The 57,671-nt window shown below is 57.4% G+C and carries 47 protein-coding genes and 1 pseudogene (1 of these 48 only partly in view); 12 read left to right on the top strand and 36 right to left on the bottom strand.

What is annotated here, in order from left to right:
- On the top strand, nt 1-835 hold the 3' portion of the coding sequence (locus tag J3489_RS19920; protein WP_207000871.1) for a GIY-YIG nuclease family protein. Its footprint begins 107 nt before the window's first position; the window shows 835 of its 942 coding nt (coding positions 108-942); its start codon lies off the left edge, out of view; the stop codon is at nt 833-835.
- A 46-nt stretch (nt 836-881) separates the two neighbouring features.
- Here J3489_RS19920 and J3489_RS19915 read toward each other — a convergent pair whose 3' ends face one another.
- The 12 genes from J3489_RS19915 to J3489_RS19860 form a co-directional block, all read right to left on the bottom strand.
- Complete coding sequence (locus J3489_RS19915) at nt 882-2,387, bottom strand: ATP-dependent nuclease (RefSeq protein WP_207000869.1); 1,506 nt, start codon at nt 2,385-2,387, stop codon at nt 882-884.
- A 22-nt stretch (nt 2,388-2,409) separates the two neighbouring features.
- The gene (locus J3489_RS19910; protein ID WP_207000867.1) at nt 2,410-2,556 is read right to left on the bottom strand and encodes a hypothetical protein; all 147 of its coding nucleotides are present in this window, start codon (nt 2,554-2,556) and stop codon (nt 2,410-2,412) included.
- 108 nt (nt 2,557-2,664) lie between these two features.
- Complete coding sequence (locus tag J3489_RS19905; RefSeq protein ID WP_207000865.1) at nt 2,665-4,218, bottom strand: site-specific integrase; 1,554 nt, start codon at nt 4,216-4,218, stop codon at nt 2,665-2,667.
- A gap of 414 nt (nt 4,219-4,632) precedes the next feature.
- Complete coding sequence (locus J3489_RS19900) at nt 4,633-5,235, bottom strand: HEPN domain-containing protein (protein WP_207000863.1); 603 nt, start codon at nt 5,233-5,235, stop codon at nt 4,633-4,635.
- A 29-nt stretch (nt 5,236-5,264) separates the two neighbouring features.
- Entirely contained in the window at nt 5,265-8,615 is a 3,351-nt protein-coding gene (locus tag J3489_RS19895) for an NERD domain-containing protein (protein WP_207000861.1), read from the bottom strand.
- Nucleotides 8,616-8,799: 184 nt separating this feature from the next.
- Nucleotides 8,800-11,052, bottom strand: a complete 2,253-nt coding sequence (locus J3489_RS19890) for a DEAD/DEAH box helicase (protein ID WP_207000859.1) — start codon at nt 11,050-11,052, stop codon at nt 8,800-8,802.
- A complete protein-coding gene (locus J3489_RS19885; protein WP_207000857.1) occupies nt 11,021-12,334 on the bottom strand; it encodes an ATP-binding protein in 1,314 nt (437 codons plus the stop codon). Before J3489_RS19885 ends, J3489_RS19890 begins: the two co-directional genes overlap by 32 nt.
- Nucleotides 12,331-13,818, bottom strand: coding sequence for a TerB N-terminal domain-containing protein (locus J3489_RS19880; protein ID WP_207000855.1), 1,488 nt, complete (start codon nt 13,816-13,818; stop codon nt 12,331-12,333). Before J3489_RS19880 ends, J3489_RS19885 begins: the two co-directional genes overlap by 4 nt.
- Nucleotides 13,815-16,469, bottom strand: a complete 2,655-nt coding sequence (locus J3489_RS19875) for a TerB N-terminal domain-containing protein (protein WP_207000853.1) — start codon at nt 16,467-16,469, stop codon at nt 13,815-13,817. The genes J3489_RS19880 and J3489_RS19875 overlap by 4 nt, the downstream gene beginning before the upstream one ends.
- A gap of 65 nt (nt 16,470-16,534) precedes the next feature.
- Nucleotides 16,535-18,037 (bottom strand): hypothetical protein, encoded by a 1,503-nt coding sequence (locus tag J3489_RS19870; protein WP_207000851.1) that lies wholly within the window; start codon nt 18,035-18,037, stop codon nt 16,535-16,537.
- Nucleotides 18,034-22,827, bottom strand: a complete 4,794-nt coding sequence (locus J3489_RS19865; RefSeq protein WP_207000849.1) for an AAA domain-containing protein — start codon at nt 22,825-22,827, stop codon at nt 18,034-18,036. The genes J3489_RS19870 and J3489_RS19865 overlap by 4 nt, the downstream gene beginning before the upstream one ends.
- A gap of 14 nt (nt 22,828-22,841) precedes the next feature.
- Nucleotides 22,842-23,243: a hypothetical protein gene (locus J3489_RS19860; RefSeq protein WP_207000847.1), complete on the bottom strand. Its 402-nt coding sequence runs from the start codon at nt 23,241-23,243 to the stop codon at nt 22,842-22,844.
- Nucleotides 23,244-23,802: 559 nt separating this feature from the next.
- Between J3489_RS19860 and J3489_RS19855 the strand changes: the two genes are divergently transcribed.
- The gene (locus tag J3489_RS19855; protein WP_207000845.1) at nt 23,803-26,115 is read left to right on the top strand and encodes a hypothetical protein; all 2,313 of its coding nucleotides are present in this window, start codon (nt 23,803-23,805) and stop codon (nt 26,113-26,115) included.
- Between the two features lie 346 nt (nt 26,116-26,461).
- On the opposite strand, the gene J3489_RS19850 is transcribed toward J3489_RS19855, so the two are convergent.
- Nucleotides 26,462-27,460, bottom strand: coding sequence for an H-NS family nucleoid-associated regulatory protein (locus J3489_RS19850; RefSeq protein WP_207000843.1), 999 nt, complete (start codon nt 27,458-27,460; stop codon nt 26,462-26,464).
- Between the two features lie 66 nt (nt 27,461-27,526).
- Nucleotides 27,527-28,747, bottom strand: coding sequence for a GGDEF domain-containing protein (locus tag J3489_RS19845; protein ID WP_207000841.1), 1,221 nt, complete (start codon nt 28,745-28,747; stop codon nt 27,527-27,529).
- A 353-nt stretch (nt 28,748-29,100) separates the two neighbouring features.
- Between J3489_RS19845 and J3489_RS19840 the strand changes: the two genes are divergently transcribed.
- The 4 genes and pseudogenes from J3489_RS19840 to phoU all read left to right on the top strand — a co-directional run bounded on the left by J3489_RS19840 (nt 29,101) and on the right by phoU (nt 32,606).
- Nucleotides 29,101-29,472, top strand: coding sequence for a hypothetical protein (locus J3489_RS19840; RefSeq protein ID WP_207000839.1), 372 nt, complete (start codon nt 29,101-29,103; stop codon nt 29,470-29,472).
- Between the two features lie 245 nt (nt 29,473-29,717).
- Nucleotides 29,718-30,005, top strand: a pseudogene (locus J3489_RS37725) (H-NS histone family protein); the annotation flags it as partial.
- Between the two features lie 808 nt (nt 30,006-30,813).
- Nucleotides 30,814-31,629: a class I SAM-dependent methyltransferase gene (locus J3489_RS19830; protein WP_207000835.1), complete on the top strand. Its 816-nt coding sequence runs from the start codon at nt 30,814-30,816 to the stop codon at nt 31,627-31,629.
- A gap of 269 nt (nt 31,630-31,898) precedes the next feature.
- A complete protein-coding gene (gene phoU, locus J3489_RS19825; protein ID WP_207000833.1) occupies nt 31,899-32,606 on the top strand; it encodes a phosphate signaling complex protein PhoU in 708 nt (235 codons plus the stop codon).
- A 493-nt stretch (nt 32,607-33,099) separates the two neighbouring features.
- Here phoU and J3489_RS19820 read toward each other — a convergent pair whose 3' ends face one another.
- The 8 genes from J3489_RS19820 to J3489_RS19785 form a co-directional block, all read right to left on the bottom strand.
- The gene (locus J3489_RS19820) at nt 33,100-33,327 is read right to left on the bottom strand and encodes a hypothetical protein (protein ID WP_207000831.1); all 228 of its coding nucleotides are present in this window, start codon (nt 33,325-33,327) and stop codon (nt 33,100-33,102) included.
- Between the two features lie 102 nt (nt 33,328-33,429).
- Nucleotides 33,430-33,702, bottom strand: coding sequence for a DUF1488 family protein (locus tag J3489_RS19815; protein WP_207000829.1), 273 nt, complete (start codon nt 33,700-33,702; stop codon nt 33,430-33,432).
- A gap of 192 nt (nt 33,703-33,894) precedes the next feature.
- Nucleotides 33,895-34,230 carry a hypothetical protein gene (locus tag J3489_RS19810; RefSeq protein ID WP_207000827.1) on the bottom strand — a complete coding sequence of 112 codons (336 nt, stop codon included), beginning with the start codon at nt 34,228-34,230 and terminating at the stop codon, nt 33,895-33,897.
- Between the two features lie 166 nt (nt 34,231-34,396).
- Nucleotides 34,397-35,137 (bottom strand): acetoacetyl-CoA reductase, encoded by a 741-nt coding sequence (gene phbB, locus J3489_RS19805; RefSeq protein WP_207000825.1) that lies wholly within the window; start codon nt 35,135-35,137, stop codon nt 34,397-34,399.
- Nucleotides 35,138-35,364: 227 nt separating this feature from the next.
- Nucleotides 35,365-35,661 carry a helix-turn-helix domain-containing protein gene (locus J3489_RS19800; RefSeq protein ID WP_207000823.1) on the bottom strand — a complete coding sequence of 99 codons (297 nt, stop codon included), beginning with the start codon at nt 35,659-35,661 and terminating at the stop codon, nt 35,365-35,367.
- A 294-nt stretch (nt 35,662-35,955) separates the two neighbouring features.
- Nucleotides 35,956-36,159 carry a cold-shock protein gene (locus tag J3489_RS19795; protein ID WP_207000821.1) on the bottom strand — a complete coding sequence of 68 codons (204 nt, stop codon included), beginning with the start codon at nt 36,157-36,159 and terminating at the stop codon, nt 35,956-35,958.
- Nucleotides 36,160-36,422: 263 nt separating this feature from the next.
- Nucleotides 36,423-36,659 carry a DUF2442 domain-containing protein gene (locus J3489_RS19790; protein ID WP_207000820.1) on the bottom strand — a complete coding sequence of 79 codons (237 nt, stop codon included), beginning with the start codon at nt 36,657-36,659 and terminating at the stop codon, nt 36,423-36,425.
- Nucleotides 36,660-36,822: 163 nt separating this feature from the next.
- Nucleotides 36,823-37,368 carry a Uma2 family endonuclease gene (locus tag J3489_RS19785; protein ID WP_242540142.1) on the bottom strand — a complete coding sequence of 182 codons (546 nt, stop codon included), beginning with the start codon at nt 37,366-37,368 and terminating at the stop codon, nt 36,823-36,825.
- Nucleotides 37,369-37,701: 333 nt separating this feature from the next.
- Between J3489_RS19785 and J3489_RS19780 the strand changes: the two genes are divergently transcribed.
- From J3489_RS19780 to J3489_RS19770, 3 genes are all read left to right on the top strand, one after another.
- Complete coding sequence (locus J3489_RS19780) at nt 37,702-38,652, top strand: alpha/beta hydrolase (protein WP_242540141.1); 951 nt, start codon at nt 37,702-37,704, stop codon at nt 38,650-38,652.
- A 94-nt stretch (nt 38,653-38,746) separates the two neighbouring features.
- Nucleotides 38,747-38,968, top strand: a complete 222-nt coding sequence (locus J3489_RS19775; RefSeq protein ID WP_242540140.1) for a Rossmann-fold NAD(P)-binding domain-containing protein — start codon at nt 38,747-38,749, stop codon at nt 38,966-38,968.
- Nucleotides 38,969-39,138: 170 nt separating this feature from the next.
- A complete protein-coding gene (locus J3489_RS19770) occupies nt 39,139-40,446 on the top strand; it encodes a tryptophan leader peptide (protein ID WP_207000819.1) in 1,308 nt (435 codons plus the stop codon).
- A gap of 277 nt (nt 40,447-40,723) precedes the next feature.
- Here J3489_RS19770 and J3489_RS19765 read toward each other — a convergent pair whose 3' ends face one another.
- From J3489_RS19765 to J3489_RS19755, 3 genes are all read right to left on the bottom strand, one after another.
- Nucleotides 40,724-40,927, bottom strand: coding sequence for a cold-shock protein (locus J3489_RS19765; RefSeq protein WP_137331109.1), 204 nt, complete (start codon nt 40,925-40,927; stop codon nt 40,724-40,726).
- Nucleotides 40,928-41,015: 88 nt separating this feature from the next.
- Nucleotides 41,016-41,303, bottom strand: coding sequence for a DUF2442 domain-containing protein (locus J3489_RS19760; RefSeq protein ID WP_207000818.1), 288 nt, complete (start codon nt 41,301-41,303; stop codon nt 41,016-41,018).
- Nucleotides 41,304-41,501: 198 nt separating this feature from the next.
- A complete protein-coding gene (locus J3489_RS19755; RefSeq protein WP_207000817.1) occupies nt 41,502-41,891 on the bottom strand; it encodes a response regulator in 390 nt (129 codons plus the stop codon).
- A gap of 197 nt (nt 41,892-42,088) precedes the next feature.
- Here J3489_RS19755 and J3489_RS19750 point away from each other — a divergent pair, with 197 nt between their 5' ends.
- Nucleotides 42,089-43,846, top strand: coding sequence for a hybrid sensor histidine kinase/response regulator (locus J3489_RS19750; RefSeq protein ID WP_207000816.1), 1,758 nt, complete (start codon nt 42,089-42,091; stop codon nt 43,844-43,846).
- A 742-nt stretch (nt 43,847-44,588) separates the two neighbouring features.
- Complete coding sequence (locus tag J3489_RS38875; RefSeq protein WP_374193466.1) at nt 44,589-44,807, top strand: AbrB/MazE/SpoVT family DNA-binding domain-containing protein; 219 nt, start codon at nt 44,589-44,591, stop codon at nt 44,805-44,807.
- Nucleotides 44,808-45,223: 416 nt separating this feature from the next.
- On the opposite strand, the gene J3489_RS19745 is transcribed toward J3489_RS38875, so the two are convergent.
- The 11 genes from J3489_RS19745 to J3489_RS19695 all read right to left on the bottom strand — a co-directional run bounded on the left by J3489_RS19745 (nt 45,224) and on the right by J3489_RS19695 (nt 57,164).
- The gene (locus tag J3489_RS19745) at nt 45,224-46,285 is read right to left on the bottom strand and encodes a maleylacetate reductase (RefSeq protein WP_207000898.1); all 1,062 of its coding nucleotides are present in this window, start codon (nt 46,283-46,285) and stop codon (nt 45,224-45,226) included.
- A 38-nt stretch (nt 46,286-46,323) separates the two neighbouring features.
- Complete coding sequence (locus J3489_RS19740; RefSeq protein WP_207000815.1) at nt 46,324-46,620, bottom strand: Dabb family protein; 297 nt, start codon at nt 46,618-46,620, stop codon at nt 46,324-46,326.
- Between the two features lie 136 nt (nt 46,621-46,756).
- Nucleotides 46,757-47,980 carry a multiple monosaccharide ABC transporter permease gene (gene mmsB / locus J3489_RS19735; RefSeq protein ID WP_374193465.1) on the bottom strand — a complete coding sequence of 408 codons (1,224 nt, stop codon included), beginning with the start codon at nt 47,978-47,980 and terminating at the stop codon, nt 46,757-46,759.
- Complete coding sequence (mmsA, locus tag J3489_RS19730; RefSeq protein ID WP_207000811.1) at nt 47,958-49,496, bottom strand: multiple monosaccharide ABC transporter ATP-binding protein; 1,539 nt, start codon at nt 49,494-49,496, stop codon at nt 47,958-47,960. The genes mmsB and mmsA overlap by 23 nt, the downstream gene beginning before the upstream one ends.
- Before the next feature lie 92 nt (nt 49,497-49,588).
- Nucleotides 49,589-50,659, bottom strand: coding sequence for a multiple monosaccharide ABC transporter substrate-binding protein (chvE, locus tag J3489_RS19725; RefSeq protein WP_289623112.1), 1,071 nt, complete (start codon nt 50,657-50,659; stop codon nt 49,589-49,591).
- A gap of 96 nt (nt 50,660-50,755) precedes the next feature.
- Nucleotides 50,756-51,844, bottom strand: coding sequence for a Gfo/Idh/MocA family protein (locus J3489_RS19720; RefSeq protein ID WP_207000809.1), 1,089 nt, complete (start codon nt 51,842-51,844; stop codon nt 50,756-50,758).
- Between the two features lie 24 nt (nt 51,845-51,868).
- Complete coding sequence (iolG, locus tag J3489_RS19715) at nt 51,869-52,861, bottom strand: inositol 2-dehydrogenase (protein WP_207000807.1); 993 nt, start codon at nt 52,859-52,861, stop codon at nt 51,869-51,871.
- A gap of 41 nt (nt 52,862-52,902) precedes the next feature.
- Complete coding sequence (locus tag J3489_RS19710) at nt 52,903-53,781, bottom strand: sugar phosphate isomerase/epimerase family protein (protein WP_207000804.1); 879 nt, start codon at nt 53,779-53,781, stop codon at nt 52,903-52,905.
- A gap of 65 nt (nt 53,782-53,846) precedes the next feature.
- Complete coding sequence (locus J3489_RS19705) at nt 53,847-54,767, bottom strand: intradiol ring-cleavage dioxygenase (protein WP_207000802.1); 921 nt, start codon at nt 54,765-54,767, stop codon at nt 53,847-53,849.
- A gap of 131 nt (nt 54,768-54,898) precedes the next feature.
- Nucleotides 54,899-55,813 carry a LysR family transcriptional regulator gene (locus J3489_RS19700; RefSeq protein WP_207000800.1) on the bottom strand — a complete coding sequence of 305 codons (915 nt, stop codon included), beginning with the start codon at nt 55,811-55,813 and terminating at the stop codon, nt 54,899-54,901.
- 136 nt (nt 55,814-55,949) lie between these two features.
- Nucleotides 55,950-57,164: a phytanoyl-CoA dioxygenase family protein gene (locus tag J3489_RS19695; RefSeq protein WP_207000798.1), complete on the bottom strand. Its 1,215-nt coding sequence runs from the start codon at nt 57,162-57,164 to the stop codon at nt 55,950-55,952.
- 93 nt (nt 57,165-57,257) lie between these two features.
- On the opposite strand from J3489_RS19695, the gene J3489_RS37715 reads away from it, so the two are divergent.
- Nucleotides 57,258-57,671: LacI family DNA-binding transcriptional regulator (locus J3489_RS37715; protein WP_242540139.1), on the top strand; the 414-nt coding region annotated here is incomplete at its 3' end.

The raw sequence follows: 57,671 nt of genomic DNA, 5'->3' as shown, positions 1-57,671 counted from the left end.
CTTTCTGGAATTGCGCGAGTGGCAGGAAATACGACGACCGGGGGTGTACTTCCTGTTTGGCTTCGATGACAACGACCGGAACGCCGTATACATCGGGGAAGCTGAAGACGTCTTCGATCGAATCCGAAGTCATGTGGACAATAAGGATTTTTGGAACGAATTGATAGCGTTCACCAGCAAGGACGACAACCTTACAAAAGCCCACGTCAAATTCTTGGAATCGCAGTTGCACGACATAGCCGTCGCGGCTGATCAGTACGCAGTGCAAAATTCGCAAACGCCGCAACTGGCGGGCCTCCCTAGGTCAGACCGAGACGCTATGCAGGAATTTATCGACGGCATCCGAGTGCTGCTTGGCGTGTTCGGTCATCGCGTGCTAGAACCGCCTGTGCCACGACGTGCCGTCAACGCCGCAGCAGCTCATTTGTCGGCGGCAAATGCTGCGCCAGCGGTGGAAACTTCGCACCTCCCCGCAGGCATCGGCCACGAATTCACGTTGCGTGTCAGCGGAATCTTTGCCCGCGCAGTGCGCTCCGACGAAGGTCTAGTCGTGTTATCCGGGTCAGAGGCCGCAAAGGAAAACGCGGGTAGTCTGTCTGGAGGTTACAGAGCACGGAAAGAACGAATGATTGCTGAAGGCGTGTTGAAGGATGCAGGCTCGAAGTTTGTTTTCGACCGCGACTATTCCTTTACAAGCCCATCCCAAGCAGCAGCCATTATTGTCGGATACTCGATTAATGGCCGCGATAACTGGTGCACAGAAACCGGTGAAACGTATAAACATCTGGAGGAGCGCGAGACTCTTCAACTTGCACGCCAAGATGGCGACCACTAACCAGCAGTTGCGTTTCTGGAAACGTGGCGAAGTCGCCGCACAAGGATCACCGATGTTCTTGCGCCTCAAACAGGGCCGTTATGTCTGCGGCCAATTGCCTCGCAGCAGCCTCATTTGCAGAGAGCCACGCAATGCAAAGTCTGTCCGCGAGTACTTCTTCGCTGAGACCGGATTTCAATGGCAAGACAGACATAATTCGTTTCGCCCGCACGGCACCGCGTGTACCTAGCGCAGTCACTTCTGCCTGTGCGAAAACGTCTCGGAATCCGTTGATCCACCGCTCCGTGCGTCCAACATTCTCTGGCGAGAGCAGTAGTTCTTCTGGACTTAAATTTCCCGGAAGCGACAGCATGTTGTTCAATTGATCAGCGCCCATGTCGCCGTCCCGGACCCCGACGACACGAACCCCTGCCGAGCGGAAGGACTCAACGAGTCGCCGGACATCATTTGCGCTTCCCACGGGAACAATAGTGCAGTGGTCAAGCAATGGCCGACTGAATTGACGCAGAATCTCCGCCAACAGATGCTGTGCCACAATGTCCTCTACAAGCACGAGGTCTTTGTTGAGCCGAACGTTTGCCACCAATTCCCGAGCAGCGGAAAGATACTTTGCACGGTGCACAACCTGAACCGCGCCAGCGGGTCCGCGAACCAACAACACGCGAGCCGCTTGCGGCACGGTCTCGAAAATGTCAGCGGAGTGCGTCGCAATGAGGATTTGATGACCTCGCCGTCGTGACAAATTCATTAGATACCACGCTAGCCCGCGCTGTGCGTCCGGGTGAAGGGTCAGTTCGGGCTCTTCTAAGACGACCAGCGACTGCCGTGGCAACCCCTCAAGTTGCCGAATGAGACGGATGACCTTTTGCTCGCCAGCACCCATGTGTGGCTCGGAATAGATAACTCCATCCCGAGCAACTTGTGGCAAACGCTCAGTCCAATGACCATTTGGGGAGCCGACTGTATGAATACTTCCCCCGGTGTATGCTCGCCCAGACACCGCAGTGAAACTCTGCAACATTTCGACAGGGAGGTCCTCCGAAGCTCGAATTTCAAGCTGAGTGCGGAAGACATGCACGCGATCTTTGCGCTCGATACGGGGCGCAAAGTTTGCAACGCCGATGAATTCAACGTGGCGCTGCGGATTGCCGCGACGAGGGTAGCGCCAGCGGCTATTCCCGGACTCATACGGGACTGGAATCGTCGGCGAGTTGTCCCAGAACGAATACGTAACACGTGCGTCTCTTGCTACGGGCGGCGTATCGCCTCGCAGTTCGTTTCTGATCCACTCACCAAGCTTGAAATACCTGCCACCTACCGACCGCGAATAGGCCGTGGATGCGATCTGCAACAATGTTGTTTTGCCTGTGCCATTCACTCCGGCGATTGCGACAACCGGCCAACTGAACTCGATGGAAGTATTCAGGCCTCGAATTCCGGTGACTTCAATCGCCTTAAGGGTGTTTCCAAAGACGTCATTTCTGTTATTCGGGTTTTCCCAGATTCGATCTAGTCTGCTAACTTCTTCTATTATTTCTTCGTCTGTCAACATGGGCTAATTCCGGTTTTAAAGATTAGTCGCTGATGCGCACTGTATTTAGCGCATGTGCTTTGCTCATCGCATAGTCGAAGAGGACGACGCCATCAAACCGAGTCATGTAGCGCGCTGCCAAGAGTTCGTCACGGATGGAAACCGCCGACGCGCCGCCGAAGCCAAACATCGCCAACAGCAGACACAGTGTTTCAGATCGCAGCCGGTATGCGGGTAGTCGAGCCGCCTTCGACTCGATCTTTGCGACTATCGCGCCGGCTCGGAACCAATTCTAAAACTATTCGACCGCTCTTGTTTCGGGGAAAAGCACGCCAGCAACCCGATACCGGCTCACAGCGTCCACTAAGGGTGCAAGCGGATACGAAAACCCGCCATAGTTGTCCGCCACATTGCCGGTTACGTGGCCCGTCAAAGCGTTATGAACCTCGGTGGGCATGGCCGCGAGGCGCGCAAGGTGCTTGAACGTGTGACGGAATGAATGGAACACCATCCGCTCGTCCGTCACCTTGCAATCCCCGCGAAGGTAGCGGCTGAACCACTTCGAAAAGTTCCCGCTCTCCTTACCGTCGACATCTGGGCGGAGCTTGTGAAAGATGCGAGCGCGACCTTTGGCTTCCTGCGAGAACGCCACAAAGCCGAGACGCAATAGCTCGGCGTGCAACGGGACGCGCCGCTCGCTGCTCTCGGTTTTGATCTCCTGCCCTTCAGCCTGATCACCCGTGATCCGCAACACCCACGCCTTGCGCTCGCCCCCGTCCGCGTCGGTGTAGCTTTCTTCGTATATGTCTTCGGGTCGAAGCTGCGCCAGTTCCTCGATTCGCGCCCCGGTGAACAAGGCGAGCAAGGGCAGCCAGTACGCAGCCTCACCAGCACCAGCGAGCGGACGATAGCCCTCTGTGAAGACACGGCTGCTGAAGATCGCATTGAGCGCCGCCGTATCGAATTCTCGCCGCTTGTCCTTGGCTCGCCGTTTGTCCGCTACTCGAATCTTTGCGGCGGGATTCGCGGACATGCCGAGATCGTTGTCGCACGCGTAGTTGAAGATTACGCCAAGCATCGGCAGCTTGACGTTGATGTTGGCCGCGCTCTCCCCGTCGTCTAGCAATGCGTCCTTGTAGCGCAGGACATGCTGCCGAGTGATCTGATCCGTGCGCGAAACCCCTACGCGCTTTGCGAAATCCAGTGCGATACTCCGCGTCCGGCTGACGGTCTTCGACTTCGGTTGCTTTTCTGCTGCCCATTTATCAATGAGGCCCGATAGCTCGATCCCGACGCTTGCCAAGCGGTACGTCTTGACCTTAACGTCACGCGGCCCCGCCGCATGGCTACCGAGTTCGATGACGCTGCCGTCACCAAGCAGGAAGGCCCGCAAAGCATTGCGGTGCGCTTCGTGATACGCAAGCGGCTGTAATGGCTCGGCCTTGCCCTGCAAAATCTCCTCATGCTCGGCAAGTTGCGAACGCCGCCAGTCCATGAAGAATTCCAGCGCAGCTTCGCCACGGGCCACCGCCTCGTCGCGGGCCTTGCGCAGATGCGCCAAATAGCGGCGTGCAGCGTAGTCCACGTCGATAGCCTTCGGGGGAGGAAGGGACGGCTGTGGATCACTGCCAGCGGCAGGCGCGTCCGCGTTGCGTCCTGGTCCACGCAACTGCGCAAACTCACGATCAAGCCGCACACCTTCCTCGCGTGCCAGCTTCTCGGCTTCGCGCTTATCGGACGTACGAAGGGACCGCATGACTTCTTTCTTGCCGTCGTAATGGGCAATCAGGTCAAGCGGAATTTTGCGGCGGAAGTAGTAGACGGAACCGCGCTTGACAAGATGGGTACACATTGGCTCGCTCATGATCCAAGTGTAACACCCACCTGTAGCAGATCGGCCTGAGAGCCTTATCTGGCGGGGACTTCCAAGCCTGACAAGGCTAAGAGGTTCGCTGGCGGAGAGAGGGGGATTCGCCACATCACTCCGGCGCCCCGCCTCTAAGCCACTGATTTTCAAGGCGTTTCCAGAAGCTGGTCATCACAGTCTGGCACACTTGCGCGCCACAGTAAACACACCGCCGGGTCGCCCACGCGGCCCCTAGACGTCACCCAGACCAGATGAAGCGGTCACGCTTTCTTGCCCGGCCGCAACCCAGCCGCCGTCCCCTCCAGGCTCCTAGGCAAAGCACGCCTCGGCCTCGGAATGCCTGTTACCGACCCTGATAGCTGCGCCCCTGCTTACCTCACGAACACTGCGTGAGGGCCCTCAGCCGTGCCGGAAGAGCGACGCAATCTCATGCCACATGGAAGAAAATCGCTCCCAGTCCGAAGCACCATTGTGCCTGCGAATCTCGAGACCCGAATCCCCCACGCGCTCTACCGGCGACGTCAGGACCTCGTCTGCGAGCGACCAGTAACTGCGCAGCTTGTCATCGGTACCCTTCAAGGGAACCGGATACCGGCCAGCCCACAGGACCGCCTGCACGTAGAACCTGAGCATCGCCAGCTCATCGTCAGTCCTGGTCAGCCCGAGAGACTGGACCAGCTGTGCCAGGCTGTGGGTCTTCGGAAACGGAAGACCCCGTTGAACCAGTACGGCCTTCATGATGACTTCCAGCGCCAGCCCGCACATCATGTGGTAGACGGGGTAACACGCGACGCCCATGCTGAAGCCAGTCGGAAAGCCCAGCGCTTCGGCGACGTTGTGATGGACATCGTTTTCCATCGCATACCACAACGCCCCGGCGGACGCATGAAGGTCCGCGCCCCGGTTGTACCAGTGGTTAGGGTGATTGCGCTCCTCTGTCAGCGTCGGTCGCGCGGCAAACCACGCTTCGATATCCAGGTCTTCCTCGTCTGCTTCGTCCATCGCTTCCCCCCCCAACCATGACGGCGTGCCTAGCGGGCATTATCCGTGTCGTTGCCTCCGGTGTGCGTTTCGAGCGACTTCGCGGCTGCGATGGCGTGCCGCCCGACGCTTGTGTCCTCGGTCCACGCCTTGACCAGTTCGAGGTCAGTCTTCCTGCCAATGTGTGCCAGAACCTGCAACGCGAAAATGCGATGCTCCGACATGAGGCCGCGCCATTGGCCGCTCCGCTCGAATTCAGTCGCAGGCTGATAGCTCGAGCGCAATACGTCACGTGCGAGACGTCGGACCCCTTCGCTGCAGCCGGGCAGAAACGAAAGCCTCATGTCGCTGCCTCTGAACATATCACTGGTTTCCACGTGCATGACCACATCAAATGCGTGCGCCACGCCACAGCGCTCCAGTTGCCCCCATAGCATGGCGAGCCGCGCACTATCCAACGCCTCCGGGCGGCCGGCCAGAAGATGGAGCAGCCGGGCGGCATGGTACCAGGCCGACATGGCGGGTGCGTCTCCCTCACCTGGGTCCAGGTCGACTCCCATGCCGGCCAGCGCAGCAATCGACCGCAGATACGTTTCCACCGCCGCTTGCGTCCAGGTACCGGACAAATGTGGCATCTGCGCAAATCTCCGGAAACATGCAACGGCGGCCGGAACCGGATTTCGTGCGAGTTCCGCAACGACCATCGACGTGGTCAAGTCGGAATACGTCGCGTCTGCCGCCCTGAGTAATATTTCCAGTCGCTCCCTGTCCGTCAGCCGCTCGTAGAACGCTTCCCAATAGAGTGAGTCGCACGGATGGTCGAATGTGCACACGTATAGATGCATCGCCCGCTCAGACGCCAGGCCTGATGGCGTCATCTGGAGTGCAGCGAGTAATTCTTCATGGGCAACCTCGACCGACAGGCTGGTCTCCGGACCTCCGACGCCCTGCAATGCGTCGAATACCAGTGTGTTCGTAAAGGGGTCGTCATCGCTCAGCCAGGACTCGAGCGTGGCACGAAGCTCCTGCTCCGTCTCCACGTTGAGGTGCGGTCCTATTCGGCGCGCGAGCTCGACCACCTCCAGCCGCAATCGCTGGATGCCAACGTCCCACAGTTGTTGTAACACCGTAGCGAAGTTACCGGGGATGGCTTGAGGCAGCGGCGCAAGCCGATTTATTGCCCCTGCAATGATGAGCAACTGGCCGGGAAAGAGCTCATCCGCTCTTGACAGCTGTTCCCACAACGCCACCTGTAGCGCGCCCGAGCTGCGTTGACGGTGCAGCAGACTGAAACCCTGCTGGATGTCGTGCATTGCCCTGACGCTGGCCGTGGGACCGTAAATCGCATTGTAGGCTCGCCGGCGGAATGCGACCTTGACGTCCGGATAGTAGGCACGCAACTGTTCCGCCTTAGTCCGTATGGCCCTATCGATGGTTCCGAAAGCGCGCAGCACATCGGGCAACAGACCATGGTCCAACGCATACGATACGACGGCCAAATAGTTTCCGTTGGAATCCGCCTCCACATCATCCGGCAACCGCGCACTCACGTGGTGCCGCCCCCGTTCGTCCGTATCAAGCTCCAGTATGAGTCGCTGATAGTCTGCGGCGACCTCCTCCAACGCGTCTCGCACCTGGTCGAGGACAAACGACCGTGCCTTGGAGCCGCACTTCCCCTCGATACACGCAACCAGCAGCTCGACCGATGCGGTGTGCAGCACCACCCCCAACTCGAAGAGTGTTTCACAGGCTCCGACCATGAACTCGGCCAGCGGCGCGTTTATCGGCCGCTCCAGGGCGCGGACAATTCCATCTGTATCCGGGCACCGCGTCAGTAGCGAAACCGTAGCGAAGTAATCGGCAATCAGGTCGTGACGAAAGAAGGCTCTGCCGGACCGCAGCACCATCAGGCCGCTTTGCCTCGCCAAATCCCAGACCTGCGCCGCCGCAACACTTGAGTCGGCGACGGACGTCAATTCACGGAGCACCTCATGTTCGGACACGCTTGAGAGAAATCGCTCGTGCATACGACCCGCGACGCTGGCGAGTGCTGAATGTGCGGCGGGGCTCGAGGGACCCAGCCGTAGCCGAGTGAAAGCGCCATACAGGGAGAATCGGCTGTCCAGGCCCCGCTCCCCGATTACACTCGCCAGTAGCTCGGCGTCATGTGCCGTCGCGGCGACCTCGAGTGCGTCCTGCTCGGACTGTCTGGTCGCTCGACCCAGGTGCGATTCCAGTACCGCCCCCAGATGCAACCGGGTCGGGTCAGGGACGGTCGCAAGGTCGCCGGGAAGCCATGGCACCGGCACCTCGCTCTGGCTGGTCACGACCAGCTGCACGCCGTATCGTTGGTACATCGCAAACAGCGCCCGTAAAAGTGTTTTCTGATGGGCAATCGGGCATTCGTTGAATCCATCCACCAGCACAACGGCACCGTGTTCGCTCCGCCGCGCGCACCGGAATACCTCGGCTAACGAAAAGCGCGTCGCGAGGGTGACCGAGCGCTCGAGCAGTGGACGAAGATTTCCATCGAAGAGCCGTGCCTCTACCGTTATCGGTAACAGTCCCGCTGCGGCCACGAGTGTCGACAGTTCCTCGAGAACCCGTGACTTACCCGAACCCGATGCGCCGACAAGTACTAGGTTTCTGCCTTCGCTCAACCGTCTGGCGCAGTCGGCCAGTAAAGTCTCATGCCCTTCTATCAGTAACGGTAGCGGAACGAAGGGCTTGCTGGTCGCCGCGAAAGCGGTCTGCCATTGCGAACTGTACTCGGCGGCAAAGCGTTCCCAGGCGCCGCGATTTTCGGGCGCCTGCCGTACCAGACCGATGCGCGAAGCAAATTCCCGCCACGTCTCGAGCGGTAGCGCGCCTGTGCGTGATTCATTTATCTGGGACAGCAGTTCACGATAGCTGCCGACCGTGCACTTGAAGTTGCTGTCCGGGATACTGGAGCCCGCAAGGGGTTCTGGAAAAAGGCAAAGGTTTCCTCCCACGGCCTGCCTCGCTCGGCCCGAATCGACGGAAGCGATTTTGGAGAGTTCGTCCGCCACGGCATGTCGGGCATCCAGCGCCTGCTGAAATGGATTTTTTGAGGCAATCGCCCGACGCTTTCCGTTGGGGAACAGGGACACCCACTGCCCGTTCACACCGCCCTCGACGGGGAGACGATAGCCTTTCACCTCAACGACCGTAGCACCCCGGGAAGTTACAACAACGACGTCAATCTGGGTACGGAGGGGACCACAATAGAAGTTCCCCAGAATCAGCGCGGGCTCGCCGATAGCCTCCAGGTCGGAACGGACTCTTCGCACGAGTCGCAATTCCGTTGGGTCTTCGATTTCATGCCCAAGGAAAATCTCAACCCGGCATGGCTTATCGCACAACCCGTTGTCCGTGGTCATTCCTTAAGGACCCACTTTGCGAGTTCCTGCAACACTGACATTTTCGTCTCCTATCTATTTCTTCTACTCGCCGTTACGCACCTCATCATGCTACTGAGCAGCTCGTCGCTCCGTTCTGTCGAGGTCCTTACTGGCCCCAAACTCGGGAATGTGTTTTTAATCGAGAAGGTCGGCGGGCTCGGATTCAGTCGCAAAATCCCTCAGTTCGCATCAAGGCGTAGGTTCCGGGGAGGTCAAGGAATAACGAGGCGTAGTTACGCTCGCGTAGCGGACGGGGCACTAGCATGTCCCATTTCTCGATTGCCAAGTTTTCGGCGTGCGCGAGCAATGTCTCGGACGTAAGTTCCTCGACTTCCAGTAGCTTATCGACCGCCTCGCCGAACCTAACGGAGTCACAGTTCTCAAGCGCCAAGCATAATCCCTCGTTCTTGGCCTGAATGCCCAAGCTCTTGAACATCAGCGCCAGCGTATTCTGAATCTCGTCACCCTGCCACAGAAACAGTTTTAGGCCGTCGGCTGACGTAAAGCGTGTTGTGTTCGCCAATCCCATGGACCGGAAGGCGGCGCGCGATGCCATGAGAAGCTCCTGCGCCTTGGGGTCAAGGTAGGTAAGTTGTTTATCGCCAGCGAGTACCGTTTTCATTTCCTGTCGAACTCGGGTATGGACGGAACCCTGCGTACCGCCGAATGCCGGCGCTCGTCCCCCTCGGGCCGCTTCGACTTCGACGACCTTCTGGGGCTGGTCGACCATCTCCACTTTCCAGCGCCGCCCTCCAAACAACAAGTAATCCCCGACACCCACCGGCGACGTGATAGGGAGTGAACCGAGTGCGCGACCACGAGACACCAGGCGATACTCCTCCGGGCTGGAAAACGCCGCGTAGAACGAATAGTGGTTAGCGATTGCCTCACCTACGGGCCCATGCAACAGCGTGCCGGCGCCATCTTGTAGCAGAACACCCTGCGAACCGAGCGAGCGCAGAAGTGTCGCGAAATCCTCCTGCGAGATTGCCCGGAACGGCCCTTTGACACACAGCAGCGCGTATGCCTGCCCGGCCGAAATCCCTCCATACTGACCAATCGCAGACAGCAGTTGCTGGATGAATGTTGACAGATGCATGCCTGCCGCGCGTGGTGGCTCAAACCACTTTTGCAGGAGCAACTCAATCTGCGCGATGAGCTGAACCAACCCTTCGCGCAACGTGTCGGCCACGGGAGACCGCAGGTCGAGTTCGGGTTCCAGCACATAGCCGCGCAGAACAGCCGATGAACCCTTGCGTCGTCCGGACCGTCCGAGCCGCTGTCGCAGGCTACTAACCGACGGTGCGGGTCCAATCTGGGCCACGGATACGACAGGGCCTATGTCCACGCCCAACTCGAGCGTCGAGGTAGCGACCGCGCTTGCCGGCTGCTGGGTTTGCTTCAGCGCGCGCTCCGTCTCCTCGCGAAGTTCCTTCGACAGATTGCCGTGGTGTGGCCAGAACTCTGGGGGAATCCGGTCTGCTTCACACAGTGAGCGCAAAACAGCGGTGTATCGCTCGACGCTTTGCCGGCTATTCGGAAAAATGAGGTTGTTCGTGCCGCGAAGGTTTTCGTAGAGATGCCGGCCGATGGCGAGCATCCCGGTGCCGGTCGTGTCCGTCAGCTTGAGTTCTTCGCCCGACTTCTCCCGCGTGGCTATCTCCGCCTCGGACAGCACCGGTGGCAAGTCCAGATAACCCTTGACGAGGATTTTCATCCGAGTCGAAGCGTCGGTACTTTCGATGAGAGTGACGTTCGCGCCCTCCCCCGGGCGCAGATAATCGGCCGCGAGCTGGATATCCCCAAGGGTGGCCGAGAGCCCTATTCGCGGAACACGCCGTCGCAGCGTGACCTCCAGACGTACCAGGAGGCTCTGTAACTGCTTGCCGCGCTCGCTTCCCATGAACGAGTGCAGTTCGTCGACTACCACGTATTTCAGCTGGGCAAATATGGATGAGACGGACGAACCCCGGTTATAGAGCATCGCCTCAAGCGACTCTGGTGTGATGAGTACGCAACCAGCGGGGCTTTTCACGAACTTCTGCTTCCTGCTCGCCGCGATATCCCCGTGCCACGGTACGACGGGAATGTCCAGTGTCTCGCACAACTGTTCAAGACGCTCCCACTGGTCGTTGATGAGCGCTTTCAGCGGCGAAACGCACAGCGCGACGCCTCCTTCGTCCTCCGGCGTCAGAAGCCGGCTCAGAATCGGGAGAAACGCGGCCTCGGTCTTGCCAGTCGCTGTACTGGCCGCGATGATGACGTCGCTCTTCGCCGCTATGATGGGCGGTATCGCCCGCTCCTGGGCATCGCGCAACTCTGTCCAGCCCGCCTCCCAAACCCAGCGTTGGATGCGCGGTTCGAGGAGCTCGAAGCTCGAGGATTCAGAGCTTGAAGTCGGCAAAGCCGTCTCCATCTGGCGCGCCCTCGGTTTCCAGTTGCAGGTCAGCTGCTCCTCCCTCATCCCTCACGATTTCGACGTTGTCGAGCATCGACTCCCACGAGGTGCCTGGATATTGGTCGAGCAGAGAGAGAAGGTTGATGAAGGCGGTAATGGTTGTACGCGGCGTGCGGAAATATGCTTCGCCGATTCGCTTCTCGCAGTGCTCCATGAAGGCCTTTATCCCCGCGTTGGGGACAAGGTACTTCTCGACGTCGGCCGCCGCATAGACATGTCGGATGTTCTCCAGCAGCATGAAGAAATCTTCGCGTGTCAGCGCAGCCAGTCGTAGAAGCGGGTGGTTGTAATCCACGAGAGTGCTGTTTGAGAATGAGTTTTCAGCGAGGCGCGACTGCAAGGCCGAATAGCTGTAGATGCCGCGCCGGGTATCGAGCAACGAATCCGGGGTGCAGCCGAGGATAAACCCCAAGCCTTCGACGGTACCCTGCAGCACGTCGTTGAGGATGCGAAGAATCTGTTCGTAGTTCGCGTTGCGCGCCGCCGTATTCGCGAGCTTGTAGAGATTCACGAGTTCGTCCAGTCCAACCACCAGCCCGGCGTATCCAGCAAGACGCACAAACGCAGCCATGAGCTTAAGCTGGTCATACAACTGCGAGTCTTCGACGATATTCCGGACGCCCAAAGCCTGTCGTGCATCGGTCTTTGTCGCGAATTCGCCTCGCAGCCACCGGATAGCATCAAGCTTCAGCTGTTCGTTACCCTGGTCGTAGCCTCGCCAGTAGGCCGTTACAACTGCAGCGAAGTCGTAACCATTAACCATTTCGGTCAGGTGGGCGCACTTCCTGAAAATGAGGTTCTCGGGCGTCTCGCCGCTTTCCTTCGACTCCTCGAGAACAGTGGTGATGAACTTCTCTAGCACAGTCGCTAGCGCGCCGCCGTCTGGCTTACTGCGGGTCGAAAGGTTCTTCATCAACTCGGAATAAAGGGAGCGCGCCTGTCCGTTGGAAGCGTGGAGCCGGCGGTCTGGATTCAGGTCGGCGTACGCCGCCACAAGCTTCTTCTCAAGGGCAACTGCACGTACCTGATTGAGAAAGAACGTCTTGCCCGCACCGTACTCCCCAACCACGACTCGGAATGATGCGCCGCCGTTTGCAATGCGCTCGACGTCGGAAATCAATGCCTGAATTTCTCTAACGCGCCCTACCTGTACGAGATATTGTCCGCTGCGCGGCACCACCCCCGCGCGCAGCGCCTGCAGCACCGCATCGCGGTCCCTTGGTCGAATCGGTTTGCTCACGCTTGTAGCTCCTCTGCGAGTTCTTGATTGAGTGTTATGACCTCGTCACCGTCGAGCAGCGAGTCGTCAAAGCTTGAAAATGCTGCGTCATTGATACGCTCGAGCGCGGCGTCGAGCATCAGATTTAACGCTGAGCACATCGACGCGACTTCCCCGCGTGTCCATGCCCCTCGCATCAGGAGTTGGAGCACCAGTTGGGAATGGCGCTCGTCAAGACCCATGATTGCGTTGTTCCCAGAAATGGCGGGGCGAGCGGCAGCTTCAATCGGTGCTGTCGACCTATCAGCTTCGTCTACCTCGAAGATAGCCCTGAGCACTTCGCCTGCCCGTTTCGTTTCCTCGCGCAAGGAAGCCAGTCTTTCCGTGTCGAGGGAAGACGGAACAGTCGCTTGCTTAGGTCGCAAAAGCTCGGGCAGAGTTTGGTATGCTTCCGGCGAATCAGGCCTGTTGCCTTTGCGGCGCACATGTCGCCGATAGGGTTCAAGCAGGTCCGCCACCCGGCGCTCCATCTCCCAAATCACTCGGCGGGCCCGGTTGTTCTGGCTGCAGTAATCCAGAACAGCGATATCTGGACGGGCCCAGTGAAACTCCGGAAGCCCGGGGTAAGTCGGACGATAGGAAAGGGAAAGTGTTGTCGATAGGATGGAAGGCGAATAATTTAACAGCGTCTCTGTAGGAAAGCTGTCGAACTCCAACGCCAGGAGTGTTTCGAAATAACCAGGGAATCGCCACTTTGCTGCGGGACTCGCCCATGTCATCGTCCATGAAAGCACCCACTCCAGGGAAGCTGGTTGACCGTCACGAAAAGCCTGGGAAAGAGCTACGTTGTGCACGAAACGCTCACCTCTGCATGAAGAGAAGCGAGGAGGCCTACGTAAATACAGTAATCCTTCCGACGCCGAAACAACCAGACAATCAATGAGCCGAGCAGCGACGTGGATGAAATCCCACTTTCCTGCATGGACAGCAATCAACGACTCGAGCTCATCACAGATTCCACCGAAATCGACGTTCGGAGCCTCATCGCGCCACGGGTCGACAAGCGCCCGCCGTTCCAATCCAATCAGATAAAGAAAAGCATTGCCGATGTCTGCGGCCGGGTCGTTCCGGCCGTTCGCAAGCCAGTTCAGATACGCCGCGCGCGCGTCAGGCGACGCGGTGGTATAACCGAGTGTGGCGCCCAACATCGGTAGTCGGTAGTCGTCACTCGTCCCAAGCGGTAGTGCCGGGTCTATCAGGCTTGGCTCTATGTCAGTGCCGAATACATCGCGCAACCCTGCACCGGCGTAGAAGAAGCCACGCGTGATGTGGTACTTGCCGACGGTGAGGGACCCTGTCGAGGGAACCCAGATGTCTTGGGTGGGCGGACGACCTCGCCCCCGTCGAAGCGCCAACACGCTTTTGGGAAGTCCCGTCGGCCTCTCCAGCCGCGCGGCATCACCAATGAACTCGGAAAGGCTCGGAAAGTTGTCTGAGGGCCTCACAGGTCGAGTCCTCCTACCAGCGCCTGATTAATCTCGACCGGGTCATCCCCTTCGAGCAGCGGTTCATCGAATGCATCGAACGAAGCTTCATTAATGCGCTCAAGAGCACCGTCTAGCAACAGGCCTATCTCCGCGCAGATTGGCTCGATATCGGCGCGAGCCCATTGCTGTCTTGCGAGAAGACGTCGCAGCAGCGTCCAGTGCTTATCGTTAAGCCCCAGCAATTGCGGCGTTGTTTGCTCTTGTGCCACCCGGATATCTACAGTTGCTGGCGTCGCAGGTGCCAACTCGGCCGATGAGGATGTTTCTGGTGCTTCATCCTTGAAGATGGCGCCGAGCACCGCGCTGACCTCAGCTGTCTCACGACGAAGCTTCGCAAGCCTATCCAAATCGAGCGAGAAATCCGACTTGCCAGATTCGTTCTCAGACATCCCAACGGCCTTCCCGTTGGGTGGCACACCCAAACCGGAAGTGTTCGCGTATTCAGAAGACTGCGCGGCAGCAGCCGAATGCGCAAGGCTGTAGAGTCCCTGTGTTTCCTGGCCCAACGCGGCGAAAAGCTTCTCCAGAACGTGAATGTTTGTCACCTTTGTCAGTCCGCCCGCCGCCTGACAAATCTCGATAAGCTCACCGGCCACCTGCCGTTTGTCGGTGTCCCCAAGGAGCTGTAGACGCTTTTTCGTGCTGCCCGCCGATTGCGATGAGTTCAGTAAAACCACCAGGAGTGCATGTAGACGGGTTCGTTCAGACTCGGAAAGCTCGGTCCAGCTGTTCACGAGCTCGAAAGCCTTGACGCACGCCCTCTCAAGGGCCGTCCCATCGGCACGAATGATGTCTGCGTAGAAACCGACGGTCGCGGCGCGCCGCGCGTAGGCCTCACTTGCTTCAAACGGACCATCAGGGGGGACCTGGAAAAACACAGCAGTTGTTTCTCCAGTCGGCAAAGGCGAGCCGAATCTAGGGTCCGGCTCGATTCCAAGCTGGAAACCATGCGCAACACGAGTGACAATTTGCAGGTATGACGCGCGCTCGAACTTCGCTGGAAGCTCCCTCGGCGCGAGTAGCAACGCGAGAGGAATCGGCTCACTGACCGAACCATTCGTTCGAAGCGTCTCGACGATTTTTTCAAACCGCTCTCTTATCGCCTCCGGCCACAATGTGCACGGCAACAGCATTTCAGCTTCAGGGGTATCAGCCTTCTCCGGGTTCCGCCCAACGTACCTGACAAAGGTGTCGAGAGACCCTGCAACCGTTTGGCCGATGTCCTCCACCAACGAGTCCAGTCCGGCCTCTGCAGACGTCACGTCGACCATGTCCTGTTTGGTCGCAACGAAATGCCCCACAGGCAGCAAGCCCGGCGACACCGGTCGGTACGTTAGGCGAAGCTTTGGCGTCGCTGTCGCCGCTAGCCAAGCGTGCGCCGAAAACCTCTGTTCAGCTTCTCGCGCGAACAGCAACTCAAAGTGACGCTGGAACCGCGCGGCCGCACCCGGCTTTTTAAAACGGCGGTCGGCAAAATACCAAGACAGTAGCCAGTTAGAGGGGAACGGCCTCTCATGCCGATATGCCTGCGATAGCGCGAGTGTGTGCAGAAAACGCATACCCTCGTCGACCCTGCCGGCCGGTGGCGCGTCGAGGTAAAGATGGTCACCTAGCTCCGCGTTTTTGCAGAATTCAAGAAGATTCCGAGCCCTGGGAGCAAACCCTCCTCCCCGGTAGACAGAAAGTAGCCCCTCAACCTCAGCGCAAATTGCCGGAATCTCGGCGTCGGCGACGGGGTCCGTCGCAGCGTCAACGAGGGCGCGTCGCTCCAGCCCATAAAAGTATAGGTAGACGTAACCTATATCCGCCTGGGCATCCCGTCGGCCGTTTGCGAGCCAGTTTAGATACGAAGCGCGGGCGTCAGGACTTGCCGACCCGTAACTTGGGTAATAGCTAAGCTTGCGGTCCGTGTAGTCGTCGTCGCGCCCAATAGGTAAGCTTTCGTCGACCAGACTCGGTTCCGTACCGCCAGAATGCGCCGCCTCCAGCCCTTCGCCAAAATAGAAAAGTCCATTGAGTATCGTATACCGACGGGCCTTGACAGCGACATTCTTCGGCACCCAGCAGTCGGTCACAGCAGTCGAAGAACGCTTCGGCGATGTACCGAGTTGGACGCGAATTGTGAAACCTGTAGCAGGCGCCTCATCGGGTTCGATTGTCGCGAATTCGTCAGTCACCATTTCAGTGCGGTCCGGTGGTTTACGAACCTTTGGGGCGTTGCTCGGGACTGCTGGGACATTGTCGGCCGGCTTTCTCTTTCCCGGCGACTGACGTGCGTGCGCAACGCGTTCCTGGCGAGGCGGTGGTTTCGTCGAAGCTGGCGCCTCGGCGCTCGACTCTTTGGTTCCAGCGAGGTAGTAACCCAGAAGGGCAAAAAACATCAGCGCAACGAAAAGCAGCGTGATGTCACCGGGATGGGCGCCAATGAGCCACAAGGAAAAAATAATCGCCCCAACGAGCGGCAGTGCAGACTTTGATTTTCGCTTCTGAGCCATCCGCATCCCCGGTTTCAGCGCTTTCCAGTCCTCGTTTGAGGAGTGATACGACGGTCGAATACGACGCAGCGCGCCGACTAACACGGTCGTAAATTCACCGGGCAGAACCAGCATTACCACTCACGACCCAGTGTCCGCTCGGCCACGGCTCGTTGCCCAATACCGGCACAACTGCCACATCACTCTTTGTTGGCGGCCGATGCGTCCTCTTCGCGTCCACCCGGCACAGTCGTCTCGCTAAGCAGCTTGAAACCAAAATCTGAGGAGACTGGGGAGGATTGTGTAAAAAAGTCGCCTGCAGTTTTTCGCGTGCAGCGAGTGTGCGCCCCTTTCATCAGCTCGCTCACCCACAACTTGATGGTCGAGAGCCGTGCAGGGTCTGATGTAACAAATCCAACCGGCGCCGTCACTCCGTTTGAACCGCCAACCGGCACATGACATACGGCAACACCAAAGATTCCATCGAGGAGTACTACTTCGAAGTTAGGATTTGCGCCTCGTCTGTTTGCGAGGAAGAAGTTCAAGATTTCTGAGTCACCAATATTTTTGTACACCTTGGAAGGGGTCTTTTCGTCGCAGTAAACAAGAGACACCTTCGAGCGACGACTGAGGGAGCCTTTAAGCGTATCATCGAGGCGCAGGACAGCATCCCCCAACAGGCGGGTCTTCCCCCACAACTCGCTTCGCGGGGCAATCCACAGCAGGTCCGGCCGCCGCAAATCATCACGTGGGGTCTCACGATACTTCGTTATCGCTATCTGCAACTCAGACCGCAAGCGCTCCACATTCTCCCTCAGGTATAACGCACCGAGCAGCGGCTTCGTGCTGCCGTCTTTGTACGTGAACGAGCCCTTTGCATGGACTCGATTTACGTAGGCCGAAAAGTCAAAACCGTCTTTCGCGACGAAGCAACTCGCAATCTCGTCATGGAAGTCGGACACAAATTTTGAGATTCCCCCTTTTCCGCTCGGTACGAGGGCATGCAGTGTGTCAGCAACCAGCGGCTTTAAATTGCTTGCCAATTTAGCTGGGAGCGCAACCGCATCATCGAACTTCCATTGGACTTGCCCAGAGAGGTCAACATCGAAATGGACAACATACGGGACATTCATTCGCTGTCGGCCCCGAGTCTCGTCGATTTTATATACGCCAAATGCGCGTTTGCTGGCGTCCGACTGTACAACTCGCTCGATATCATGAAACTGGTCAAAGAACGCACGCTCAGCACGCCCGATGGTGTTACTGACGTCAGTATCGTTGGGCAACTTGAGTTCGAGCGATGACCCGGTATAGGTCTGAGCTGTATCGCGCGGGATATGCTCAAAGCAGAGCAAGTCAAAGCTGATTCTGGTGCGACGTTCAACAACCGAAGTGAAACGAGGAACGCCATCGGATGAAGCGTCGAATCGACCTTGGGCATAGGCACTGAGCGCTATCTGCTCGCCGCGCTCCACGATAATATTCTCGGCTCTTAGAATCTTGAGGAGTTCAGAGACTTCACGGTCTTCAAGCCCAAAGTAGCCCTTGATTTCATCCCTGGTAACCGCTCCGACAACGCGAAGCAGTCTTGCGGAAAATTCTGTGAGGACCGGCACTGAACGCTCGACCGAGACGTGATAGCGAAAATCGAATGCTTGTGTCGGAACTCCGACTGCAACGGTATTCAATCGAACGCCAGTCATACAGCGACCTCCTCAAGGCCTAACGACGGAATAATGGACGCCCTCCCTTCCTCCCTGAACGCGCGCATCTCCTTCAGCACTGTTCCCAACGCTGATTCTTCTCTGTTCAGCCACATCGAGCACGCTCCGACAATTATCAGTCGGTCCATTGCCCGCGATAGCGCAACGTTCACCCGTTCCGGCCACCGCAAAAATCCGTCCTGACGCTCATGATTATTTCGCACCAGAGACAGCAGAATGATTGAATTTTCTTTGCCTTGGTAGCTGTCCACGGTACCAATTCGCACTAGATTCCGAATCGGTGACGCCCAGTCGGCGCTACTGAACCGGTCCTGCAGCAGGTCGCGCTGACCAGCGTACATGCAAATCACCCCAATCGAGATTTCTTCTGAAATTGTCTCGGGCTCACGTTCAACGGACGTAGCCACACGTTGAAGCAGCTTCAAGATGGCGCCCGCCTCAGACTCGTTTAGAAGGCTTTCGGACCCTTGGACGCGCTGTTCGTACGCGTCCGCTCCTTGGTCCGACGTGTCGAGCCACGTTAGCTCATGCCGGATGTAAGAAGGCAGGAAGTGGTAGCTGTGTTCGACATCCGTTCGTCCGTGCTGAAGCTTCCTGTCGTAGAAGCAATTTGAAATCAGGTCTCCGATTGTAGGCGTCATCCGGTACTGGGTGAGCAGTGTCCGACCTGTTTGCTTTCCATATGGCGACTTAAATGCACGAGCAAAATCATTAAATGCGTGCATTGACGTATTGGGTCGCCCAAGTTGAGCCGCCATTTCTCGTTCGAAATCAGGCGTGTATGTAGGTGGTAACTGATTCTGGTCACCGACAAGCAAAACCCGTCGTCCGGCCTGCATAGCCACCGCTAGCTCAGTCGGTGACGACCGCGCCGCTTCGTCGACGATAACCCAGTCATAGGCGTGGTCGACAATTCCCAGGGCATGCCGTCCGATACCAACACATGTGCCGGCCACGACTTGCCTTGAGCGAGCGAGGAACGCAGTGTAGTTGGCTCTCGGGTTCCCCAACACGCGCTCGAACTCCTCCGAAAGCTCAACGAGATTTTTCAACCTCTCTCTATTCGCTGGCGAAGCGACAGCATGTCTTTCAGCAAGCTGCTCCTCTATCGCACTATAGACTTGCTCAAAATCGCGACCTCGAGACGTGTCACCAAATTCACGCGCGGCGACCTCACGGAAGGTCTCCAGCAAAGTAGTCCAACGTTTGCCATATTCTTCTACCGCTTCTGCCGAACTCTCGGCACCGGGCGGAGACAAAGCCCTGAGCTGTGCTGCGAGTCTGCCAAGTCCAAGATGCAGCCTGATTGCATCCTGAACATATTGTTGAGAGAGACCCAAGCTGTCAGCGGCAGCACCAATCCGAGTCGGCAATTCCGCGCTAAATCTCTCTCGATAAACGCTTTGCTGTCCGAGGTCGTGCAGATGCCGGACCTCATCAGACAACATGTTCTCCTGACCGACCCGCACCATCGATAAATCAGCGTCGGTCGTCTTAGCGAGTTCGCTCACCTTACTAAGTGCATGGTTTATTGCCTCGTGAGATTGGCTCACCAGCAGTACATTCCGCGCTAGGTTGTTACTCAAAAGACAGTGGATAGCTGCCGCAATGAATTTCGTCTTGCCAGTCCCCGGCGGACCCTGCAAAAATGAAACTGGTCCGAGTGTTAGCACCGTCTTTAGCGCATCCAGTTGCTCTTCATTGAGGCCGTATTGCCCGAGGTCCGCGCCCGCCGGAATGGGCGAAACAGTCGGCTCTACAGAGACGGCAGGGTCGAAATATTCAGGAAGCTTAGATATCAAAGCTTTGTCGGAAAGAATGCGCTGAATCGCAGCCTGCCGCCGACCTAGCGCGATTTCATCGAGGCGACCTCTTAGCCTATATTCACTGCCAGGTTCAACCGAGAATCGAATACTGGTGTGCTCAATAGCCAGACGGGCTGCGGTACTCAATTCAACGTTGAGTGAGCCCACCGGTCTCCATCTCGTCTCGCCCAAGCTTGGGTCATATAGTTTGGCCAGAACTTTAACTTCCTCGTCCTTGCCAAAGTCAGGCACGCCTCCATCGACCTCGTAAGGGACGAGAAGGCGTGAGGGGTCGCTTGGGTCATACTCTGCCCCTGGTCGAATGGTGACAATCACGGCACTTTCCACCTCACTCCGGGATACCGCGTGCCATAATTGTCGAGTAGTCACGGGCGCATCGCTAGCGGGCTGAGGCTCTAAAGTGTGGTCCGGCGCTGGCTTGCCCAACAGGCCACCAGATGAGGCGAGACTGAACAGATTCCGGGCGAGAGAAAGGGCGTCCTCCGATACCGACCACTGCCATCTAATCGAAAGCTCGACCTGGAAATCCGCTCGCGCGACATTCCTTACGTAGTCGGCGTGTCCCTGCTCCCGAATGTGGATGCCCATGACCTTCTGACTCTCCCCATCGACTGTAATCCGTATATGGTGCACCACACCGATAATGTGGAAGATGACCGTCTTCGAATCATCTTTTGGTCGTTCAAGTCCAACTTGAAAACGGCCATTATCGGAGGGAAATTCGTCACCGAGCAACCTGCTTGGTCGCTCGGTGCACGAAACGACATAATCTAGCGGTGTCAAAGAGGGGGGAGCAAGGGAGCGCTCCAACGATTCAATCAATACGGCTAGCGTGCCTTCGGAGTCTGATAATTCAAGCGCGTTGCGTATGTCCTTCTTAGTGTCATTGAATTCAACACCACAAGGCGCGAGCAGCTCGCCGCACATGAGCACAGCAGCGTGGAGGTCGCGGTGAAGTGGAGACGCATCTCCAGCCGGCGAATATGCGGGAGTCAACCCGGTGTCGCCATCTGACTGAAGGTCGAGAATGTCAATGAGCGTTGCGTGCTTGCCATTCTCATCGCTCGCCCACACAACGTTTTCAGGCTTAAGGTCGCCGTGAAACAAGCCACTTGTGTGTACACGGCTGACGAGCCTTAACAGGGCAAGTGCGGCTTGAGCGCGACTTTCTGCGTTTTTTTCCTTCTCACAGAAATCCGCGAAAGTGACACCTTGTATCCAATTACACACCAAGGTAAGCCCGAGTGGGCCAAAGCCGAACTCTCGTACCTCTGGGTAATCCTCACATGGTGCCATTTTCATTGCTCGCGCTTTTTCCAAAAACGCGAGAATTCGCTCGTTGACCGACGGGCGCTTTGCATCAAAGCGAAGTCCGGTCCATATCTTCACGAGAAGCGAGCGCTCACCGTCGTTTGAACGGTAAACCCACTTGCCCGTATCCATAGAAACTTGCTCGCTCATCGGATACGTCGAAGGACTCGCATCCGTCCGATAGGGTGCGAAATCATCCTCCAAAACTACGAACTTAGATGAACGCCCAACAAGCTTATTAAACTCCCGAAGTGCCACTTCGGCGGTCTCAAAGCGATGCATCGGGTTTGGCGCAAGGGCTGTGTCGAACCAGCTTTTTAGGCTGGATTCGTCGCCCTCGGGTGAAACGGCGTCCGCATTCGGTCCCGTCGCGCCGTCGGTCGCAAGTGCCAATATCTTGCGGGCGGCAATGCCCAGCATGTATACGTCGCGAGCAAACGGCTCGGACACCTCGCCCGTTTCGTCCTCGGGCAACTGAAGCACCCCACCTTCGACAGATGGCCGGTGTTCCCCTACAGTCTGTTGTTCACGATAGTGAGCAGCAGCAAAACCAGAAAGCGTGACGCTGACAGGTTCCTCAATCCAGAGACTATGCGACCCGATGTCTCTATGCGCAATACCTAGTGCGTGAAGCCGACTGTACCGATTTAACATTGCCTGGACCAAGTTAATTCGCTCGTCAGGCGTCATTCGTTCGCGACGACGTGCAAGGTACTCATCGAGTCGTTCATGATTGGGCCTCAGGCGATAGAGCTCGGCGAAATTCGTGGTGACGTCCTCCGCTGACGGCGAGCCGATTGGTTCGAGCAAGCTTCGATGCAACTCGTCCGACTGATGGCGGACGAACTCATTTAGTCGCGTTTCCCGGAGCGCGATATTGACCCGCTGCGCCGGACTTGTATTCCCCCCATCAAGTCTGTTGAAATCCCATCGCCGCATCAACGCCTTTGAGGCCGTACTTTCCTTATGAGCTGCGTAGAACTCTTCGAAAAGACCATTCGGATGACGAAACTCAGGCTGGTCAGTGCTCTGCACATAGCTTTGAATGGTAAATCGCAACTGTTTTATGTATTTGCTTCCCGGAGCAAAGAGCAGTCGATATTGCGAGAGAGAAAGGAGTGGATTTGGCGCAATTCGTTTGTCAGGGCGAATAGTTGAATAGCGCGCCTCATACAATTTGGAGTCGGACATTACGTCAACGAACTCGTGGAGTGTCATAGCGTACTTACGTTCATCATCCGGTAGGTTCAAGACACCGTTTGGATGACAAAGAACGACCATTGCCTCGGCGTAGGGCACCGCGTCAGAAGGCAGCTTGGACTTTAGGAACCCCGGCAGTTTCCTTGCCTTATCGACACTGACGTCGATTGGACTACGTCCCCGCAGCTTTCCGTCAACCAGCCACTGCCCATTTGCAGATGTGATTTCACCCTTCCAATTTTTAAGTTCGACAACCAAGATTCGATTGTTGGTCAAGACTAGCAGGTCAATGTCCAGCGGGTTACCGTTGTGAACCGCCAATTGGAACGCGGCGAACCCCGCCCATGTTTCGGGTAACCGACGTTCAATCTCTCTGAAAGCTGCTTGCTCGACAGGGAGAACGCCGGTCGGGCTCAGGAAGGTGATTTTCATAGTTCGAAGAGGGTCTAAATATTTTTTCGTGAACGACTCACTAACGAATCTTGAGTACTTTTCCGGTCGAAGTCGCGGGCGTCATGCGGCTCACGTTCAGCAGGAGGTCGTGCTGGTGGATGCCCGTGCGATGCACAGCCAAGTGATAGCTCGTGTACGCTGAGACAGACAGTCTGTTCCGCGCCGAGATTATCGATACAGCCAGTCTTTGGATTTTGAAAGGAAGGTACGGCGGTAGCCGCAAGCGGAGGCTCTTTGACGTCTGCGTCGGTCTCATTAAGCGGCGAAAACTCTCGCGCGACCGGCACGGCCTTCCGAAAATCGGCTAGGTTAGCTTTGCCGGCGAGCGCGGCTAGAATCCGCACATAGCGCGACTCCTCCGGCGCATCTGCCGGCTCGACCATAATGTTGTCCATCTGGCCCCCAAATCGGCTTTGCCGATTTCGCTCTCTCTATTCTGATTTTGCTGCCGACCGCCGGATTCCAAACGGCCGAAAAGGGCCATAAATAGCAACCTCCTCGCCCAATGCGGTCTCGAACTGCTTTTCGGCGGTGGCGCCTCGACGAGATAGTCTCATAATTTTTTTGAGGAATGGCGAATGGGAGCGGCCGCATCTATTGACGACGTGCGCTTCGGACAAACCTGTTCATCAAGCATACTGCGTCGGTCAGCGTCGAGAGCGTCCGACCTATGGAATTCAAAAAACATGTTCCTCAGCCAGTACAACCGAGAAATCCTTTCGAAAACAGCATGCTCTAAATTACGTAAATATTACGAAATTTTATGAGGCCAGCCACTGTTAGGCATTACAAGTGTGGTTTGCTCAGATGCCTGGAAGCGATGCAGACGTAAGGCTCCCGTGAAGCTACTACCACATGCAGTCTGCCGACTTAGCAATCTGCATCAATGCACCGTGAACACCATTCCACGCTCGAACTGACCGCGTCTCCTTACAGTTGCGACTTGGTGAATTTATGGCAAAAAGCAAGCATCGCCAAAAGAAACGGCGCCCATTGAATAGGCCAGCGCCAGACGACGGCGCGTCCTTCATCTCGGTCTCAAGTCTTTTTCGCGGTATCGCGCGCGACGACGTAGTGGCCGCTCTACAGACTCGAGGGAGGGCATCCGTCGACGATTTCCCCAAACTCCTTAACGAAGTTCGGGAGGCGTTGGACGTCGGTGACCCGGTTGGCATCCTGGCCACACTCGCGTTCTACGGAACTTTCGGTTCTGCAAAGAAGGGCCTTGCATGGCAGGCTGAAAGTGGGTTCAGCCAATCTCACGTTGAATTGGCGCAAGCCTTCTTACTTCAACGCCGCCGGGAGGATGCTGAACAACAGAGTCCATCTCCGCAGTCAATTCAACGGCAATTCGAACTGCTGACCGAGCTGACGAAATCCTTCAATTCCATGAGTTTCGCTCAGAGTACCGAGGGACTTTCGGACGAGGCTCGCGCTGTACTAATGTTGCAGCAGCATTTGCGAGTCCACACGCAGGCCGTACGCAATTGGACCTATTTTCAGCAAGCCATCGACCTCTGCACAAGGATTCTCGCCAGATTGGAGCCGGAGTTTGCTTCGCACATAGGCATCCCGGCGAGTCAACTGGTCGCACTTTTTGACCTGTTTCGGAGAAGGACCGAGACACGCGCTCGGGAACACCTGCGTAGGTTGTCAACAACGCGGAAGAGGAAGACGCTCGAGGCCTTGGTCGATGCGTACCATCACGAATTCCCGGAGCTGCTGAATGACCCGAACCGAGTCGCTTCCGAATTAAAGCGACTCGGCTACACCAAGCAGCAGGCCGCACTGATGATGCTAGCCTATGCCGATGGTCTCCTACCACGAATCTTCGAATTTTCCTGTAGCGAGGTTAGCGATGAACTGGGACTCGAAATTGGTTCAGTACACGCAGTTCTCCGTAACCTAGGGCATCGGTTTGGCGATTTGGCCAGCGCAAATTCCGGACACGTCCTTCTGGACAATCCCGTATGGTGTAAGCCTTTGGTTCAGGTGGATGACGAGCGCTTCTATTGCTTCATGTCTCCGCTGTTTACTGGCTATTTTTTTGCAATAATCCGGCACCTGCTTGGCGGACACGAGAAAATTCTGAGGAAATTCGAACGCGAAAAAGCCGGCTTCCTCGAAGATGAGATTGAACGTCTGTTCCGGTCAGCCTTCAGTGACGCGGAGGTTGCTCGTAGCTATAAATGGTCTGAAGGCGAGAACACCTATGAGAACGACCTTATAGTCCGCGTCGACTCCCATCTCTTCTTGATTGAGGCGAAATCAGGCAGCGTGACTCCGCAAGCATTGCGCGGCGCACCAGATAGGGCTCGAAGACACGTTCGAGACTTGATGTTGGCTCCGTCGGAGCAGTCGCTCCGATTGCAAATTCGTCTTCAGACTGCGCTTGACGACGTGTCGAAACGCGACATGTTAGTGCCAGAATTTCCCATCTCGCTGGATGGCGTGAGTACCTTATTGCGCCTATCGGTGACGCTGGAGGACTTCGCCGTACTACAGTCAAACCTCTCGCTTGTGAAGCGTGCTGGGTGGATACCGGAAGACCATCCTGTTGCGCCATGCATGCTGGTCTCCGATTTGGCAGCCGTATTTGACATTCTCGATACGGAAGCGCAAAAGATTCACTACTTGAAGCGTCGACTCGAGCTTCACCAAACTCTTCTTCACTTTGGGGATGAACTTGACCTGCTCGGCTTGTACCTGGCGACTGGATTCAACATCGGGGACGCTGAAATAAATGGCACCGCACTTTCCATTTCAGGCTTGTCGAGCAACATTGACTTGTACTATAGCCAGTTGGAAGCGGGGTTGGCACCGCAAAAACCAAAAGCCAAGGTGACGCGCTTTTGGTTCGACATTATCGCTGCCTTTGAACGGCGGCGGTTCCCCGGTTGGTCAGAGGCGGCATGCATTGTCCTTAATTTCGGGCACGAAGAGCAGGAGCAGATGGAGCGAATGTTAAGACGCATCTATAAGAACGTTAAGAAGCGCGGTTACAAAGAAAGCGACGCGACCAGTGTCGTAGCTGTCCCTCAAGTCTTCAGAAAATCTGCCTTAGCGATGTACGCATACAGGAAAATTGATGCCCCGGAGCGGCACGAAGCCATGGAGAACCTCGCACTTAGAACGTTCGATGAATCGCACGTTGAGTTGTGCCTCGTTTTCGGTGTAAACGTTGACCAAGGTCACTATCCGTACTCGGCAATTACGCTGTTCAGACGGCCGACGGAGGCGGAATCAAGTTTTGTTGGGGCCAATTGAAAGACAGAAAGCTTTCGCCGTAGTCGAGGACCATACCTTGCGCCAGTTTGCTCTTACCGCGAAAGCGTGGCTCTCGATATCAGAATAGGAAGCGAATATTTTCGACTTGGTGTTTAACAGGCTCTCGCGACGAGTAAATTACACCGTCAACCAATGATGGCCAGGGCACAGCGGACTCAAAAGCTTTCGCGGCTTATGGCCGCGCGTGTCGTCGGCGCGGCGACAGCGCGGCTGGTAGTCAGCGTCCTGTCGCTGATTGCGCTCAAGCTCTCAATAAAACGTCGCGGGCTTGGTGTGCCCGGTGGAACCGGGAGTCGCTGTTCCACCGGGCAGCTGACGGCTATCTTTAGGCCGTCGGGGCGGCGCCAGACTCGACTGGAGCCGGCAAAGCGGTCACTACTGCTTTCGCAGCCGGCGACACCTTCTTTGCAGTCGCTTTCTTAGCGGGCGCCGTTGCGCTCAAGGCCTTTTTCGCAGCAGCTTTCTTCGCCGCCGGCGCCAAGCTCGCCTTCACTGTCTTTGCGGCGGCCTTCTTCACAACAGCCTTTTTGGCCGCAGGCTTCGCCTTGCTCGCACTGCCCGCGTCGGACGCGACCGCACTGGCGTTACCAATCAAAAACTTCGACCGGTCCTTGACACCAGCAAGCCATGCCGGAGCTGGGCCACGTCCGCTCCAAGTCGCACCGGATTTCGGGTTCGCCGGCTGCGGTCCCTTGCGCTGCCCCTTGTGAGCAGTTGCGCCAGCTACCGCCGATGTCTTTTTGACCGCAGTCTTTGCCTTGCTGACAGCACCCACGCTCGCCGCGACAGTCGCTGCAGTGCCGCGCGCAATCAGGAACCTACTGCGGTCCTTGGCCTCAGCAATCCATGCAGGCGCGCGGCCGCGACCGCTCCATTCCGCGCCGGTTTCTGGATTGCGATACATCGGAGGTTGCGCGCCGCGCACATAGTTGCCCTTCCTCGTGACTTTGCTTGCGTGTTTTGCCGGCTGTTCAACGTTACCGGCAATTGAGAACTTCGACCTATCCTTTACATCCTTAATCCATGCTGGCGGACGAGCATGACCGCTCCAAGTTTCACCGGTTTTTGGGTTCAGGTATTTTGGAGGCAACTTTCCCTTCTCAGCCGCCGTCAACGGACTGCCATTGCCGGCACGCGGGGCAGAGAGTTTGAGACCGCGTTTGGCGCCTTTGAGATGCGCATCGATGTCGGCGACGGTTAGACCGTGCTGGCTCATGAGGTCACGGATGCGGTCCAGGACTCCGGAAGATTGCTTTGCCGCAATAGCCTCTGCTTGAGCCTGAAGACTTTTGATTTTCTTTTGGATTGCTTCCAAAGTCGCCATGTCTATCTCCCGAAGTGCGAATTGGACGCACTATGCCACGGAGCGCGCTTTAGAGCTAGAAGGTTGTTATCTCGTTAGCCGCACAACGTTTGACGGCCCCCCTCCGGGGGATTCTCCAAAACTATACGTGGCCCGACCGCTTCGTTTAGCGACGTACATCGCCGCATCGGCGACATCGAGCAATTTCTCGATTGACTCAACTCTATCTGGATAGGTCGCGATGCCGATGCTGACGCCAATCGGAAACCGCCCGCCATACTCGGTTTCCCCGACTGTGCGCACCCTCGAAATCAGGCGAAGCGCCAGTTCTCGCAACTGTTCGTCGTCGCCACAATCGAGGGCGAGGATGACAAACTCGTCGCCGCCTACGCGGGCCAAGGTGTCGCTGCTCCTGCTTGCCGCAGCAAGAGAGTCAGCAAGCCGGCGCAGCAACGCATCTCCGGCACTATGGCCCAAGGCATCATTGACGCTTTTGAAGCCATCGATGTCTAGATAAAAGAGGCCAATTTTCCGGGACTCATCTCTGGGGGCAGAGGCCAGCGCATCGATAGCTGACAGAAGTTTGCGGCGATTCGGCAAACCGGTCAGTGAGTCTTGCGCTGCCTGCTGGTCAAGGACCGCAGAATAGGCGTGAACTCTGGCGAAGGCACGCCGCTGAATGAAGAGCGTGTAGACCATCAGACAGCACGTCAATAGTGCGACGACTGCCAACGCCGCAGTACCAAATACCAGCCGCTCGTGCGCGTCGCGCGTCGCCGCGCCGCGCTTGGCACGCCAATCGGCCAACAACTGGTTAAGGTCGCCGCGCAAGCTATCCATATCCTGTTTGCCCTCGTTGGTTTGTACGAGTGCGATAGCGGCCGGCCGATTGCCAACACGAACCAGCTCGATAGTGCGAGCCAGTTCTGTGACCTTGTCGTTCTTCGTATGCTCGATGCGGCGCACCAGTTCAAGCGAATGTTCGTCGCCGACCACGACCTGTTGCAGACGCAAGACGGTATCGTCCAAATCTTGAGTGCCTTGACGATATGGCGACAAATAGCTTTCGTTTCCTGTTAGCAGATACCCTCGTTGACCGGTTTCGGCACTTTCGAGGTCATGCAATACTCGGTTAGCTGAGCCGAGGACGGCAAATGCTTCTTCGTCGCGGAGGTTGTCCTGAAGAACGATGCGAGCTTCGTACAGAAATGCGCCGGCCGCAACCACAAGCCCAATCGCCATCGCGAGGTAGAGGGCAATGAACCGATTGCGGTCTGCAATCGCAGAGCGAGAAAGACGCGAGGACAATACGCCTCCGGCTAAGCGGGTAATAAAGGCTCACATAATAGCGGACAACGCGTCTCCAGCAGTTGCGAGCGTACTTGATGGTCGTCGAGCTTGATGGTGCTCGTGCCCAAATACCGCGTCTCAGCATGCATCTACCCCCGCCCAAAACCGAATGTGCTCTTCAGCTTAACGGCATACATCGACGAAACCTTTAGGGCCTTCGTATTGGCATGATGCGGTAACGCTTCGAGCCGGGCCTAATAGCGTCCGTCGCGATTCAACGTGGCGGTAGTTGTCAACACGGCTATCGGTCATAATCCGCCAATCGAAGAATCAGAGCCTAATATCAACGAGTTATGACCTTTGTTTAGGTTATGGGATACGACATTCACATTACGCGCAAAGAGAACTGGTTCGATGACGAGCCGCAAATCAATCTCGAGGAGTGGAAAGCTCTCGTGGCATCTGACACAGAGATGCGCCTGGACGGATACGCCGAAGCAAAGGTCGGCAGCGGCGCAATCCTTCGAGTAGAACGCGAAGGACTCTCCGTGTGGAAGGCATACTCGGGTCACGGAGCCAACGGGAACATGGCATGGTTTAGTTTTCGCGGTGGCGACATTGTCGTCAAGAACCCCGACGCCGAGATACTCGCCAAGATGTGGAAGATAGCGCAGAAGCTCAGCGCTCGAGTGCAGGGCGACGATTGCGAACGCTATGGCGCCGACGGCAGCGTCGTTTCTTAGAGCACTCTTCAACTGGAACGCCAATGGCGCGTCCTCCAAAGTATCGACCGCCATGGAGCCGACACATTCATGCCCTGGTCGAGCTTGGTTCTCTTTCCGCCCGAAGCTGACGACACGCAGCCAATAGTGAGGGGCTTCGAAGTCTTTCTCTCTCGGCGATGCTTTTCGTCAACCTGCACATTGAAGTCGTCCACCGTCGCACTATTCTATGAGCAAGACCCTTGAAGAAGACGAGGAGGCGCCAAATGACCACGTATTACGAACTAAAGGCACAATTGGCCGAACTTGCTCGTCAAGCAGAGCAAGCCAAGGCACTCGAAGTTCATGCGGTTATTGACGAGATTCGCGCGAAAGTCGCCGAATACGGACTCACAGAAAAAGACATTTTCGGGCGCCGGAGGCGCGCTAAGGCGAAGAAAGCCTTGGTCGGCATGCCGAAGTATCGCAACCCTAAAACGGGCGCCGAGTGGACCGGGCATGGCCGGGCGCCCGCCTGGATTAAGGCCGCGAAGGACCGCACCCTCTTCTTGATAGCGAGTTCTGCCAGCGCAGCGCCGGTCAAGCAGACGAGTAGGCACGCTGCCGGCAAGGGCGCAACTTCGGAGAGAACCACGGCTGGCAAGAGTGCGCAGACGAAGCCCGCGCGTCGCGTGAGTCGCGGGTCAACCGAAAAAGAGACGATGCGGGCGACAGGCTAGCCTTGGGCGGACCCGACTAAACTGCTGTGCGTGCCCGTGCGCTGCGCGCGCAGTTGCGCTGAATCAGCCGCAGGCGGAAAGACGTGCCAGTAACCGTCGTCGTGTTGGAAGAAGAACAGCGCGTGCAAACCCGTCGGTTGCCAGGTCTCTACGCACACGTAGCGCCCTCGGCCTAGGCGAGTGTGGCCAAACGCGGTCACATGCACTGGTGTGGTGGGGGCAAGCCATTTCTCGACTTGGTACCGCAGTGACTGAGCCTTCGTGCCTTTCATCTGCTGCTCCCGTGCACCGGTACTTTCGCAGCCCGTTCGCCAGACCGACAAAATGCGGTGCATGTACCGGTTGCCTTGGATGTACAACGTGTTTCTCCCGCGCTGCATCGACAACCAAGAAATCACTTTAACTATAGCGGTAGATACTGGTCCTGGCATACATTTCAGCGAGATAGCAACAGAAACAAGATTAGTGCAAAAGTGTGTGTTCGGCAGCTTCGGCCGACGATTGTTGGTGCGCCGCACCACAAAGTGACTCGCGCTTCAGTCGCCAGTCTGGATTGTTCCCTCAATAGACAGCCAACACCTGTATGAGGAACATGAAGGCCTGCGCTCCAACGCGCCAAGGTGCCGAACGAGTGGGGACAAACATGGGACAGGTCGACTTCAGCGCATTTGAGCACGAGGGTTGGGAGCGGGTCGCACAGGCCTATCACGAGTACTTCGGTGACTTGACCACTCAATCGAGTCCGGCCATGCTCGACGCGCTCCGGGTTGGTCGGGGCGCGCGTTTTCTCGACGTCGCATCAGGGCCGGGTTATCTCGCTGCCGCAGCCGCCCGTCGCGGCGCGGACGTCGCAGGCGTCGATTTCTCGTTCGCGATGGTCGAGAAGGCACGACGCGTCTTTCCAGGACTGGGGTTCCGCATCGGTGACGCTGAGGATTTGCCCTTTCCAGATGGAAGCTTCGGCGCAGTGGGCATCAGCTTCGGGATGCCGCATTTTGCGCACCCTGAGCGTGCGCTCGCGGAGGTATTTCGGGTGTTGCAACCTGGCGGCAGAATCGCCTTTACGGTCTTGGCGGCGCCGGACAAGGCGGTCGGCTTCGCTATGGTGCTAAAGGCAATCAAGGAGCATGGGACGACCGATGTGGCATTGCCGCCGGTAGCGACCTTCTTTCGGTTCAGTGATTGGGAGGAGTCGCGGCGTGCATTGCTCGACGCCGGATTCGTCCAACCGCACGTGCGGGAGGTTGAGCAGAACCTTGTGCTTCGTGCGCCGGACACACCGTTTCACGCGGTCATGCGCGGCGGCGTTCGATTTGCCGCGTTGCTAAACGCTCAGACTCCAGCCGCGCTGGAGTTGATTGAACAAGCCGTCGCGCACGACGCAGAGGCGTACCGGACCGATACAGGAGAACTGCGGATTCCCATGCCCTGTGTCTTGGCTTCCGCGTTCAAGGCTTAGCGGCCAGCTCTCTTATCGCGGCGGGAAGCCTCGGAAATCGCGCCGTGAAGTTATCGACTTTTGCACCTCGACGCGCCCCGCCGTCGACAGATGTTCCCTGACCCGCCAAGCTTTTTTTTGCAAACATTTAATGGCGAGCGTAGTATAAAACGGTATATACGGTTACCTCCCGTACGAGAAAGACAAGCCTCGAGAAACATGGGAGCAAGGCGCTGAATTGACCCTAAATCGGGGGGGCGCCTAACCGCGAAGTTACGGGGAGTTGGGCCATGTCAGAAAAACATCTTTCCAGGAGTTTTGACGCCGACCTCGACCTTGTGTCGACAAGGCTGCTTGAGATGGGCGGGCTTGTGGAGTCACAAATTGCCCACGCTCTTGAGTTGCTGAACGGTTTCGATTCCGAAGTCGTCCGCGATGTGCTCGTGTGCGAGCAGCGGTTGAATCGGATGGAGCTCGAAATCGACGAAGAGGTGAGCAACGTCATCGCACGCCGACAGCCTGCGGCTCGCGACCTCCGGCTCCTCTTGGCCATCTCGAAGTGCACCACCAACCTCGAACGTGCCGGCGATGAAGCGCGGAAAGTTGCGAAACGCCTACGTCGCATTCACGAGAACGGCGGGGCACCGGCCATCGGTATTGCCGAAATCAAGGCTTCCGGAGAGATGGCACTGAACATTCTGCGCAGAGCGCTGGATGCCTTCGCGCGAATGGACACCGTTGCGGCCGCACAGATTGTCCGAGATGACGCAGCCATTGATAACGAGTTTCGAGCGTTCACGCGCAAGCTCGTCGCGAAAATGACCGAGGACCCTCGCGCCATCTCGAATGGCTTGGAGTACATGTTTATCGCGAAGGCCATCGAGCGTATCGGAGACCACGCAACCAATATTGCCGAGTTCGTTGTCTACATTGTCAAAGGAACCGATGTTCGCCATGTGACGATGGACCAGCTCGAGCACGAGGTGTTGGATAGCTGAGGCTGAAACACGGGTATAGAACGCCCGAGAGCTTTCCAATAGCCATAATGCGCTGCACGTCGCCTGGACTGCTCTAGCGCGCAGCGTACAAATTGGCAGACCGAAAAATGGAGTGCCGTGAAAATGAAATCTGTCACTCATCGGGGTGAGGCAGAAGGCACGCACGAACGAACGGGAGCTACACCCAGGCCTGTCGCCGTGCCAACGTTGAGCTCGCGCGAAAAGCATTACCTAATCTGGGGAATATTGCGGCTTGGGCTCGGCGTTGTGCAAATGGCATTTGCAACCACAGCAATCGTTTGTCTATTATTCGTCGGACTGTCGTCGGCAACCGTCATCTGCATTGCGATTGCGACGGCCGCCACACTGGTCAGTCGCGTGCTGTTCCATGGTGAGAGAGGCGCGCGTCTGTAGGGTAAGCGCGCAGAACCGACCCAGTCGTCGTTCGAGGCGCCTACCGATGAGCCCGACGACTTCGGCAAGTGCCGACAAGTTATTGAGGCGCGGAGTCAGCCATAACGCGGTCGAATTCTTCACGCGCACTGAGCAGTTCCTGCATCGCTGCAGTGAACCTCGCAAGTTCCAGCGTCGATGGCTGTACGCGTGGCGTGCTGCCGAAGCGCTGTTCTAGTACAGCAGACGCGGCCTGTACTTGACGCGCCGCAGTGGCAATTCGCTCGAGCGCAATGGCTTCCAGCGAAAGCGTGTTTCGTATCGTCATGTCTCTGCCACCTGCGCAGCCCTCACTGCAACGTCCTGGCCGATTTTGACATTCCCGCCGTTGTTTCGTTTCCAGCGCGCACCGACTCGCGGCTCCGGCGCGTTACGTTCGCACCTCGAAATCAGATGTAGTCAGCACAATCCGCTCATCGGAATGAGCGAGCAACTTCCTTTCGGCCACGGCAGTAATACGTTTGCGGCCATCTGCGAAGGCTTTGAGAATGCGTGTGTCGCTGGCTCCTGGTTGCACCCAGAAGTGCTGTTCAAGCGCATCACGCGAGACAGAACACTCGACTTCACGTCCGTGAGTCGAAACGGTAAAAATCACGCTTCGGTTGTCCGGTGCTATGCTCGGCGGCGCTTCGAGGGCCTCCACTGTCGCGACTCGTCAAATTTGATTAATGGGTTCCCCATATCGTACTGGAGACCCCATTAAAATCTCAATGAAAAGCGCTGAGTAGTACCGCTCGATTTTCGTCTGATATTCAAACGGAGCGTGTTGACGCTAGAGATAGTCACGGCTGGCGCAGCGGTTCTCGCGCAATGTTCAGATGTTCGGCGGCGTCGATTACTGGTAGTAGAGGTCGCTGCTTGGGCCGGAGTATCGAACATCAAGCCAAGACCCGTCCTTGAACACAATCCGTTTCACGGCGCCGAAATCCAGGACGGTATCTACGGCACTGCGGTTCACAAAGACGCCAGGGCGGTCGTCGGGAAGAACAAGCTGCATGAGCGGACCCAACGCCTGCGTGGCGTCGAAGAAGTTGGGTTCGCATGACGGTTCCTCTACCTCCAACCAATAAGCGAGCGCAGCGCCCGGGTCACCGGCATCGCGCGCAAGAAAACGCAGCGTCCTCTCACCAACAAGATAAAAGGATGATTCGATGGATGGCACATCGCGCATGCATGTCTCCGTGTGTTTTGAGGAAACTTCGTGACACTCAGGCTACCCGATAACTACTCTTGCGCCGTCCAGCACGTGGCTTGCCCGAGCGCCTGTTCGTTGTCGAAGGATGAGTCCAGCGCCCATTGCGAGCGCTGGAGACAATCGTCCTGGACGCGGGCGATGGCTAGCGCATGTACAGCCCGCCATTCAAAGAGTAATCCGCTCCCGTCGAGAAGGCCGCTTCATCGCTGGACAGCCAAGAGACAATCGACGCTATCTCAGATGCCTCCCCCAGACGGCGCACCGGAATGCCCTGAACGATGGCATCTAGTACTTCCGGACGCACTGCGCGAACCATGTCGGTCCCGATATACCCAGGGGACACCGTGTTCACGGTGACACCCTTGGTCGCGACCTCCTGGGCCAGCGACATCGTAAAGCCGTGAATGCCCGCCTTGGCCGTCGAGTAGTTGGTCTGGCCAAATTGCCCTTTCTGCCCGTTCACGGACGAAATGTTGATAATTCGCCCCCACTGCTTGCCGACCATCCCCTCGATGACCTGCTTGGTCACGTTGAACAGACTGCTGAGGTTCGTGGCAATGACGTCGTTCCAATTCTCCCGTGACATCTTGCGAAACACGCCGTCGCGCGTGATGCCGGCGTTGTTCACGAGCACGTCGATGTCGCCGACCTCCTTCTTCACCTTCGCGAAGGCCGCCTCGGTAGAATCCCAGTCGGCGACATTGCCTTCCGACGCGATAAAGGAGAAGCCCAGTTCGGCTTGCTCTGCCAGCCAGCGAGCCCGTCGCGGGGAGTTCACGCCGCAGCCCGCCACCACCGTGAATCCATCCTTGTGTAGACGCTGGCATATCGCCGTTCCGATTCCACCCATGCCTCCGGTCACATATGCAATCCGCTTCGTCATGTCGCTTACTCCTCGGTTAGGGTTTGCGTCCAAGATTTTCGTGTCCATTCAATGGCAAGGTCCTGCTATTCGCACCATTTCGTAGCACAACTATCTTTTAACTTCAGTTCGAGGTACAACTCGATGCCGGCCCATGAAGCGATTTCAAAGCGCTGCAGTTCAAGCACATCGCTTCGAGCGGCGAGTGTGTCCCGGCACGAGACTAAAAAGTGTCGAACTCGGCCCGCCTATGCGGCACCTTCAAAGGCAGCCGCAGCACCCGACGTCTCACCGGTGCAAAGCCAGTAGACATCAAGGCTAAGAAAAGCGGCAATCCGCGTGAAGACGTTGAGCGGTGGAACCGTGATGCCTTGGCGCCAGAACTGCACCTCGCTCTCGCTCACATTGAGCCACTTGGCGGCCCGAGCGGAGCTGATGCCGGCACGCTTCAAGGTGGTATCAAGGCGTGCAGCAAGCGCACGCCTCAGGCTGCTGTCCTCGCCGCTACGCTCGAGGTGCTCGATGGTTTGAGCGCGTCGATTCATGGTGTTCGATATCTCTCAGGAATGTTTTTGTAGTTGCCGCCGTCTTTTGGCCGCACCTGCTAACGCTAGCCAGCCATTTTGGTAATTTTCAAGTCCCAACACGCAGATTAATGTCGACAGAGCACATGTCTTCACCGCTAAAACGTAGCTAGCCAAGTCATGCACGATGGCAGTCTGCAACTTCGCCGAGCGTATTGTGGTTACGCACGGATAGGCCTCGACCCGGCGGCAAGCCAATCCAATGGCTCATACAGAGCCATATGTCTTTGCTAAAACGTGATGAGAGGCGACGAATTACTGCGGCTGGATATTGGCCGCTTGCTTACCCTTCGGTCCCTGCTTGACGTCGAACGTCACCGGTTGGTTTTCCTGCAGGGACTTGAAGCCTTTTGCCTGAATTTCGGAGAAGTGCGCAAAGAGGTCCTCGCCGCCATCGTCCGGCGTGATGAACCCAAAACCCTTTGCATCGTTAAACCACTTGACTTTACCTGTTGCCATTTCCTGGATTTAAAACAATCGTTCTATTGTATTGACTACACGTCGCCAAAGCGGCGACGGCTACGAGAGACTACTTTTAACACGAGCAAATGAGTATAAGACATGCGAGTTTACGCCGATGTGACAGGACTTAGCCTTGTCACAATTGACCTTTTCCACTTACAGGCTGGACATTTTTGCTAAGCGCTCAAATGTCTGAGCAAAAGTGACCGAATCCAAGACTTTGGTTACCGGAAACGGCGGCCCTTAGCGATAACGCGCTGCTAATGTCGGGACTCCGGTACCGTACGCATGAGAGCTGCGACGCTCATCTCTTCGTCAAGCTCAGGCCAGAGCAGTTGTTGGTGGTCAATGGAAATGGCGAAGTGTTCACGCTCGGCTGCAGTGGCCACATCGAGCACAGGAAACAAACGCAACGGCAGACGAATTTTCCGGCCGTCAGACAGTTCGAGGAAAAGGTGCGTGCTATCAAAATGCACGTCAATCGCGTCGACACGCATGGCAGTCTCCTTGACCTTTTGGCGGCTTAAAGCATAGGTCGCCGCTAAGCTTCGTCTAAGCAAGATTGCCCGGGACGACCGAAAGGCCCGTGTGCTAACAGGACAAGCCATAACCACGAATTGCCTTGAACGCCCGGTCTGTATTCGGGACAACCTGCAGCACTCAATGAACAGCCGGCGGGGAGGACGTCCCTTCGTCAAAATACATGGGCTCGAGCGATAGCGACACGCCGAGCACTGAAGCTGGTCGCCGGCCTTCCTGCCCCCAGAATTGAACCTGCCCGCACTGGTCAATCACGATGACTTCGCGGGCGCCGCCGCCCAGGTAGCTTTCGACTCTCCGGTCGAGCTCCTGCGTCCTGTCGGTGTCAAGCAGGACCTCAACACAAAGGTCCGGCACAAACGGCACCGGGTCGTCATGGTCGAAGCTTTCCCACCTTTCACACGGCATCCAGACAACATCCGGCACGCGGATACCAAACATCGGAGTCGTCACAGCGACGCACATCGCAGCGAGATGTCCCATCTGCTCGGTGATTTGGCAAAACACGTCCGTGACCACGATTTGGCGACGCGCTGACGGTTGGGAATTCGTCACTTTCTCGCCGCGCTCGTCCAACTCGTTGCCGTTGCATTGACCAAACTCGTCTCGGTTGGTCAGGCGGCGCCACGTCGCCAGCAATCCTTCGCGTTCCAGGAGAGTAGACAAGTACACATACCTCTCGTAGGGGATTTGCTTAAGCGTATACCCTCCGGAACGAGTTGCACAACGGACTTCGCAAATTATGTATGTGTGCACCGCACAATTGACCTAGCTTAAAAGCGCGTCGTGGATGGCGTTCGTTTGTGGAACGACCGGCGCGAAGCTTGTACCGCCAGACTGTGCAGTCGAGACGCCAATCGTCAGAGGAAGGTGCGTCGAAAATCCGGAGCGCTGATTCAGCAGCAGATATGGCGCTGGCCTTTGCATGGAGGTCGACGGTACAACGTAGGACCACCCAACACCGCAAGAGGGTCGAACCGCCTCGCCACGAAATTAGGGATGCGCATGAGCGCATATCCGGAACTCGCAGGAAAATCTCAGCACGTCGCCTTTGACTGCGAAGAGGCCGCCCTCGCGCTTGCCGAAGCAAAGGGCGAAACAGCCCGTAGGCTAGGAATCGATATGTCGTTACTCTGGTCTGCCATCGGCGTCGCCATCATCGTCTACGTGGTGGCGACAGCAGCCCTCTACCTTTTTCAAGACCGCCTGATACTCCCTCCAGCGCCTCGAGCAACCGCTCTCCAAGTTGGAAGTCACGGCGACCTTCAAGTGCAGCCTTGGCAATCTAACGGGCGATTCGCGGGATATGTCATCAACCCGGCCAACCAATCGCCTCATGGAACTGTCGCTATCTATCACGGCAATGCCGAGTCTGCCGAGGACAAGCTGCGGCTTGCCTCGGTATTCGTCCATGCCGGCTATCGTGCACTACTGGTCGAATATCCCGGCTACGGCAGGCGAGAGGGAGCGCGGACAATGAAAGCCGCTCTGGCAGCATCGCGCAGTGCGCTCTCCGACGCCAACGCCCAGTGGGCGGGCCCCATATTTCTTGTTGGCGAATCACTCGGTGCAGGTATGGCTGCGCAAGCTATCTCCGGCCAGGAGTCGTCCGTCGCCGGAGTGCTGCTAATCACGCCATGGGATTCGCTCGCCAGCGTCGCAGCCGAAAGGCTGACCTGGTTTCCAGTTCGCTGGATATTGCATGACCCGTTTGACTCAGTCGACGCGCTGAAACGATTCGAAGGCCCCGTCGTCGTTATCGGTGCTGCGGACGATACTGTCATTCCCGTCACGCACGCCGAACGGCTTGCACGACTTCATCCGCATGCGCAATTTCTCTCGTTGCCCAACGCGAGCCACGACAGTTGGTTTGATGCGATGACGGCCGAAAACTGGCAGATGGTGCTGAATTGGATGCAACGCCGAATGAGCGCGAGTTCCAGTAAATAAAGCGTGCACGAACGCTGACGATTCAAACGAGATAAGTCGAGCCGCGTCGTTTTTCGCAAAAGCCTATGCAGCCGCGAGTTACCAGGGGACGACCATGAGCCTTGCTGGCAAAACCATATTCATGTCACGTGGTAGTCGTGGCATCGGACTTGCCACTGCGCTCAGAGTGGCACGTGACGCCGCGAACGTCGTGATTGCGGCGCAGACCGTGGACCCGGACCTGCGGCTCGAAGGTACGATTCATACTGCAGATGCTGCGGTGGAAGCCGCTGACGGCAACACGCTTCCGCTTGTCGTCGTTAACCGCTGCGTTTAATCGGCACGCCACCACTCCCAAAGCGGAAGGGCCTGGCTAACGGCATGGCCTTTCGACCAGTTCCCCTGCGGGCGGCGAAGGACAGTCCTCGGTTTACGCCCTCGGCATAGTGTGCAAGTATCCCTCGCAGCGCGTAGCGCAGATACGCTTGCTCTCTTGCGAGGTTCAGAATGGACTGGAGGTTCTGGAAGGCCGAGAAGCGTCACGAGGAGGCGCGTAATTGGCCCACCAATACGCATGAATCGATACGGCAACTCCTGGCCATGTACCAGAGCGCCGGAGCACCGCCGTTCGCGAGCTGGGCCGCTCCCGGTATTGCGTTCACACCCGACGTCGAACCCACCTCACGAAATGGTGTCCAAGGCTACCAGCTTGCGCTTTGGTTCTGGCTATTTGCTGAAAAGCACGGCACTATCGCGGCGAGGATGGCACGCGAAACTTTCTGCCTGCTTGCCGATGCGGCGCAGCCGTCGTCGGGAGACACCATTGATGCACTCCTCGACCTGGAAAATCGCCTAGCGCATTCGGTCGAGGCAATTTCCGCTGAACAGCGCACCTTCAGGCAGGAAGGCCTGTCCGTGGAACTGCCGATGGAATTCTTTTTGGCCACAGGCACGCTCAGGCTCACCCCCGACTCACCTTATGCGGGGAATGCGGGCGCCCCCCTGCAAGGCAACGACTACAAACTGGCAGACTGCTTTCGCCATGCCACAGAGGAAGCGCTGGCTGTTTTCAGGCCGATGATACAGGCGGTCGAATTTGACGCGAACTCGCTGCCCAACTGGAAATGGAGCGCCCGTCCGGGCGCGGCTGAGCGACATCTACAGCGGCGCTTCAGCAATCCACTCTTCCCTCTGCACCGACAGATGGTTACGGCCCACGACGTGCATGAAGCGCGTCTTGCCGACAACCAGGCCCTTCAGGATATTCGCAACGAACTCAATGAGGTAAGCCACGCGTTCTTCGAAAAGCCGGAGCTACCGTTGAATTGGCAGCCATATCTCGAAAGCTATCGGGACCGCTTAGACAGACTTGATGAACGCCGCCTTGTAGCGGGTGGGCAGAACGCGTCGCTCGGTGACGCGATAGCGGCGCTGCGAGCCGACATCCTGGCCGCGTGGCGCACTGAGATTCAGAAGAACCGGCACAGCCTCGCCACGCTTGAGCAGGACGAAGCGCGAAAGGCCGAACGACGTGCGCTTCTGTATGGGTGCGACTGGACCGGGCAGCTGTTGAGTCACGGCTCCGTGATTCCGCCGGAGGAAGTTGTTCCCGCCCTGCTAAGCGAATCTCCTTCTGAACTTGAGAAAGCGGTGGCCGGCATGCAGGTAGAGCCACGCCTGCGTGAGACGCTTGCTCACTGCCGGGCAGCTGCACATCGGCTCGTGGGCGAGCTTCGCGCGGCAGGCCACAACGTTCCGGATATTAGCGACAAGCTTCGCATACTGGACGGTACACCTGGGCAGGTGCCGGCCTGACATTCCTCATCGGCATACGATATCCGACCGGCTCCCCTGCGGGACTCAGACAGTCTCACAAAACGCCTTACTCAAGAGCGTGGTTAAGAAAGAATCGGTGCCGCGTCGCACTGGGAGAATTCACTGACCCGGATGCGGATGTCGGTGCGAAAGTCGGTCGTATTCTCGAACCATAACGGCTGTTAGCTCTTAACCATACGGCGGTCATGTAGCAGACGGCAAGTCGCCGAGCGTCGTCACCCACTAGAAAACGCGGCGACAGATGAGTCCCTTGTGCCTACAGCGGCTGGATGTTCGCCGCCTGCTTGCCCTTCGGTCCTTGCTTGACCTCGAAGCTCACCTTTTGCCCTTCCTGAAGAGTTTTGAATCCCTCTGCCTTCACTTCAGAAAAATGAGCAAACAGGTCTTCGCCGCCATCGTCCGGCGTAATGAAGCCAAAGCCCTTTGCATCGTTGAACCACTTCACAGTACCGGTCGCCATAGTTGTATCCAGAATTGAAACAGGCAGGTTAATGTAGTCGTCAATCGCTCGTCGTAGGGGTTCCCACATGAAGCGGTGGTGAGCAATGCTATTGACGCACAGTTTCCGGCTGATATGAAAGCAGTGCGCGAACGTTCACGTCCTCGTCGATTTCCGGCCGATATGAAAGCAGCGCGAGAACGTTCACGTCCTCATCGATTTCTGGCCAGAAAAGTTGCTGGCGGTCCATCGAGATGGCGAAGTGTTCGCGCTCCGCTGCTGTCGCTGCTTGCAAGACAGGAAACCAGTCCAGTGGGAATTCAACCGTCTGGCCGCCGGACAGGTCAAGAAACAGGTGCGCGCTGTCGAAATGCGCACCCACCGCAGCGCCTTCCATGGTCGTCTCCTGAATGAGAAGCCATTAAAAGATAGCCCGCCGCAGGGCGTCATACAAGCGCGCATGCTGGCAAGCCGGACCGCTCCGGGCGGTGGGAATGAAGCGATGCACCTGTCCATTTTCAACGCGATATCACCGGGTAGCGGTTTGCGGTGTTTGGCCAGTGAGGTTACGAGCATGAGAAGCCCACGGGACACCTCATCGGTCGCGCGCATGAGCCAACGCGTTTGAGGCGCGCTCGGTCAGGAGCGTGCGTATCACCTTTATCAGTCGGTCGATGGGGGTAGGCTTCATTAAGAGCACATCCCACAGCGGCTCCGCCGAATGAGGCGGCAACGCGGCCGACAGGACGACTACTGGAATGTCGGCCATGGCCGCGTCGTCCTTCAATCGTCGGCACATTCCAACGCCATCAAGGCGCGGCATCATCCAGTCGGTCACGACGAGATTCGGGTGCTCGATGGCAGCCACAGCCAGCGCGGCTTCCCCGTCTGGCGCGGTGAGCACGCGGAATCCTTCCCGCTCAAGCAGCAATTTCAACGGGCGCAGCAGATTCGCGTCGTCATCGACAAGCAGTATCGTCGCCAAACCAGATTCCCCTTTTGCCCCGACGGGGTAATCAGTGAACGCCGCAATATACGCTCCTGCATATCGCTTGGTCACTCGCGCACTGCCGGCGTCGCCGACATGACCTTTAAGTTGGCCTTTAACTTGCCCGGATTACACTTACGTTGCAAGGCGAGTTCCTCGTGCATCCATCATACGAACTACTACCTGGAGGGCATATGGCTGGACCGTCGTCACTCGCAGCGGACCGCGCATGGCGTGCGGGCACATTAATCACAACGACACTCGACGAACGCCCTCAACGCATGCCCGACTTCGCCGCCGAAAGCAATGCGTTGCACCGTTTGGCACAAGCGCTCACGGCCCCAGACGGCGCCGTGCTGCAAACGCTGGCTAATATGGCACTGAATCTGTGCGGTGCCGGTAGCGTCGGCATCGGTCTGCTGGAACGGAGTGCCGACGGCACCACGGCATTGCGCTGGGCTGCGCTTTCGGGCCAGGCTACTGCCTTCGCGGGCACCATCGTCCCGACTGAAGACAGCCCAAGTGGTATCGCCTTGGAGTTGGGGGCAGCGCAACTCTTCTCATTCCCCGAACGTCACTTCGCGTGCCTGAAACACGTAAGTCCGGAGGTCGTCGAAGAACTGGTCGTACCGATTCCGGGCGAACCTGAGCCTTGGGGAACGCTGTGGGTTATGTCCCACAATGAACAGCAACGTTTCGACGCCGAGGACCGCCGAATCCTGACCAGTCTTGCGAACTTCACGTGCGCGGCCCTCACCATCATGCAGGCCAAGGCCGATGCGGATGCCCGGGCGGCAGAAGCGGAAGCGGCAAGGAATGCGCTGACGCTCGCGGAGATGCGCAAGGACGACTTCATCGCGATGCTGGGTCATGAGCTGCGCAATCCGATTGCGCCCATTGACAGCGCGCTAACAGCAGCGCGGAAACTCGTCGCCAATAATCTCGCCGCGCTATCTGCACTGGAAATTGTAGAACGGCAGACACGGCTACTGAAGCGACTGGTCGACGACCTGCTCGATGCATCCCGGCTAAGGCACGGTAAACTTTCAATCCGGCCGTCGTACGGGTTGCTCGAGGACATTGTCACAGACGCTGTGGCGGTGGTGAAGGCCGACGTTCGCGCCAGTCAGCGTCGACTGCATGTCACGGTTCCGACGTACCCGGTGCACGTGCGAGCTGACCCCACGCGTCTCACTCAAGTCGTGGCGAATCTGTTGTCAAACGCGGTGAAATACACACCCGCCGGTGGTGATATCACCCTGTCTGTCGAAGCGCCGGACGTCAGTGCCGAGTCAGTGGGCGATGCATCGTTGCACGACGCACTCATTACGGTAAAGGACAACGGCGTCGGCATTTCCGCTTCAATGCTGCCGCACGTCTTCGAAATGTTTACCCAGGCGCCCTCTGCACGGAGGCGCGCCGAGGACGGACTGGGAATCGGACTGGCTGTCGTGAAGTATCTGGTGAGCGCACACCAAGGCACTGTTACGGTTAGGAGTGCGGGCGAAGGCCAGGGTACCGAAGTCACGGTGCAACTCCCCATTGTCTGCGAGAACCCAGGCGAGCCGGCCATGACCGCGACGTGCGGGGTGGCGGCGGCTCGTATCCTGCTTGTGGACGACAACGCCGACGCCATGGAGGCCCTGGGCACATTGCTTGAACTGGAAGGTCACGAGGTGAAACGGGCACAGAGCGGACCTGAAGCGCTCACGATAGTCGAGTCGTTCACTCCGGATGTGGCGTTGATTGATGTCAGCATGCCCGGCATGAATGGCCTTGAGCTTGCGCGATTGCTCCGTCAGCGGGCGCAGTGTTCCCCGACGAAGCTGGTGGCGCTGACGGGCTACGCCGATGCCGCCAGTGGACGCCAGTGTGACGAAGGGGTATTCGACTGCCATCTCGTCAAGCCACTGTCGCTCGACGACCTCGCCGATATTTTGCAGCGCTCGTAGGGTCGTATGAGCACACGGCCGGCTACCGGCGGACAATATGACGAAGCGCACCAAGGCCTCGTGAGATTGGCTCGCCACACTGGAGCCGCCAATCAACGTGGCGTGGCAGACCTAGCGGGCGGAGGCAATGCGTCCGCGAGGAGGCTCGCCAGAACCGCCGATGGTCGCGTTGAGAAGGGGCCGAAGTCGATACAAACTTGCGCGGGAGCGCCAGTAACGCTTAGGAGGCGATGATTCATTTCTCCAAGAGACGGTCCAGTCGTCGAGGGTCGTGGGTTGCGCCTCACGCGAAGGAACGTGTGAGTCAACGGTCTGCGCTATCGGCAACATCTGTTCGAGAAATGTTGGACGCAGGTCGATGCGTGTCACTTGGGGAGGTTCCGCCCAGCCGGCGCTGCTACCTCATCTATAGCAAAGCCGACGACCGCTGTTTTGTCGTCGTGCAAGACATCGGTAATTGGGCTGTCGTTACAGTTCTGCCACTCTGGATGTGGAGCAACGACGAGTTGTCGGAGAGTTCGCCGCAGGCAGACGAAGCTCGCAGGCTGGCGCTCGAACCACGGTCACGCACGCCAAAACGAGAAAATGTCAGGTATCAGTCGCGACGGCCGACCGGCCTGTTCAGGCGTAGACGATAACCCCACCTGGAGTGCAATGATTCCCGCTGGTGCCCTATGCTTCGCCTCGCGCTTTCGAGAACCCTTCCACGACACATCGATGCTGATAGCGTGAGCCCGGATGTGTGATTGAATCCAGAATTGACACATGGGGCCGGACTACCGTGCCGGCTGCGGTCAGGAAGACACTCGGTGCAAAGCCTGGCACACGATTGGCGTGGCACGTCATGCCGGATGGATACGTCCTGGTGCGGGCGAAATCGACGTCAATTCTCGAACTGGCGGGAATTCCGAAATCTGATGTTACGGTCGACATCGAAGATATGAACCCCTGGCGCGACTAGAGGCGGGCCATTCGACGACCGAGTGCGGCAGGCTTGACGCTCATGCCAGTGCTTCGGGCATGACGGCGGAGCCGACTCCAATCATCCATCCCTCGACCTGCGCCACGGCGCGTTGTGATGTGGCGGGAAAGAAGAGCATCGAGGACCACATTCTTATCCCCACATTTTGTTGGCAAAGCTTTGGACAAGCTGCGGGCAGCTGCGATAAGTAATTGATACATTAGGCATTCTTGTCACTGGCACAATCGCCAGCAAAGACTCAAGCTCATGTCGCTTCACTAAGGCCGCCGACATGTCTCGTCGCTACGTTCCACGAACTTAGTTGATAGCCACGCCTAGTACCTCGCCGACGCTGGTCCTCCGTCAGGCTACGCCGAGGTAAATACCACCGCGCCAACGTCAGCAAATTCGCGACATCACGCGCTCGGACGGGCACCTTCCCAAGCACGCTGCAGTAGTGCTCTGAGTGGCTTTTTCTCAATCGGTCGCGGGTTCCAGTAAGGGTTCGACAGAGCCACCTCACATGCGTAGTCGAGGTCAGCTTCGTTCAATCCAATCTCATGAAGGCCATGCGGCACTCCAAGCTCTTCGTTCAGTTGATATAGGCCGTCAGGGGCGGAGTCTACGTCCAGCGCCCTAGCGATTCGCCCCATCGCTTCAGCCGCGACATTGCTGTTGTATGCGAGAGCGTGAGGTAGGACGATTGCATGCGTCTCAGCATGAGGCAGGTTGAACGTTCCGCCCAAGGTATGGCAAAGCTTATGATGAAGCGCCATGCCGACGTTACCCAGCACCATTCCGCAAAGCCACGCACCATAGAGACACTCACTGCGCGCCGTCTTGTCCTTGCTGTTCTTCTTCACCCCACGAAGCCCGTTAGCGAGCGCTCGAATTCCTTCCTCCGCCATCAACGACATGACCGGATTGCCGTCTTTCGCATACAGCCCCTCCGCTGCATGGGCGATGGCATTAAGACCGCTGACAATCGAGAGCCGAACTGGCAGTCCGATGGTCAGTTCCGGGTCGTATAGGACTGTCCTGGGGATAACCTTGACTTCGCGACCTGTTTTTTTCAGACCGCTCTCAGTAATCCCGTAGATGGGAGTCATCTCCGACCCAGCATACGTCGTCGGTATCGCGATAATCGGCAACGACGATTCGAGCGCAATTGCCTTACCGAGGCCAATCGTGGAACCGCCACCGATAGCCACCGCGCAGTCCGCGTCGACAGACTTCGCGTGTTCGCGCGCACGGCGGGCGTTCTCGATGGGCACATGCATCTGGGCGCCGTCGAAGACGCCTGCGCTTGAAGGGCCGAGGAGAGAAGAAACCACTTCAGCTTGAGCTTTCTGCTCGGGGGTACAGAGAACCAACGCCCGGCGTGCGCCCAACGTCTCGACTTCTTGCTGAATCAACTTCATGCTTCCAGCGCCGAATACGACTCTGGACGCCTGCGTGGTGTAGGTGAACTCATACATGAAATTAGCTTCCTGTGTCGTCAAGCAGTACATCCTGCTTACACGTAGTCGACCTGGTGGCGAGCAATGCGAACGTCACCCACGACCAGCTTCACCCGCAGATGCTCAGGGTGCGAGGCATACGCGTCGAGCGACTCCTGGCTTTCGAATTCCGTGTACAAGACGACATCGCATGCGTAGTCCACCGCGCTGACATCCAGCCCAACTTCCAGCCTGGTTAGCCCGGGAATCTTTCCGCTTAGACTCTCGAACGCCGTCTTTACGAGCATCGCGGATTCCTTCTTTTGCTCGGGATTCTCACCGCGAACGTTCCACATCACGATATGCTTGACCATAGTTATTTCCATTAGCCTACTTATGAACAGGCCAAATGTTCGAAATGCAATCTCATGACTCAAGTCTGCATTTCAGCTGGGCCTGGCCATGCATCCGGCCCTGCTGACCAATCCGGACTGCCGTAGAACGGAGCAGTTACGCCTTGTTCTTGTTGTACACGTCGACGAACACGGCCGCGAGAAGCACAATGCCTTTGATGACCTGCTGATAGTCCACGCCGATGCCCATAATGGACATGCCGTTGTTCATGACACCCATGATGAAAGCGCCGACGACCGCACCGACGACCTTTCCGACACCCCCCGATGCCGACGCACCGCCGATAAAGCATGCTGCGATAACGTCGAGCTCGAATCCGGTGCCAGCCTTCGGCGTTCCGCTATTCAGACGTGCGGCGAAAATCAGGCCTGCCAGCGCGGCGAGGACGCCCATGTTCACGAAAGTCAGGAAACTCACTGCCGGAACGCTGACGCCTGACAAGCGCGCGGCCTTCGCGTTGCCGCCAACCGCGTAAATGCGACGGCCGATGGTCGTGCGATTCATGATGAACGTGTACACGCCAATCAGCACACCCATGATGACGAGTACGGTGGGCAGGCCACGATAGGATGCGAGCAGGTAACAGAAGAACACGATGAGTGCGGTTAGGACGACATTCTTCGCCACGAACATCGAGAACGAACCACTTTCGACTCCGTGTTTTGCCGCACCGGCGCGATGCCGAAGCTCAATCACAAAGAAGAGAACACCGACGAACACGCCGAGGACGATAGAGGTGATGTGAAGCGACTGTCCGTGAAAGACGTCAGGGATGAAGCCTGAGCTGACCGCACCGAACGCGTCAGGAAACGGGCCAATGGACTGCCCTTGGAGCACGAGGTTCGTCATGCCACGGAAGACCAACATACCGGCTAACGTCACGATGAACGACGGCATCCGCCAGAACGCAATCCAGTAACCTTGCACAGCGCCAATCAGCGCGCCGGCCGCGATACAGATGATGGTTGCCCAGACATAGTTGACGTCGTACTGCACCATCAACACGGCTGCCAAGGCACCGACCAGACCTGCCGTAGAGCCAACTGAGAGGTCGATGTGACCTGACACAATCACCATGAGCATGCCAAGCGCCATGATGACGATGTAGCTGTTCTGAAGCACCAGGTTGGTCAGGTTGAGCGGCTGCATCAACACGCCACTGGTCGAGACCTGGAAAAACACCATGATGATGACAAGCGACAGGAGCAGCCCATATTCGCTGCCGATACGCTTGACCATTCCGAATACTTCGCTTTTCTTGACCTCGGCGCCTTCGGCGGCTACCGGAGAGAGTGCCTTACGCATTTTGAATGTCTCCATTTCGCATAATCGCTCGCATGATGCTTTCCTGCGAGGCTTCTTCTGCGGTGAATTCGCCGACAAACCGGCCTTCGTTCATGACATAAACGCGGTCACACATGCCAAGAAGTTCGGGCATTTCCGAGGAAATCATGACCACACACTTACCCGCCGCAACCGCCTGATTGATGATGTTGTAAATCTCGTACTTCGCTCCCACATCGATGCCTCGCGTGGGTTCGTCGAGAATCAGCACCTCGGGTTCGGAGAACAGCCACTTGCTCAGCACAACCTTCTGCTGGTTGCCGCCCGACAAGTTGCCAACGACGTGGGTGACGCCTTGAGCGCGGATTCGGAGCTTTTTGAGGAAATCGGCCGCAACCGTTATTTCCGCGTGCTCGTCGACGACGCCAAGTTTTGATACGCCGGACAGATTCGCCAGCGTGATGTTTCGCTTGATGTTGTCGTCGAGAAGCAGGCCATTGCCTTTCCGGTCTTCGGTCACGTAGGCGATGCCCGCCTTGATAGCCTTCTGGACCGATGAAGTGTCAACCTGTTTTCCGTGCATCAGTACCTGGCCAGTAATGTCCTGGCCATATGTGCCGCCAAAAACGCTCATGGCCAGTTCAGTACGTCCAGAACCCATCAGCCCGGCGATGCCGACGATTTCGCCCTTGCGGGCCTTCAGATTGACGCCTTTGATGATGGCGCGGTCCCGCTGCGTGGGATGTTGGACACGCCAATCCTTGACTTCAAAAATCACTTCGCCGATGTCCGGCGTACGCGGCGGGTAGCGGTCGGACATCTCCCTGCCGACCATCGCCTTGATGATGCGGTCTTCGCTCACGCTCTCGGCTTTACAGTCCAGCACATCAACGGTCGAGCCATCACGAATAACGGTGATTCCGTCGGCGACTCGTGAAATCTCGTTAAGCTTGTGCGAGATGATGATTGACGTCACGCCGCGCGACTTCAACTCGAGAAGGAGGTTGAGCAGCGTGTCACTATCTTTCTCATTCAGGCTTGCGGTAGGTTCGTCCAGAATCAAGAGGCGAACCTCTTTGGACAATGCCTTGGCAATCTCGACAAGTTGCTGTTTCCCAATGCCAAGCGTGGCGACGGCTGCGTCCGGAGAATCTGTAAGGCCCACTTTCGCCAACAGTTCTTTCGCCTTCGAGCGCGATATATGCCAATCGATGACGCCGCGCTTCGACTGCTCGTTACCGAGAAAAATGTTTTCGGTAATCGAGAGCATGGGCACGAGCGCAAGCTCTTGATGGATGATGATGATTCCGACCGCTTCGCTGTCGGAGATGTCGGCGAATGCACGCTGCTGACCGTCGTAGAGCACATCGCCTACGTAAGTTCCGTGCGGATAGACGCCACTCAAGATTTTCATCAGGGTCGACTTACCTGCGCCGTTTTCTCCACATATGGCGTGAATCTCGCCTTTACAGACCCTCAGATTCACGTTATTCAGGGCTTTGACTGGGCCAAAGCTTTTCTGAATTCCGCGCATCTCCAGAATGGTATCCATGGTCACATTCCTCCGATTGGTCACGCCCGAAGCGTGCCTGCGCGACGCGGGGGTCTCACTGGGTAGCCCCGCTCCGCTCACGTCCAAATGTCTTACTTGACTTGCGCCTGCGTGTAGTACCCGCTCGTAACGAGTTCCGACTGGTAATTGCTCTTGTCGACGAGAACAGGTTTCACTAGGTAGGTCGGAACAATCTTGGCGCCGTTGTTGTAGCTCTTCGTGTCGTTGATGGGCACCTGCTTGCCGGTCAGCGCATCGTCAACCATGTCGGCCGCGACACTAGCGAGCTTGCGCGTGTCCTTGAACACGGTTGACGTCTGGTCACCGCGAACGATGTTCTTCACGTTCTGAATGTCCGCGTCCTGTCCCGTGATGATGGGCATTGCTTGCTGACCCGAACCGTATCCCACACCCTTGAGAGACGAGATGATGCCAATCGCCAGCGCATCGTTCGGCGCCCAGACCGCGTCGAGGTGGTCCTTGCCATAAAATGCGCTCAGCAAGTTGTCCATCCGAGCCTGAGCGGTCGCGCCATCCCAGTTGCGCGTCGCGACCTTTTCGAAGGCAATCTGTTTGCTCCGAATCACGAATTTGCCGCTGTCGATGTACGGCTTAAGAACCGACATGCCGCCCGCGTACACCATGTGTGCGTTGTTGTCATCAGAGGAACCGCCGAACACTTCAATGTTGAACGGGGTCTTGCTGCCGGCTTTCTGCCATGCGCTGACGATGCTCTGCGCTTGCAGAACACCGACGCCGTAGTTGTCAAAGGTCGCGTAGTAGTCGACGTCCTTGGTCTGGCTAATCAGGCGGTCGTACGAGATGACCTTGATGCCTTTCTTCTGGGCGAGCGCCAGAGCGTCAGAGAACGTCTTACCGTCGATAGGCGCGATGACCAGTGCCCTGACACCCTTCGCGAGCATGTTCTCAACCTGGTTCACCTGTGTCGGAACGTCGTAGTTCGCGTACTGCAGGTCGGACGAGTAGCCTTTCGCTTTCAGCGCGTCGACCATGCTTTTTCCGTCGGTAATCCAGCGGGATTCGGTCTTGTCGGGCAGCGAAATTCCAACGACGCCCTTGTCTTGGGCGAAGGCTGCACCAGACGTTGCTGCGAAAGCTACCGAAGCGGCCAGAACGACCGCGACACTCTTCAAAATCTTCATGACATCGTCTCCTATTTAGGAATGCGTATTTAACTTTCCGGTTTATGAAATACGGAATCTTCGGCTAACGCACGACGGCGCCAGCCATTCGAATCCTTAACCGATAAACACCTCTGCACCAGCTTCTTTGGACGAGGCGAACATGGCCTCGATAACACGGCTGATGTTGTATGCCTGCGTGGCGGGGACAACCGACGGCGTGCCATTGCGCAATGCATCGAAGAACGCGCTCGACTCGCGGTCGAAGTACACCGGATTGCCGATTTCAGCGATGTCGGGTGAATACTCCGTCTTTTTCGTCGCCCAGATTTCCGGGAAGCTGGTCTCTTGCCACTCGGTCCAGCCCTCCGGATGGTCGCCTTTACCCGCGTCGTAAATCTTGTAGCTCGCGGGCAGCGAGCGCGACGACATGATGCCTTCCGTCCCGTACGCGGTGATATCCCAACTCTCGGTCCACGGCAGAACGTCCCAGGACATGAAGTCGACGGTGACAATCTTGTCTTCGTAGTTCAGCACCGCACCCGCTGCATCTTCACGCGATTCGTCGCCATGGAAGTTCGGGAACTTCGTGATGCGCGCGTTCACAGAGCGCGGCAAGCCGAAGTGCAGAAGGATGCGGTCGATGAGATGGCAGCCGATAACGAACACGGCACCGCCAATGTCGCCGGGCTGAGTCATGTGCGGGGTTCCCGCCTCGTCGTGCGAGCAACCGCCGTGAGCGCGCACCTGAACGACTTTCCCGAGACGGCCGCTTTTGAGCGCGGCTTGCATTGCGTCGACCGAAGGAGCGAAGCGCCAGCAGTAGCCGACCTGCACCAGACCACCCGTGCGTTCCACTGCCTCGACGATGCGTTTCGCATCCGCCGAACTACGGCCAGCAGGCTTCTCACACAACACGGACTTCCCGGCTTCGAGCGCTTCGATGGTCAAGTCCGCCATCTTTTCACTCTTGGAGTGGACGAGCACGACATGAACATTCTCGTCCGCCAGGATGTCTGCCTTCGAGCGGGCTTCGAGACCGAGCGCGTCGACGAACGGCGTGAGCAGCGGGCTCGTATCCCAGGCACCGAGCATCTTTGCGTCAGTACGGCGCTGGATTGCCTTAACTCGCCCGGACGTGTGCGGGTGCGTGATGCCAAGACATGCCACGCCAAGCGTTTCGTTGGGACCAATTTTTCGCGTCATGACTTATCTCCTCCAAATTGCGAGTTACACCTTGACTGCTTTGCCCGACAGCGCGGACTCGAGTGCGGCGTCCGCCAGGCGCAGCGCCTTAAGCCCGTCCTGCACGGACGTAGGCAGCGGCGAATTCGTGTTCAGTGCCTCGACGAAAGCTTCGAGCTCGGCCTTATACGCAGCCTCGTAGCGTTCAAGGAAGAAGTTAAGCAGCGGCTCGCGCACGTCAGTCGCTTCCTTCGACCAGCGGCGAATCGTCGACGGACGGAGGTTTTCTTGGAGGAGCATGCCCTTGGAACCCGACACTTCCATGCGCTGGTCGTAGCCATAGACGGCTTCGCGGCAGCAGTTGATGTGGCATTGCTTGCCCGAAGCGGTGCGCAGTTGAACCATCACCGTATCGAAGTCGGTCAGCTTTTCCAGCGACTCGTCGATGAGGCGGCTAGCCATGGCCATCACTTCGACTGGTTCCTCGCCGAGCAGCCAGCGAGCCATATCCAAATCGTGGATGACCATGTCGCGGAAGATGCCACCCGAGTGTTCGACATAATCGCGAGGAGGCATGCCCGGGTCGCGGCTCGAGATGACGACTTGGCGCACTTCGCCAACATCACCCGCATCGATTGCCTTGCGGAACGCCTGCGACGTCGGGTCGAAGCGGCGATTGAAGGCTAGCATGACGCGACCACCTTGACGTTCGACCTCGTTCGCTGCGGCGAGCGACTTGTCCATGTCGAGGTCGATGGGCTTTTCGCACAGAACAGCCTTGCCGCGCTTGACAGCCTCGAGCATGAACGTGATATGCGTGTCCGTCGGCGTGCCGATGACCACCGCGTCGATATCTTTGCGTTCGAGCACGCCTGCGGGGTCCGTCGAGGCTTCGCAGCCGAGGCGGGTCGCCAGCGACTTAGCTGCGCTTTCGACCGGGTCTGCCACCACGACCAGTTGTGCGTTCGGGCTCGCGGCGACGTTGCCAGCGTGAATGCGACCAATGCGGCCTGCACCGAGAACAGCGATTCGAATCATGTGAGTCTCCAGAAATAGGTTGTCGTTGAAGGTCAAGGCCTTCAGGCAGCGGTCGCGCTTTTTGCCGAGAACTGTGCGATGGTGGAGTCGAAAGCGCGCTTTGCCATCTCATCGAGCGGGAATTTACGGTGCACCTCAGAGATGAGCTCCACGCCGTAGTACGGGAGCGTGCAGCCTGCTTGCTCGAGCGCATCGACGAAGGCCGGGCAGTCGCCTGCACCTTCGCCACAAAGCTGGCGGTTAAAGGTCGAGTCGTCGAACAGCGACCCTTTGACCTGAGCACCGACGTCGTCCATCTCAACACCCTTGATGAAGCGCGCCGGAATTCGGGCGACCTCGCTATACGGCGTGTTGGCGCGAGCAACGTGCCAGTGGTCGACCATCAGACCACCGTTAGGCTGGTTTGCCCCTTCTGCAACTTTCAGCGCCTCTGCAACGTTTCGGATGGGAGAAAAAGGCATGAACTCGATTGCGACCGTCGCACCGACTGTCGCCACGTCGCTGCAAAGTTTTGCGAATTCGTCAGTCATGCGGGCGAAATCGGACGGATTTTTGTCGAAAGGGCTCGCGCCGATTTTCAGATTGCGCATGCCCAGTTCGCCGCCTAGTTCGATGAAACGGCGACGGCAATCGTCCGATTTGGCGCGCGCTTCGCCGTCGAAGTACCAGTCCATGAGGATTTCGAGCTCGAAGTACTTCATGCCCGTGTCATCCAGCAAATTCTTGACGCCGGATAGTCCGTACTTCTCGATGCTGTACTCGAGGTCATCGAGAATCAGACCGACGCCGCTCCAGCCGGCACGCGAAGCCGCTTCGCAGCGGTCACGCAACGGGAATGGGCTGATTTCGTTCGGTGCACACGGATAAACGTCGCCAGCGAGGGTCCAGTACGCAGCCAGCAGTTCTTTCTTCGTGCTCATAGGTAGTAGTCCTGTGTCTCTCAATGTCATCTGTTTGTGGCGGCACGCTACCGCGTGCCAGACGATTACGGGATTGCCCGAACGGGCTTGCTGGACGTCGCGAGAGTGAAGTCCCACGACACCAACCAAAACGGCGACGAGAACCCAACGCGCTTCGCGGCTTCATCGTCGTCAATCTGGTTGAAATCAGCGATGAGTTCACGCTTGACGCCGAAGACCGCGTCTTCGGGCAGATACGGGCAGTCGGGCGTGAAAATGTGAGTGATGACCGGGTCAAAGCCAGGTGCAGTCACGATGAAGTGCAAGTGAGCGGCACGATTGGGGTGCCGGCCCATTGCGCTCAGGAGCTTTCCCACTGGGCCATCCGAGGGAATCGGATAGTGACGCGGCTTGACGGACTTGAACCAGTAGCGCCCTTCGGCATCCGACGTAAAAACGCCGCGCAGATTCGAGTCAGGCTGAATGCCCTTCTGCTGCACGTCATAGAATCCGTCGTCGTTGGTCTGCCAGACTTCAAGCTTTGCGTTCGGAATCGGTTTTCCCTTGATGTCCGTCACGCGACCTTCGACAACCATGGGTTCACCCTTTCCATCCAGGCAGATGTTCGCGCCGTTCGGATACTCGGGTGCGTTGGCAACGTAGAAGGGGCCGAGAATCGTGTTCGGCGTGGCACCGCTCGGACGACGATGGTTGATTGCATCGACCAGCATCGAGACACCGAGGATGTCCGAGAGCAGGATGTACTCTTGCCGCCAGTCGGTACACATTTGACCAGTCTCGGTCAGGAAGCGGACAGCGGCGAACCACTCTTCATGCGTCGGTTCGATTTCTTTGATGGCAGCATGGAGATGCTTGACCAGAACCGACATGACCTGGCGGAGCCGAGGGTTTGCATCGTTGCTCATGCGTGCATTGACTACCTCGGCCGAACGAGCTTCATCGAAGTACGGCGACGAGGACTGAACTGTAGAGGTTGAGCTTTGCATTGCGTGTCTCCATCAATCTTTCTGTAGCTTTGAGATGAGTCTATATTCGCCGTGGGTGGCAAAACAGAGCTAGAAAGGGAAAGTCTTTCGCGCTAAGTGGGAAGAAGCCTCAATTGTGGCGAGCGCGGGGCTCACGCCGTCCAATGCCGCTCGTACTCGTTCTGATGGAACCGCTCTACAAGCGCGTCAATGAACAGCCGGACCTTTACAGGTAGATGTGAGCGGGTCTGAAAAGCGATGTTCATGGTCAGCCGTGGCAGGTCCCAATCATCAAGCACCGGCACAAGGCGACCTGCCTTGAGGTCGTCGTAGATGATGTATTTGGGCTGCACCAGGATGCCCATGTTGTCTAGCGCGGCGAGACGCAATATCTGGCCGTCATTCGATTCCACCAAAGGCTTCACTCTGACAACGACGTTCTCACAACCACGTGTGAATGAAAGCTCGCGCGGATTGTCGGCGAGTTGATAGTTCAGCAGCCTGTGCTTCGCGAGCTCTGCTGGGAAGCGAGGGCACCCGTTCGCCTCGATGTAGCCGGGCGAGGCAGCCAATATGCGGCGCGTCGACGCCAGTCTTCTAATCGTGATGTTGCTGTCTGGCTCAAGGACTTTCGTACGAATCGCGACGTCGATGCCGTTCTCGATGATGTCGCAGTAACGGTTGGCCGCTACCACGTCCACCGAGATGTCGGGATAACGCGCCGTGAAATCAGGAAGCATCGGCGCAATGTGCAGCATGCAGAACGACAACGAGGCGGTGATGCGGAGGACACCGCTTGGACGCACAACCGCCTCTTTGACTACGGCTTCCGCTTCGCCAAGGTCAGCGAGGATAGATTTGCAGCGCCGATGATATTCGGCACCAGCCTCAGTCAGAAAAAGATTACGCGTTGTTCTGCGAACCAATTGGACGCCGAGCCTCGCCTCCAGCGAAATCAAATACCTGCTCGCCGCTGAGATGGAAAGCTCGACAGCTTCCGCAGCTCGGCTGATGCTGCCTGTCTCGGCCACCTCGACGAACAGCTGTAGTTCCTTGAACTGGTCCATGCCCTTGCACCATTACGCCTTCTCCGCCCGCATCCGGGTTGAATGCGAGAGCACGCGCGACCTTCCTTAGTCATTTTGTGTGTCGCGTTGGCATCATAATAGTGCCGAGATTCTATCTTTGAGTCACAAAAACACATCAATAATCTATCAGTTCAGCCGATTCGGCCGCCTCATGGCGCCATGCATGGTCTGCGAGGGCTCGAGCAAACTCGGCCGGCTCCCAGTCCCCCCGAAGCGCTCGCAGCATCATCTGGGCTTGGCTCTCCGGCGCGAGTCCTTTGGCAGGCGGGTCTCTGTCCAGGTTGGTTGGGAACGAATAACCTTCTGCGCACGAGGCAATCACCGACAACGCCTCAAGCTCGGTTATGTTGCCTGTCTTCAAGCGGTCCCGCAGGACGGGGTACAGGGTTTCGGACATGCGCGTTCGATTCACCACTTCCATCGCCCGACCATAAGCCGACGAGATTTGAAGCAGGTTTGCCATGCGCTGAACGTCGCTCGTCCGGTTTGCGCCGGCTGCGTGAAATAGCGCCGGATTGAAAAAGATGGCATCGCCCTTGACGAGCGGCACCTGGACGAAGTGGTTCTCGAAATACTTCCGGAAATCAGGTCTACGCCAAGCCACGTAGCCTTGAGCGTATCGCTGCGAGTAAGGCAGGAGCTTGGTTGGGCCGCTCTCAACAGGCATATCGCTGTGCGCGACAGCCCCTTGCAGCGTGAGAAAAGGCGACATCGCATGCACATGCGCTGGAAAAGACGCTGCTACCTCCGCTGACTGAAATCCCAGATGGTAGTCACGATGAGCTTGCTGCGCCTCGCCGCCGGGCCTGACAACATTGACCTGGGACGTCATCTGAAAACACGGGCCGAGCCATGCCTCGGCGGCCGCCGGCAGCCAGCGGTTCGAAAAGTAAGAGGCAAAGACCTCAGGTGCCGCAACGCAAAGCTTTTCCTGTGCGTTCCAGATACGGTCGTTCGCGCCTGCTTTCGCGAAATGGTCAGCCTTCGTGCCCGATTTCTTTTCGGCTTCAATAATCGACTCGAAAACCGCTGTTGCCTCATCCACGCACTCAGTGTCGGTAAATGCGCGCTTTAGCACGAAGACGCCTGCTCCAGCCCGCAAGACCTCGGCCCATTCCGACAGCAAATAAGCCCTCTCTTCGTCAGATGAAACCACCTCTTCCAAATCTCGGCATTCGTATACAGGAATCCCTTGAACCGACGTTGCAGCGTAGTGCGGCGTTCGCTCCCGTCCCGCGTTGAGCAGTGTCACGAATTCACCCAAGCTGCAGTCGCTTTCGCGATACCAGTGAGTTCGCGCAGCGAGATAGTCTTCTCGTTGGTAGTCCATTCGTGCCTCCTATTTTCGATGTAGGATAGCTCGCAAAGCACAAGGTAAAATCTCAGAAACGCATCAAAAAACTATCAATTGAGGAGGGTCGGATTGGCTCACCGCTTCTTGATTAAGGAAATAGCCCTTCAGGCAGGGCTTGGGGTGGCGACTGTTGATAGGGTGCTGAACGGACGCGCAAACGTTCGGGAGCACACGCGCAATCGGGTCGAGCAGGCGATAAAAGAACTCGAGAAACAGGAGCTGAACCTGGCAAGCACGGGGAGGAAGCTCATCGTCGATGTCGTAGTAGAAGCTCCGGCTCGGTTCAGTGACGAGATAAAGAACGCGCTCGAAGGAGAACTAGCCTTGATGCACCCGGCGGTTGTTCGTCCGCGTTTTCTGTTGCAGGAGACGATGACGACGCACGAAGTCGTGGAGGCTCTCCGGGCCATCGCCCGACGAGGAAGTCACGGGGTTTTCCTGAAGGCCCGCGACATTCCCGAAATTGCAGAGGCGGTCGCAGAG

Origin of the sequence: Trinickia mobilis (genome assembly GCF_017315705.1) — a bacterium.
Lineage (GTDB): Bacteria > Pseudomonadota > Gammaproteobacteria > Burkholderiales > Burkholderiaceae > Trinickia_A > Trinickia_A mobilis.
This window is presented reverse-complemented; position numbering and strand designations above follow the sequence as displayed.

Bases quoted from the DNA above. Each gene is read 5' to 3' on its own strand.
- J3489_RS19915 (WP_207000869.1), bottom strand. From the start codon at position 2,387: ATGTTGACAGACGAAGAAATAATAGAAGAAGTTAGCAGACTAGATCGA.
- J3489_RS19910 (WP_207000867.1), bottom strand. From the start codon at position 2,556: ATGTTTGGCTTCGGCGGCGCGTCGGCGGTTTCCATCCGTGACGAACTC.
- J3489_RS19905 (WP_207000865.1), bottom strand. From the start codon at position 4,218: ATGTGTACCCATCTTGTCAAGCGCGGTTCCGTCTACTACTTCCGCCGC.
- J3489_RS19900 (WP_207000863.1), bottom strand. From the start codon at position 5,235: ATGGACGAAGCAGACGAGGAAGACCTGGATATCGAAGCGTGGTTTGCC.
- J3489_RS19895 (WP_207000861.1), bottom strand. From the start codon at position 8,615: ATGACCACGGACAACGGGTTGTGCGATAAGCCATGCCGGGTTGAGATT.
- J3489_RS19890 (WP_207000859.1), bottom strand. From the start codon at position 11,052: ATGGAGACGGCTTTGCCGACTTCAAGCTCTGAATCCTCGAGCTTCGAG.
- J3489_RS19875 (WP_207000853.1), bottom strand. From the start codon at position 16,469: ATGCTGGTTCTGCCCGGTGAATTTACGACCGTGTTAGTCGGCGCGCTG.
- J3489_RS19870 (WP_207000851.1), bottom strand. From the start codon at position 18,037: ATGACTGGCGTTCGATTGAATACCGTTGCAGTCGGAGTTCCGACACAA.
- J3489_RS19865 (WP_207000849.1), bottom strand. From the start codon at position 22,827: ATGAAAATCACCTTCCTGAGCCCGACCGGCGTTCTCCCTGTCGAGCAA.
- J3489_RS19860 (WP_207000847.1), bottom strand. From the start codon at position 23,243: ATGGACAACATTATGGTCGAGCCGGCAGATGCGCCGGAGGAGTCGCGC.
- J3489_RS19855 (WP_207000845.1), top strand. From the start codon at position 23,803: ATGGCAAAAAGCAAGCATCGCCAAAAGAAACGGCGCCCATTGAATAGG.
- J3489_RS19850 (WP_207000843.1), bottom strand. From the start codon at position 27,460: ATGGCGACTTTGGAAGCAATCCAAAAGAAAATCAAAAGTCTTCAGGCT.
- J3489_RS19840 (WP_207000839.1), top strand. From the start codon at position 29,101: ATGGGATACGACATTCACATTACGCGCAAAGAGAACTGGTTCGATGAC.
- J3489_RS19830 (WP_207000835.1), top strand. From the start codon at position 30,814: ATGGGACAGGTCGACTTCAGCGCATTTGAGCACGAGGGTTGGGAGCGG.
- phoU (WP_207000833.1), top strand. From the start codon at position 31,899: ATGTCAGAAAAACATCTTTCCAGGAGTTTTGACGCCGACCTCGACCTT.
- J3489_RS19820 (WP_207000831.1), bottom strand. From the start codon at position 33,327: ATGACGATACGAAACACGCTTTCGCTGGAAGCCATTGCGCTCGAGCGA.
- J3489_RS19810 (WP_207000827.1), bottom strand. From the start codon at position 34,230: ATGCGCGATGTGCCATCCATCGAATCATCCTTTTATCTTGTTGGTGAG.
- phbB (WP_207000825.1), bottom strand. From the start codon at position 35,137: ATGACGAAGCGGATTGCATATGTGACCGGAGGCATGGGTGGAATCGGA.
- J3489_RS19800 (WP_207000823.1), bottom strand. From the start codon at position 35,661: ATGAATCGACGCGCTCAAACCATCGAGCACCTCGAGCGTAGCGGCGAG.
- J3489_RS19795 (WP_207000821.1), bottom strand. From the start codon at position 36,159: ATGGCAACAGGTAAAGTCAAGTGGTTTAACGATGCAAAGGGTTTTGGG.
- J3489_RS19790 (WP_207000820.1), bottom strand. From the start codon at position 36,659: ATGCGTGTCGACGCGATTGACGTGCATTTTGATAGCACGCACCTTTTC.
- J3489_RS19780 (WP_242540141.1), top strand. From the start codon at position 37,702: ATGCGCATGAGCGCATATCCGGAACTCGCAGGAAAATCTCAGCACGTC.
- J3489_RS19775 (WP_242540140.1), top strand. From the start codon at position 38,747: ATGAGCCTTGCTGGCAAAACCATATTCATGTCACGTGGTAGTCGTGGC.
- J3489_RS19770 (WP_207000819.1), top strand. From the start codon at position 39,139: ATGGACTGGAGGTTCTGGAAGGCCGAGAAGCGTCACGAGGAGGCGCGT.
- J3489_RS19765 (WP_137331109.1), bottom strand. From the start codon at position 40,927: ATGGCGACCGGTACTGTGAAGTGGTTCAACGATGCAAAGGGCTTTGGC.
- J3489_RS19760 (WP_207000818.1), bottom strand. From the start codon at position 41,303: ATGGAAGGCGCTGCGGTGGGTGCGCATTTCGACAGCGCGCACCTGTTT.
- J3489_RS19750 (WP_207000816.1), top strand. From the start codon at position 42,089: ATGGCTGGACCGTCGTCACTCGCAGCGGACCGCGCATGGCGTGCGGGC.
- J3489_RS19745 (WP_207000898.1), bottom strand. From the start codon at position 46,285: ATGTATGAGTTCACCTACACCACGCAGGCGTCCAGAGTCGTATTCGGC.
- J3489_RS19740 (WP_207000815.1), bottom strand. From the start codon at position 46,620: ATGGTCAAGCATATCGTGATGTGGAACGTTCGCGGTGAGAATCCCGAG.
- mmsB (WP_374193465.1), bottom strand. From the start codon at position 47,980: ATGGAGACATTCAAAATGCGTAAGGCACTCTCTCCGGTAGCCGCCGAA.
- mmsA (WP_207000811.1), bottom strand. From the start codon at position 49,496: ATGGATACCATTCTGGAGATGCGCGGAATTCAGAAAAGCTTTGGCCCA.
- chvE (WP_289623112.1), bottom strand. From the start codon at position 50,659: ATGAAGATTTTGAAGAGTGTCGCGGTCGTTCTGGCCGCTTCGGTAGCT.
- J3489_RS19720 (WP_207000809.1), bottom strand. From the start codon at position 51,844: ATGACGCGAAAAATTGGTCCCAACGAAACGCTTGGCGTGGCATGTCTT.
- iolG (WP_207000807.1), bottom strand. From the start codon at position 52,861: ATGATTCGAATCGCTGTTCTCGGTGCAGGCCGCATTGGTCGCATTCAC.
- J3489_RS19710 (WP_207000804.1), bottom strand. From the start codon at position 53,781: ATGAGCACGAAGAAAGAACTGCTGGCTGCGTACTGGACCCTCGCTGGC.
- J3489_RS19705 (WP_207000802.1), bottom strand. From the start codon at position 54,767: ATGCAAAGCTCAACCTCTACAGTTCAGTCCTCGTCGCCGTACTTCGAT.
- J3489_RS19700 (WP_207000800.1), bottom strand. From the start codon at position 55,813: ATGGACCAGTTCAAGGAACTACAGCTGTTCGTCGAGGTGGCCGAGACA.
- J3489_RS19695 (WP_207000798.1), bottom strand. From the start codon at position 57,164: ATGGACTACCAACGAGAAGACTATCTCGCTGCGCGAACTCACTGGTAT.